The organism is Bradyrhizobium sp. CCBAU 65884 (genome assembly GCF_028128835.1).
Lineage (GTDB): Bacteria > Pseudomonadota > Alphaproteobacteria > Rhizobiales > Xanthobacteraceae > Bradyrhizobium > Bradyrhizobium ottawaense.
In genome coordinates this window covers 1-55962 of record NZ_LBJU01000128.1, presented here as the reverse complement: position 1 = coordinate 55962, position 55962 = coordinate 1, and the positions used below count along the sequence as shown (strand labels likewise).

Here is a 55962-nt window from a genome sequence, read left to right as displayed (position 1 = left end):
TGGTCTTGACCCTGCTGGTCGTCCGCCGCATCACCCGGCCGCTCACCTCGGTCACGCGCTCGCTCACAGCGCTTGCCAACGGCCAGAGCGACGTCGCGATCGAATGCGAGGATCGCGCCGACGAGATCGGCGAGATCGCCCGCACGGTCGCGGTGTTCAAGAGCAATTCGCTGGAACGGGCGCGCATGCGCAGCGAGCAGGCGGCAGCCACGGCCGCGGCGGCCGAGCAGCGCAAATCCGACCTGCGCAGCTTCGTCGAGGAGTTCCGCGGCAGCGTCGGCGGCATCCTCGACAAGGTGCTGGCCTCGTCAGGCGAGTTCGAGCGCGCCGCGCGGCAGCTGACCGACGTCGCGCGCTCCACCGCAGATCTGTCGGCGCAGTCGGCGGGCGCGTCCGAAAACGCCTCCGAGCACGTGCGTTCGGCGGCGTCGGCCTCGGACGAGCTGTCTCAATCGATCTCCGAGATCGCCCGGCGCGTGCAGGAATCCAACCAGATTTCAGCCGATGCGGTGCAGCAGGCCGAGGCGACCGATCAGCGCATCGCGCAGCTCTCCGAAGCGGGCGCGCGCATCGGCGACGTCGTCAAGCTGATCACCTCGATCGCCGAGCAGACCAACCTGTTGGCGCTGAACGCCACCATCGAGGCCGCGCGTGCGGGCGATGCCGGTCGCGGCTTCGCGGTGGTGGCCCAGGAGGTCAAGACGCTGGCCGGCCAGACCGCCAAGGCGACCGACGAAATCTCGAACCAGATCGCCAGCATGCAGCTTGCGACCGAGGAATCGGTCGTCGCCATCAAGGCGATCGGCCAGACCATCGAGCGCATCAGCGGCATCGCCGGCTCGATCTCGGCTGCGGTCGAGCAGCAGAAAAGCGCGACCCACAACATCGTCGCAAGCGTTCGCGCGGCGGTCTCGGGCACGGCCGACGTCGCCGTCAATGTCCGCCACGCCGCCAAGGGCGCCAGCGAGACCGGCGAGACCTCGAGCCGGATGTTTGCCTCAGCCCAGGCGCTGTCGGGCGAGAGCCTGCATCTAAAGGCCGAGGTCGACGGTTTTCTGGATCGCGTGCGGGCGGCGTAAAGCAGGGCTCGAAATTCACAGCGTCATTCCGGGGCGGCTCGCAGAGCCGAACCCGGAATCTCGAGATTCTCAGGTGCGCAAGTGCGCACCATAGTTCGGTGCTTCGCACCGCCCCGGAATGACAGTTCGTTGTTATTTGGGCTGCGGCACGATGCGGATGTAGGGCTTCGGCTCTTTCCAGCCCTGCGGGTAGATCGTCTTGGCCTCGTCGTTGGAGACCGAGCCTGCGATGATCACGTCCTCGCCCTGGTTCCAGTCGGCCGGCGTCGCGACGCGATGCTTGGCGGTGAGCTGCAGCGAGTCGATCACGCGCAGGATCTCCTGGAAGTTCCGACCCGTCGTCATCGGATAGACCAGCACCAGCTTGATCTTCTTGTCCGGCCCGATGATGAAGACGTTGCGGACCGTCTGGTTGTCGGCGGCGGTGCGGGTGAGGGGATCGCCCGAGATCGCGGCCGGCAACATGCCGTACAGCTTCGAGACGTTGTAATCGGTGTCGCCGATCATCGGATAGTTCGGGGCCGCGCCTTGCGTCTCCTTGATGTCTTCCGACCATTTGGCATGGCGGTCGACCGGATCGACCGAGAGGCCCATCAGCTTGACGCCGCGCTTGTCGAATTCCGGCTTCAGCTTGGCGAGCGCGCCGAGCTCGGTCGTGCAAACCGGCGTGAAGTCCTTGGGGTGCGAGAACAACAGCGCCCAGCTGTTGCCGATCCAGTCGTGGAACTTGATCTTCCCTTCGGTGGTCTCGGCTTCGAAGTCGGGTGCGGTGGTGCCGATCGGAAGTGTCATGGTTCTACCTCATCACATTGAATATACTGGAGAATTTGTCTCTGGCCGTCCCCCTCATTATAGGGGTCTTACAACGCCAAGTGAACGCCAACTGAACCGGTTAAAGTAAAATGTGAATTCCTTCCTTGAAGGGCCGATTTTCTAGCAACTTATTGTTACACCGACACCTGCGGCGAAACAGCTCCACCCGGGGTCACACGGTCTCGCTCGCCCCGATAATGCCTTTTATGACTTCCATCACGCTCGCCCGTCGCGTCCTAGAACCAAAATGGTCCTGACAGCGACCAATTGGCAACCATCTAGAAAAGTCGCGATCCCCGTATCGAATCGTTAACCACCCCTTTACGCCGGCATGAAAATGCTGGCCGATCAGAAGAAATCTGGAAGTGAACTATGTCTGCCGCTGCGCCTAAATCTGCTGACTCGTCGTCCCTTGAACCGTCCTGCCGCGATACCGCGGCCCATGCACTCTCCATCGTGCGCGACGGCGTGATCACGGGCGAAGGCCCGACCACCAAGGGCCGGGTCCATTTCTCCCGCTCGCTCGATGCCGACGACACCGCCTGGTGCACGCGCATCCTCACCGCCACTGCCGTCAACGACCAGCCGGTCAGCCGCGCTGAGGCCGAGATCCTGTTCGAGATCAACGAGGCCGCGACCGAACGCACCGATGGCGGCCGCTTCGATGATTTGCTCGCCAAGGCGGTTGCCCACTATGCCGCAAGCGCCTCGGGCCTGAAAGTGCCGCCGCGCAGCGTCGCGCTGTCGGCCGACACCGAGATCGAGAGCTGGGCGCCGTCCTATGCCTCCAAGGTCAACAGCGAGATGCTGGAGTGGATCGCCGGCCAGATGCGCGGCAAGCGCCACAACAACCGCCGCCTGATGGCGATGGTGGCGACCTTCCTCGGCGCCACCGCGCTGCCCCTGGCTGGCCAATTGCCGAACGTGTTCGACATCGGCATGTAAAGACCCGGGCATGTAAAAGATCTGGGCATGTAACAACCGAGATGTTCTCGCGCCCACGTGCGGGGCGCGAGCGAAAGCGGCGGGGTTATTTCCCCGCCGTTTTTTGTTTGCCGCCGTCCGGCTCGAGGCCGAGCGTGCGGCCCGGGAAGCCGGCGGCGTCGAAATAGCGCTGGCTGCCGACGCGCTGGAAGTTCAGCACGGTGGTCAGGCCGCCCTCCGCGGGCTTGGACTTCATCGTGCCGGCAAGAGCCTTCGGCACGGTGCCGTTGGGCATGGCTTCCGACATCACGCGGCCGGCCAGGTCTCCTTTCTGTGTCGCGCTTAGGCCCATCAGCCGGGCGGCCGTCATGCCGACGTCGGCATTGCTGACCGGCAGCTCGTCGACGAAGCCGGCTTTGAAGTCCGGGCCGATCGCCGCCATGAAGTTCATGGTGTCGCCGCGGCTGAAGCTGCCATGCATGCCCTGGCCCTGGCGCAGCACGGTGTCGGCCACCTGCACCGAGCAGTTGGTCGGCGCCTCGCCGCAATCGCTGGCGTAGGAGCGAAAGTTGACGACGATCGACGGCGTCGGCGTCGCTGCCCTGCCGCGCAGATTGATGCTCGACAGCGGCAGGGTGCCGGGGAAGCGGCCGAGCGAGTCCTCGACGAACAGGCCGGAGACGTAGTCCTGCGCCAGCAGCGCCTTGATGGTCTTGGCCGCCAGCTTCTTGTCCTTGTTCGGGAGATAGACGAGGTCCGAGCCGCCATTGGTGGCGACGACGAGGTCGGGCTTTTCCGGATCCTTGCCGAGCACGCCGTTGCCGGCCTTGGGATGCTTGTTGCCCTCGATCTTCGCGTTCTTGTCGTTGGGGTCGAACAGCGGCAGGTCGAGCGCCTTGGCGAGGTCGAGCGCCAGGAAGCCCATCGGCAGGAAGTCTTTCGGCGTGTCGTCATAGCTGACCTTGGCCGAGGGGCTGGTCTTGCTTTCCTTGGAGATGGTCGAGAAGCCGTGGTCAGCCGAGACGATGATGTTGGTCGAGGCCGCAAGCCCGAGCTCGTCCAGCGCCTTGCGGAGCTGGGCGAGGTTGGTGTCGGCGTTCTTGATGCCGGCCATCGAGGTCGGACCGTTGATGCCGGGCAGGATCTGGTTGAGGCTGTCGCCGGTGTTGTGCTGGCTGCCATCGGGGTCGCGCGACCAGAACACCAGCACGAACGGCTTGTTGCGCGCCTTGAACATCGGCAGCACCACCTTGGCGGCGACGTCGGCGAAATAGGCCTGCTGCGCCACGTTGGCGGCGGTCGTGCCCGGCGTCTTGGCATCGCCCGCCTTGGAATTGTCGCCGCGCGGCGGTGTGGTGGTGGGCAGGCCGGCCTTGGTCAGGGCGTCCTTTACCTCGTCCGACAGCGCCACGCCGTTCTTGCCGCCGGTGGCGTCGTCGAACACGATCGAATGCAGGCCGGCTTTTTCAGGCTTGTCGGTGTGATCGAACTGATAGGTCGGACCGTGCTTGCCTAGCGCTGCGGTGCTGTACCCCTTGTCGCGGGCCAGCTTCAGGATGGTGTCCTCGTTGAGGTAGTTGCCCCTAAAATGCTCGTCGATGTCGCCGAGCACGGCGTCGTTCTCGATGAAGGGGACCACGGTGTCGCCGGCGGGGACGGAGGTGTAGTTGGTCCAGATCGTGTTGGAGAACACGCCGGTATCGCCGAGATAATGGCCGGTCGACATCGCCGAGCCATTGGCCATGGTGAAGGTCGGGAACAGCGAGTGCGAATTCTTGAAATTGACGCCCTTGTCGCGGATTTCTGCCATGGCAGGTGCCGTGTCGGGGTTGACCTTCAGCGCGCGCAGACCGTCCGGAATGAACAGGATCAGATTGCGGGGCGTGTTGTTCTGGGCGGACGCAAATCCGGTGGATAGCACTGTCAGTCCGGCGGACAGCAACACCAGTGAACGGCGCATCAAATCTCTCCCTGCGGTGAGGCGGCATGGCCGCAATCCGCGGCCCCCCAGCTTCGTTTAGTTTCGCTGCATGACGGCCTTGTTACAAGGCCCGTCGCCGATGCAGGAGGGTTGGGGAGGGGAGCGGCCCCCACGCGAGTGTGAAGTACAGCATCCGCCAAGCTCGTGTCCCGGACGCGCTGCAGCGTTCCTACGCTGCCGCGCAGAGCCGGGACCCAGGAAGCCACAGCACGTGCTGCTACATGGGCCCCGGCTCTGCAGCGCACCGCTGAACCGGACGATGCTTCGCATCGCCGGGAGAGCGCTGCGCTGCGTCCGGGGCACGAGACCGTTGTTGAATGACTGACATGGGATCGCATCCTCGCAGCGCATTTCGCCCGAGCTTTGCTTCATCGCTTCACCCTCAATTGAAAGAGGGCGCAGGGAAGGCCGGGAGCCGGTTGGCTCCCATGGCCGCCTGTGCGCAAGATCTGCGTGTGCAGAAAAGCACAGGCGGAAAGACCACAGGGCAACCGGAGCATCCCGGCCTTCCCTGCGCAGTGGCTTTACGGCTTATGTCGTGCTCTCCCCGGGGAGCGTTGCACTATTGCCCCCGTCGCCTTGCGGATGGCTGGCGGATGCGTCCGGTTGGACGACATCCATCACCACAAGACTTGGCGCACAGACCCCGGGCGCCAGGACCACACGATTTTGCCGTACGCCGATCACACCGGTCGTGTGCGCGATACTTTCGCTCACGGCTCTCCGCCCTGCGAAAGCACTTCGCGCCGATGTCACCTGCGTCCACCGCCGCCCGGCCCGCGTTCGTGACGATCGCGATACGCCCCTCTTCCTTGGGCCGGGTTGAGCGATGCATACGCCGTTTCCGAAATTCGGTAAAGTGGAATATTTTCGCCGCCGCGGGTTGACCGATACCTTGGGTGTTTTGCCCGTCGGGCAACGCAAGGGATTGTGGCCGGGACATTCAATCCGTCGCGGTCTGCACCCGTGGTGCAGGGGCTTGCGCGGGCTTCGTCGCCGTCGGAGGATGGCCGACCCTGGCGAGATCGCGGCGTAGCGAGGATGGCGCTGCGTGCAGGGTGAACACGATCGCGATCTGCGTTCGGTTCGAAAGCCGGTATTTGCGCATGATGTTGCCGATATGCGCCCGCACCGTATTCTCCGAGATCTTGAGCTCGTAGGCGATATTCTTGTTCTGCATTCCCCGTGCGATCAACATCATCAGCTCGCGCTCGCGCGGCGTCGGTGTAATCGAGTCCTGCGGATCTCGGCTCATGGCTGGTTGCTCCCTGGACTGCGGGTTGATGTGGCCACTCCCAGCATGCTGTCACTCCGTCTTGAGCGCCTCGATCGGGCTGAGCTTGGATGCCTTGTGCGCGGGATAGAAACCGAAGATGAGGCCGGTCGCGATCGAGAAGGCGAGGGCAAGGCCGATCGCCTGCCCGTCGATCGAGGTGACCCATCCTGCCATGCGGGCGACCGTCATCGAGAGCGTGACGCCGCCGGCGACGCCGATGGCTCCGCCGAGCAGGCAGAGCACGAGCGCCTCGCAGAGGAACTGCAGACGGATGTCCCGCATCCGCCCGCCCAGCGCGCGGCGGATGCCGATCTCCCGCGTGCGCTCGGTGACCGACACGATCATGACATTCATGATGCTGATGCCGCCCACGAGCAGCGAGACCGAGGCGATGGCGACGAGCAGGAGCGCGACGGTGCGGATCGCTCCCTGCTGCGCTTCCATGGCGGCGGCCGGATCCTGGACCTTGAAATCGTCCTCCTGGCCGGCGGGGACGCGGTGGCGCTGCCGCAGCAGGTTCTCGATCTCCGATCGCGCCCCCGCCATCTGCCCGTCCCCGGCGACCTTGGCGATGATGTAGGCAACCGAATCCCGGTTGATGTTGCTGGCGCTGCCGAGGAAGCGTAGCTTGGCGGTGGCGAGCGGCACGAAGGCGACGTCGTCCTGTGCGGGTCCCTTGCGATCGAGAACGCCGACCACCTCGAGCGGGACCTTCATGATCCGGATCTGCGCACCGATGGGATCGTCGCCCGGCGCGAACAGCTCGCGTGCAACGGTGCTGCCGAGGATCACGACCTTGCCGGCTCCGGCCTCCTCGGTGCCGGAAAAATAGCGGCCGGTCGCGAGCTGCCAGTCGCGTACCATGAAGTGCCCCGTCGTCGTGCCGTTGATCGTCGTATTCCAGTTCTTGCCCTCGTGGATGACCTGCGCCGTTCCGGCGATCGAGCCGGCCGCGGCCTGGACTTCCGGAATCTGCTCGAGGATGGCCTGCACGTCACTCTCCGTCATCGTCAGCTTGCTGCCGTCCTTGAGACGCACGCCGCCCTGGTAGACCGCGCCGGGGGTGATCATCAGCACGTTGGCGCCGATCGAGCGGATCTGTTCCTGCAGGCGCAGCTGCGCGCCGGAACCGATCGCAAACACCGTCACGATGGAGGCGACCCCGATCACGATGCCGAGCATGGTGAGGAAGCTGCGCAGCGGATTGAGCCTGAGGGCGTGCAGGGCGATCTGGAATCCCTGGAGCATCGTCATGGCGCCGCGCTCCGTTTCGGCAGGGCCGGAGCCGGCGTCTCGTCAGCGACGAGTTCGCCGTCATGCAGGTGGATCGTGCGGCGGCACTGCGCCGCGATGCCGGGATCGTGCGTGATCATCACGATGGTCTGGCCGGTCCGGTTGAGCGCGGCGAACAGCGCCAGTATCTCGGCGCCGGTACGGCTGTCGAGCGCGCCGGTCGGCTCGTCGGCGAGCACGATCAGCGGGGAGGCGATCAGGGCGCGCGCGATCGCGACGCGCTGCTGCTCGCCGCCGGAGAGCTGCCGCGGAAAATGATGGGCCCGGTGCAGCATGCCGACGGCCTGAAGGCTCGCTTCCGCGCGCGCCAAACGTTCCCTGCGGCCGACACCGCAATAGACCAGCGGCAGCGCGACGTTCTCGATCGCGTCGTGGCGCGCGAGCAGATTGTAGGACTGGAACACGAAGCCGATGCTACGGGCGCGCAAGGACGACCGGCGATCTTCCGAGAGATCGGCGACATCGGCCCCTTCGAGATAGACCGCGCCCTCGCTCGGCAGGTCGAGCAGCCCGATCATGTTCATCAGCGTCGACTTGCCGGAGCCGGACGGACCCATCACGGCGACGATCTCGCCTTGCGCGATGTCGAAGCTGACATTGCGGACCGCGGTGACCGCGACTCCGTCGGTGCGATAGGTCCTGCCGACCGACTGGAGGCTGATGAGCGGCGGGGAGGCGGTCATGATCCGAACCTGATTCCGAGAAATTCCATGCCCGCCGGACGGATGGCCTGGCCGACGGCAACCTGGCTGCCCTCGTCGAGATCTCCGCTCTTGAGGGCGACCTGTTCGGTGCCGGCAGCGCCCACTGTTACGGCGATGCGCTGGAGCGAGCCGCTTGCGGTGCGCACCCACACCCCGCTGCGGGCGGCAGGATCCTGCCGCGTGCCGGAGGGCTGGAAGCGCAACGCGGCGAGCGGCACCTTCAGAACGTCGTCCTGCCGCTCGATCACGATCTTCACCAGAGCGGTCATGCCCGGGAGCAGCGCGCCGTCGAGATTGGAGGTCGCAAGGACCACGGTGTAGGTGACGACGTGCTGCTGGGTCTGCGGCGCCTTGCGCACCTGCCGCACCACCGCCTCGAAGCGGCGGTCGGGGTAGGCGTCCACCGTGAAATGGGCGCGCTGGCCGGGGGCGATGCGGCCGATATCGGCTTCGTCGACCTGCGCGTGAATCTCCATGTCCTCCAGGCGGTGGGCCACCACGAAGGTGGTGCGCGATTCCAGTCCGACCGCGAGCGTCTGGCCCTCGTTGACGAACCTGCCGACGACGACGCCGTTGATCGGCGAGCGGATCACGGTGCGGTCGAGATCGGCCTGAGCTGCGGCGAGAACGGCTGCCTTCTCCGGCACGGCCATGCGTGCCTGTTGCAGCTCCGCCTCGATGCGGCGGACGTCGGCCTGTGCCCCCTCCACCGAATAGGAGTTGAGGGACATCAGGATCTCGGCCTCGCGCTCCTGGGCGAGGCGTGCGGTGAACTCGGTCTGTGCGTCGTCGACTGTCGTCGTCGCCACCACGTTCTGCGATTGCAGCGCCAGCTTCCGTTGCAAGGTCTTCTGCGCCGAGGTCTTGACCGCCTGAGCGCTTTCGAGCTTGGCGGCGAGCACGTCGCGGCTGCCTCTGGCGTTTTGCAGGTCGATCCGGGCGCGATCCAGCTTGGCCCTGGCGATGTCGACGAGCGAATTGGAGACGGCAAGCGCAGCTTTGGCTTCGTCGACCTTGGCCGCGAAGCTGCGCGGATCGATCAAGGCGAGCGGTTGATCCTTGGTGACGGTGTCGTTGAAATCGACATAGACCCGGGCGAGCTGCCCGGACAGCTGGGAACCGACCTCGATCGTCTTGACCGGCTGCAGGGCACCGGTGACCGTGACGGTCTGCTCGATGCTGCCGCGCTGGATCGAGGCGTAGCGGAACACGGGCGAATCGGACCCGAATGTCGGAGCTTCGCGTCCGACGGGGACGAGCAGGCGCCTGGTCGATTCCAAGGCGTGCGCCGCCTTGTCCGTAGCCCTCCCGGCCGCGCCGGTGATGACGGCCGGCCCCACGGTGGTGACCGCGGCGAGGCTGCATGCAGTTCCAAGCAAGGCAATAACTGGCACAAATCGCATATCAAAACCCGCCTGGTTGAAATGGCTTCGTTGCGGCAGGAAAAAATGGCAAGCTCGCTATGGTTGTAAATCATCTAAGGTAGTATCGATCGTCAGTATGTCGTTCTCGTCGGGGCGACGGTCGGGTGCGCCAGATGATCCAGTAGTAAAGGCGCGGGGTGCGACTTTTCGTGATTTGCTGGAGATGCATACGAAGCGTATCGATATGACGCGCGCGGTATCGAACTCGATTAGCTGACTGAACGTCCCGTCTGCTCCGGCCGAAAGCGGCCGGCGCCCGGCGTTCGACTCGGCACATGAGTGGCGATGCCATGATGCAGTTGGCAATACCGCGATCACGCGACCGGACTCCACGCTACCGGACTCCACGGCACCGGCTTGCCGCATTCTCGATATCGCACTCCGCCGCGATGCCGACGGAGCCGCGCTCAATTCCCTCCGATCACGAAGCCCGATATGTGAACGCCTTCACTCGCCACGAGCGGGTGTTGGCTCTAAGACGTCGAACCGGTGGACCGATGCGCTTCGCCCGGACCCCGCGAATTCACCCAAGCACCTTGTCTGCGCTTGCAAGAAGAATGGATGGCTCGATGCCTGCTCATCGAGCCCCAAGCCGGGGAGTCCGTTGCAATGGTTTCAGGTCAAGCCATAGTTTATGTCGTTGACGACGAGATTCAGATTCGAACTGCGATCGGAAATCTCTGCGAGGAGACCGGACACCGGGTGAAGTTGTTCGCCTCGACGGAAGAGTTCCTCACCGAGAATCTTTCCAGCAGTCCGTCGTGCCTCGTGCTCGACGTCCGCTTTCCCGGGACGTCGCCGACCGGCCTCGAGCTTCAGCGCCGGCTCGCCGAGACGGGCGTGCCGATCCCGATCGTCTTCATCAGCGGCCATTCCGACGTCCGCGTCTCGGTCGAGGCCCTGAAGCGCGGCGCGGTCGAGTTTCTGCCAAAACCGTTTCGCGAGCAGGAGATCCTCGATGCGATCAGGCACGGCATCGAGCGCGACCGCAGGCGGCTGGAACGCGAGGATATCGTGCGTGAAGCCCGTCAGCGCGTCGAGACGCTGACGGCGAGAGAGCGCGAGATCATGCTGCTGATGGCCGAAGGGCTGGTGGCCAAGCAGATCGCGGCCAGGCTCGGCGTGAGCGAAGTGACGGCGAAGGTCCATCGCGCCAGGATGATGCGAAAGCTGGAGCTGCGCACGCCGATCGAAGTGGTGCGGCTGATCGACAGCATGGGGCGCGAAGCCGAGACGATTCGCGCCGGCGCGGGATAGCAGCTGTTTCTGCGCTTCGATGTGCCGACATCTCGCGCAACGTCTAGTCCGTACCGATTAGCATGAACTGCAGTCTGTCGCGCAGGCCACGATCGGTTCACAGTATCCCTACGATGTCGGCCTCTTCCAAGACGGCATCCATACTCAGTCAGACAACTTGGTCAGAAAGGGATACTCCATGCGTAAATTGTTTTTTGCTTCCGTTGCATTGTTCGCCCTGTCCTCCGCGGCGCAGGCCGCCAACACCTCGACCACGGTGCAAGTCGGCGTCGTGAACGGCTCGTCCGTCACGCAGAACGGCCTCACCAATGACAGCTCGTCGACCAGCCAGCTCGGCATCGTGAACACTGCGTCCACGATGCAGGGGACCGGCGCTGCCTCGCTCAACAACGGCAGCACGGTGAACCAGGTCGGCGTGCAGAACTCGGCGACCACCGGCCAGGTGGCGTTCGGCAACAACACCAGCGCGATCACCCAGAACTCGTTCGGTCCCCCCGCGCTGCAGAACAACGCCGCCGCCGTCGGCCAGCTCAGCGTGTTCGGCGTCAACGGCAGCACCGTCTCGCAGACGGCGCACTGACACACAGCCCCGTTTGGCCGGACGCATCCAGTTGCGGTTGCGTCCGCGCCATTCTCGAATGCACCGCAATCCGGCCGGCCGATCAATTGCGATGGCCCGCCCATTGTCGCGGAGGAAATGACATGCGGATCACCTATTTCATTGCAACTTTCGTGGCGCTCGGTGCGCTGACGGCCGCCGATGCAAACGCCGGCAACACCGCCAGCGTGCTGCAATTCGGCACGACCAACACTTCGTTCATTTCGCAGAGCGGCGGCACCAGCAACAACGCGACCACGATGCAGTTCGGCGCCACCAATACGGCGACCACCTTGCAGATGGGCTCGCTCCTGACCGTCAACAATTCGGTGATCGGGCAGGGCGGCACGACCGCGACGGCGTCGAACACCGCGCTGGCCGGCCAGGTCGGCGGCTCCAATTCGAGCCTGATCGGCCAGATCGGAGCGAACAATGCCGCCGGAGTTGGTCAGCTCGGAATCCTGAACGGCTCGACGATCATCCAGCAGGCTCCGTGAGCCGACCCGAACTGACGAGGCATGTCATGAAACATCATTTGGGACGCGCGGGCGCCGTCTTGCTCGCTCTGTGCTCGGCGGGCACCGGATCAGCCGGTGCCCAGACCGCCGACATCAAGACCATTGTCTCTGTCGGCGGGCCGCCCGTGGTGCTGAACCAGAACAGTCAGCTCAACATGGCGGGCGTGTTCATGATCGGCGGCAGCACCAGCGCGACAGTGACGCAGAACGGCACCAACAACGCCACGGGCGTCCTGCAATTCGGCGGAACGAATTCCGCATCGATCGGGCAGGCCGGAACGAACAATCTCGCCTTCGTCGGTCAGACCGGCCAGTCGGCGACGAGCCTGATATCGCAGCTCGGCACGATGAATGCGGGCACGGTGGCGCAATTCGGCACGATCAACGCCTCGACGATCGTGCAGACCGGCCCGTAAGGCGCGAGCCAACGCGCCGGTGCCAGGAACGAACGGGGAAGCGCGATGCGATGCGGACAGATCTTGAGGCACGTGTTGGCCGTGGCGGCGATGCTCGCCGCCATCGGCACGGCAACCCAGGCGAGCGCCGGGTCGATCCAGCGCAGCGTGACCAACCGGAACGTGAGCATCGAAACGGTCGTGCAGTTCGGCGACAACGTTCAGCCCGTGACGATCGAAGAGAACAGCCGCATCAATATCGCGCGGGTGATCCAGATCGGCGGCACCGGGACGGCGGACGCGACCATCATCCAGAACGGCACGCGCAACTATGCCAATGTGATCCAGGTGGGCGGCACCACCAATGCGATCATCGGTCAATCCGGTGCGAGCAACACCGCCGAGATCACCCAGATCGGCAATTCCACCAACGCGCTCCTGCTCCAGATCGGAGACATGAACACGGGAGCGGTGAGGCAGTTCGGGCGTTTCAACTGGCTGGCGATCTTTCAGTTCAGCCGATGATGGAGGTGTGACATGAGATTGCTCCTGCTCGCATCCGGAATAGGACTCATGAGCGTGGTCGCGACGGCGCCGGCCGGCGCCGCCGACGGTCACACCACTGTGGTCCAGGACGAGAACGGCACGTCTGTCATCACGCAGAGCGGCGATTCCGCGCAGGCCGAGGTCAAAATCGAGAAGGAGCCCGGGCGCACGACGGTCTACCGGCGCAGCGGCGGCAACACCGCGATCGTGACGCAGGGCACCGGCAACGCGCAGGAAAACATACAGGATATGCTCGATTGGCTGCGCAAGCAGCAGGGCCGTTGACGCAAGAAGGCCCACCGTCCGCGAAGGACGGTGGGCCTCGCCGCGAGCGGGCCTTACCAGCGATATCCGCCGGTCAGCGTGCCGTTGTTGTTGCCGTCAGGGCCGACGTCACCCTGTGTCGAACTCGGGGTCGGATGGTTGGTGCCGTTGAGCGCGCCATAGGGCCCCCCGACATCAGGATAATACGCGCGCGGCTGAACCGGCTCGTAGGCGGGCGCGGTGCGGTCCCAGCCCACGCGCGGTCCGTTCCAATCATAGCCCTGCGCCGAGGCAGCCGCAGTGCCGGCGACGAGTGATGCCGTGATCAGGCACAGCAGTTTTGACTTGTTCTGCATTGGAGATGCTCCTTGCTGGTGTCGGGGGCCAACGGTTGCACTGCGGGAGCGTTCCGGGATGCGTCCGGCGGGAGCGATCAACTCCGATCAACTGGTTATGAAGCGCGGGCCGCGGAACGAAGTGCTTGAAATGAGCCGGGAAATCCCGGGCGTCTTGCCGCACCTGTTCCCAGGTTACGCCGGTGTCTTAACCAATAATTAATTATACGTTTGCGGGTGGGCGACGGCCGGGCCTAGCGTAGCGGCGGGGAGCCGCTTAAGCCAAACGAGTTGGTGCGTATCATGATGTCCAGATCCCATGCGGCGCTATTCGCCTCGCTCAGCGCAGCCGCGCTGCTCCTTAGCCCCATTGACAGTTTTGCCAGACCCGGCGGCGCCGCGCCGCATGGGGTGACCGCGGCGCCTTCCGGCGCGATGGCGCGTGCGCCGATGGGGCCGGGAGCCCGGTTCCACCGGCGGAATAACCCCTTCGTGTACTGGCCGGGCGGCGGCGGGTTCTTCTACGACGGCGCCGGCTACAGCCAGCCCTTCGTCGATGCCGGGCAGCCGGTCTCCACCGACGTGCGCTACACCTACACCTATGATGTTCCGTGGGACTGGTCGCATCGCTTCCCGCCGAACGTGGTGCCGTCCGACCGGCCTTATGTGCCGAGCTGCCCGACGGAGCAGGTGACGGTGCCCGGCCGCGGCGGCAGCGAGCATACCGTCAACATCACGCGCTGCTACTGAGTTCTAGCCTAGCTCGAAGCTGGTCACGCCGAAGACGCGGTCGACGCGCAGCGGCGGGATCGCTCCCGTGTACATCCGCGCCGTCTCGAACACCGGCTCGAGGCCAAGCGCTTCCGCGAGCGCGATCGCCTCGCGATTGACGGCGGGGACGTCGAGGAAGATCTCGCCGACATCGACGCTCGCAAGCAAAGCCTGCACGATCGCTTCCGCCGCCGCGCGGTCGTCGGCGACGAGCGGGCCGATCTTGCAGCCGGTCCGGCAGGGACGGATCACGCCCCATGCTTTGAGCTTGCCGTCGCGCACGAGGGCGCGGCCGACATGGCCTGATGTATCGATCCAGGTGCGCAGGAAGGCGCTGCGCCGGGCGGGGAAGACGGTGGCGTCGTCGGCTTCCACGAGCGCAAACGGAATCGTGTCGAGCGCCACGACGTCAGTGGGCGGCCTCGAGCACGCGGCGACGCCGCCGCCAAAGCGGATGTTGGCATAGGCCAGCTGGAAGCCGGATTTCCTGTAATTGTCCTGTTGCGCCACGACGCCGTCGAGCCCGATGACGCGTGCGCCCGCATGCGCGATCGCCGCGTTCCAGATGCGCAGGCCATGGCCCGCGCCGCGAAAACTATCGCGCACGATGTAGAAGCCGAGGAAGGCGAAGCGATCATCGTAATTGACGCAGGAGACGGTCGCGACCGGCTCGCCGTCGATCTCGCCGACGAAGAAACCTTGCGCGTCGGGAACCGCGAAGCAGGCGGCATCGCTGTGGCCCGGATTCCAGCCCTCGGCCGCGGCCCAGTCGATGGCGAGGGAGATCTCCTCGGGGCGCAGATTGCGGATCAGTAAATCACTCATCTCGGGTTGCTCATGACGGATGCCTTCGACCATGGACCTGCCGACAGGTCTGGCTGTAGAAGGCCTCATGATAGGCCGAGCCTGCGGCTCGCCTCAACTGAAGGGATGATCGGTCATGGCAGCAGAGAAGGTTGCGCTCGTTACCGCGGGCGGCAGCGGCATGGGGGCAGGGGCTGCGCGGCGGCTGGCGGCCGACGGGTTCCGCGTCGCAATCCTGTCGTCCTCCGGCAAGGGCGAGGCGCTGGCGGCCGAGCTCGGCGGGCTCGGCGTCACCGGCTCCAACAAGGAGAACGACGATTTGAAGCGCCTCGTCGACGGCGCCATGGCGAAGTGGGGACGCATCGACGTGCTCGTCAACAGCGCCGGCCACGGGCCGCGTGCGCCGATCACCGAGATTACCGACGAGCAGTGGCACACCGGCCTCGACACCTATCTGCTCAACGTGATCCGTCCGACCCGGCTGGTGACGCCGATCATGCAGGCGCAAAAGGGTGGCGCCATCATCAACATCTCGACCGCCTGGGCGTTCGAGCCCAGTGCGATGTTCCCGACCTCGGCGGTGTTCCGCGCCGGCCTTGCCGCCTTCACCAAGATCTTCACCGACACCCATGCCGCCGACAACATCCGCATGAACAACGTCCTGCCCGGCTGGATCGACAGCCTGCCGCAGCTGGACGCGCGCCGCGACAGCGTGCCGATGAAGCGCTACGGCAAGGTCGAGGAGATCGCCGCGACGGTCTCGTTCCTGGCCTCGGACGGCGCTGCCTACATCACCGGCCAGAACATCCGCGTCGACGGCGGGCTGACGCGCTCGGTCTGAAGCGCGCGGTCTCGAATCGCGGTCTGGCGAGCTTGTCGTGGTGCGACACGGGCGTGTGCTGCGCGCCGCCGGTCGTGGTTGATGCGTGGCTCCTCGGCCACACCCGTCATCCGTTCGCACGATCCGAGGCGCACACTACGTCACAGTCCTTGCGAACTTCGCCGCAGCCCAAGACGAGCAGTGGCGCACGCCCTATGCCCTAACTGCGCCGGTTGCCTCTTACCCGCGCGCATTCGAAGCGCGAGGTCAATCGCGTGGGGCAAGGAGACTGGAATGAACAAGTTTTTGCTGGCGATCGCTTCTGTTGTCCTGGGTACCGCATCCGTTCAGGCAGCCGACCTCGCGGCGCATTACACCAAGGCGCCGGTGATGGCGCCAGTCTATAACTGGACCGGCTTCTACGTCGGCGGCAATGTTGGCGGGCAGTGGGGCAGCGCGAACCCCGCCACCACCACGCTGTTTCCGGTGGCCGCCTATTTCGCCGATTCGAGCGTGACCGCCATCGGGACGGTCGGCGCCCAACACATCAACAGCTCCGGTGTGACCGGCGGCTTCACCGCCGGCTACAACTGGCAGGTCAACAACGCCGTGCTCGGCCTCGAGGGTGACATCAACTATTTCGGCTTCAAGGGCAGCGCGAGCAGCACGGCCGTGTATCCCTGCTGCGCGCCGACCACCTTCACGGTCAATTCGTCGGTCTCGGCCGATTGGCTCGCCACCATTCGCGGCCGCATCGGCTTCCTCGCGACGCCGAGCTGGCTGATTTACGCCACCGGCGGCGCCGCCATCGCCGAGGTGAGGGGCAACTTCAGCTTCACCGACACCTTTGCTGGCGCGACCGAGTCCGGAGCGATCCGCGACACCCGCGTCGGCTGGACAGCAGGCGTCGGCGGTGAGTACGCCGTGGGCAACGGCTGGTCGCTGAAGGCCGAATATCTTTACATCGATCTTGGCCGCAGCAGCATGACCAGCAACAATTTCAACGTCGGTGTGGCGTTGCCGGCCCAGACCTTCACCCATTCGGTCGATCTCAAGTCCAACATCGTGCGCGTCGGCGTGAACTACAAGTTCGGCGGACCGGTCGTCGCCAGATACTGAGCATCCCGTTCCGATCCTCACGTGGAAAGCCCCGGCCTGGCCGGGGTTTTCTGTTGTGAAAAGGCTTTCTGTTGTGAAGCTCAGCCTGCGTGCGATGCCAGCAGATGCGCCAGCGCGGGCAGGATCTTGTAGCGCGCGATCTCGTGCGGGTACTCGCCGCGGTTGGCGAGCAGGACGATGGCGATCCGCCGCGCCGGCACGAGGCCGATATAGCCGGACGCATTGTTGAGGCCGCCGGGCTTGTCGATGACGGTGACGCCCGGCAGACGCACGGTCTCCCAGGCCATGCCCTGTCCGAACTTGTCGTCGACGCGGAAGACCTCACGCTGCGTCATCCGCAGCGCCTCGCGCAGATTCGGATCGATCGCCCGGCCGTCAACGCAGGCCGCCGCGAAGGTGGCAAGATCCCGGGCGGAGGAGAACATCTGGCCGGTGCCGGGAAAGTCAAAATAGCTCTGCTGGTCGCCGATTGGGCCGACCGCCGCGCCCTGGTCGGAATAGCCCTGGACCACGCGCCGCATCCAGGCCCCGTCCATGACGGCGCGATTGTCCGCGCCGCGCTCGGGGATGAAGCTGGCGTCCATGGCGAGGGGGCGCAGAATGCGGTGCTGGATCAACGCGCCGATCGGCATGCCGTAGCAGCGCTCGAGCACGAGCTGAAGCAGCACGTAGCCGGCATGGGTGTAGATGCGCTGCCGGCCGGGTGCGACGCCGGGCGCCGGCGCGAAGGCGTTCAGCATGGCGATGAACTGCTCGCGCGTGAACTGATCGTTCGGCCAGGGCGGATGGTCGGTCGGCAGCAACAGCCCCGAGGTGTGCGTGACCAGCTCGCCGACGCTGACGCGGCGGATGTAATCGCCGTCGAGCTCGGGAAGATATTTAGGGACGCGGTCATCGAGCCGCAGCTCGCCGCGCAGCGTGCCGAGTGCGACCAGCGTCGCTTCGAACGGTTTTCTTAGAGACGCGAGGTTGAACAGCGTGTCCAGCGTCACCTTCCGTTTGGCGGCGTCATCGGCAAGACCGTAGTTGAAGAATTCGGCATGGCGCCCGGCATAGAGGGCGGCGGCGAGGCCGCCCGCATGGCCCGGCGTCACGGTCGGCGCCAGCTCGCTCGCGACGATGTCGCGCATCTGCGCGATCATGTCGGAATCCGCGGAGGCGCGGCGTGGGCGAAACGCGATCGCGAGGGGAACAAGCGCGGCCCGGGCGAGCGCCCGCCGGGTGAACGATGATGATGTGACAACAGACGGCACGTGCCCTGACGAACGATGCAATGGTGCCCCCGGTCTCATTTAGCGGGAAGCGCCCGGCGGCCCAATTCACAATTGCGCGTTTCAGGTTCCGCTTCGCGGCCTGCGATCAAATTACTTAGCTTATGAGCTAACAATTATTGACATCCGACCCGGCGGCTCTATAGTTAGCTTCATGGCTAACCAATCGCCCCGCCTCGATCAGGTCTTCGCAGCGCTCGCCGATCCCACCAGACGGGCGATCGTGATGCGGCTGTGTGCCGGCGAGGCCTCCGTCGGCGAGCTCGCCGATCCCTTCGCCATGGCGCTGCCGAGCTTCATGAAACACATCCATGTGCTGGAGACGAGCGGGCTCGTGCTGTCGGAGAAATCCGGCCGCGTGCGCACCTGCCGCCTCAGCCCGGATGCGCTGCTCGGTGCGGAGGACTGGTTCCAGCAACAGCGCGCGATCTGGGAGGCGCGGCTCGACCGGTTCGAAGCCTACGTGATGAAGCTCAAGAAAGAGAAGGAGAGGGCGGCCGCCAGGCGGCCGTCCCGAACAACCAAACGGAAAGGTTCCGAGTGATGACGAATTCTGCCAATCCCGCTCTATCGCAATGGTCGCTCGACCGTGAGATCGTGATGTCGCGCGTGATCGACGCGCCGCGCGATCTGGTGTTCGAGGCGTGGTCCGACCCGAAGCATCTGCCGCAATGGTTCGGGCCGAAGGGATTCAAGATCGAGACCTTCGAGATCGACGTACGCGTCGGCGGCGTCTGGCGCTTCAACATGATCGGCCCCGACGGCACGGTCTATCCGAACCGCATGCGTTTCCGCCGCATCGAGCGGCCGCAGCTGATGGAGATGGATCACGGCGTCGACCAGGACGACGATCCCGGCATGTTCCGCTTCACAGTCACCTTTGCCGAGCAGAGCAATGGCAAGACCGTGCTGATGATGCGCCAGCTGGCCTCGAGCACCGCGCAGCGCGATGGCATGATCGGCTTCGGCGCCGTCGAATATGGCTATCAGACGCTGGACAAGCTCGCGGCCTATGTGGCGGGCATGAAGCGGTGAAGACAGAAGCGCTCCCGGCGAAGGATTCGCCGGGAGCGCTTTCGTACATCTCGAAGGATCGGTTTCCCAGGAGCGCGATCGACGAGGCAACTAAAGCGCGATGAGAGCAGGATGAATCCTCATCGCGTTTTGGTTTATCGTTTGAGCGTGATCTTTTCGGAAAACCGCCGCATACTTTTCCGGATCATGCTCTAGCGGCGCGGTGTGGTGCCGCTCGACGGCGGAGTGGTCTCGTTGCGCATGCCTGGAGCGCTGGAGGCGCCTTGCCCGCCGCGTTGCGTATGAGTGCTTCCGCCACTGCCGCCGCCGGAGCCGTCGCCAGCGCTTCCGCTTCCTCCGGCAGCGCCGCTGCCGCCAGCACCTGCTCCCGCTCCGGCACCCGCGCCACCGGCGCCTGCACCTCCCGCACCTCCCGCACCACCGGCACCACCTGCACCACCACCTGCACCACCGCCGGCACCTTGTGCGACCGCTGCGCCGACTGAAGCACCAGCCAGCACGGCTGCTGTGAAGATCGTCAGAATTGTCTTACGCATGTTGCTTCTCCCTGAGGTTACGGCGGACCAATCACGCGCGCGGCCAACCGTTCCTACGCGCGTCGATGTGGAGGAGCTGCGTCGGCGAAGGTGTTGGCGGTGCTATCGCAGGTCAACTTCGGTGCATGGCCGCCTGGATCGACTCCAATGTCGATAAGGTGACCATGGAGTTCCTGTCGCATCAGCGCCAGGCGGCGTAGCCCCACGCAATCCCTGCCGATATGGACCACCGGCACGCCAGAGCGGCCGGTGGTTTTTCTATGGCCTCAGCTCGGCAGTGCGCTCGCCACAGGAACGATCGCGCGCCTGCGGCTTTGCCGGTGATGGCGCACATTATCTTCAGCGACTACCGCAACCCCGCCGCCGAACAGGCCTATGAGATCGCCTGGAACTTTCTCACGCGGACGGGCGCCATCGGCGACGAGTTCGAGGCCTGCGTGTTTCTGGCACAGCGCATCACCATGATGGTCGAGGAGGGGCAGACGAACCGGATCCGGATGGCCAACCGCGCGATCTCCGAATATCAGCGCCATGTCGGCCAACGCGACGATGTCATCCGCAGCGGCAGCCGCCTCGCTGGAGGGCAATGAGCGCCGCAACGGAATTGCGCCTGTCGCCGCCTCACTCTTTCGCTTCGTCTGTCACGATGTCGCCGAGCTTCTGCCAGCGCTGGCCGTCGAACTGCACCATCTGGAACTGCTTGTTGATGCGATAGTCGGTCGGCGTGGTCGTGACCGAGATCCCCGGCAGCGTCAGGTCGAGCTCGACGTTCTTGAGACTGGCGGCCTGCCGCATCACGTTGTCGCGAGTGAGGTCGTCGCCGCATTGTTTCAGCACCTGAACCAGCAGCTGGGCGGTGATGTACCCATAGACGTTCAGGTTCGAATCCTTGTCGCCGTCGGGATAGTATTTCGCCATGAAGGCGAGGTAGCGCTTCATGCCGGGATCGTCCTTCCATTCGGGATCGGCGGCATCCTTGACGTAACCGACGCTGACGACACCCTTGGAATTGTCCAGACCTGCCGGCTTCAGCACGGCGCTGAGCGAGGAGGCGTTGATGTCGATGATGTGTAGCGGCTTCCAGCCGATCTCCGCGACCTTCTTGATGGCCTGCGCCGCCTGCTTCGGCGTGGTGGCGCTGAACAGCACGTCGGCGCCGGCATCCTTCAGCCGCAGGATCTGCGAGTCGATCGTCGGCTCGGTGATCTCATAGGATGTCTCGGCCACGATCATCTTCGCCTTGTCACCGAGGCCGGCCTTGAGTCCGGCGAGATAATCCTTGCCGAGGTCGTCGTTCTGGTAGAGCACGCCGATCTTCGCGTTCGGATGGTTCTTCAGCAGATATTGCGCGTAGATGCGGCCTTCGACGAGGTAGGAGGGGTTGAATCCCATGGTCCAGGGAAAGTTCTTGGGATCGGTGAAGCGCGCCGCGCCAGTCGCGGCAAACAGCTGTGGGATCTTCTTGGCGTTGAGATATTTCTGCACGGCGACGTTCGGCGCCGTGCCGATGATCTGGAACGTCAGCAGCACCTCGTCGCTTTCGACCAGCCTGCGGGTCTGCTCCACGGTCTTCGGCGGCGAATAGGCATCGTCATACTGGATCAGCTCGACCTTGCGGCCGTTCACGCCGCCCTGGTCGTTGATCATCTTCATGTAGGCGGCCTGGGTCTTGCCGATCACGGCATAGGCCGAGGCCGGGCCGCTGAGCGGCACGGTCTGACCGACCTTGATCGCCGTGTCGGACGCGCCGGAATCGTATTTCTTCTGCGCCTGCGCTGCCGCGCTCGACAGCGCGAGAAGCAGTGCGGAGGCCGCGATGTGTTTGAGAAGAGTGCTCGTCATGTCCGGTCCTTCCCGATTGCTATTCGCCCTTGAGACCGGCGTCGCGGATCAGCTTGGTCCATTTCTGCGTCTCGGCGTCGATGAACTGCCCGAACTCGGCCGCGGTGCCGGCACGCACTTCGAGGCCCTGGGCGGTCAGCTTGTCCTTGATCGCGGGCTCGGCGAGCGCGCGCAGGACTTCGGCCTGAAACCTGTCGACGATCGCGCGCGGCGTCGTGGCAGGCGCCATGAAGCCGTACCAGCCGGCGGCAGCCACGTTGGGAAAACCCTGCTCGCGCAGTGTAGGCGCCTGCGGGTAGAGCGCGCTGCGCTCGGGCGAGGCGACGCCGAGCACGGTGAACTTGCCGCTCTGGATGTAGGGCAGGGCGGTCGGCAGCGCCGTCAGTGTGGCATCGACGCGGCCGGCAAGCAGCTCGGTGTAGGACGCGGCATCGCCCCGGAACGGAATGTTGAGACCCTTGACGCCGGCGTCGCGAAACAGGAGCTCTCCGGCAAGGTGCGGCTGCGAGCCGGCGCCCGGAGATGCGAAGGTCAGCCCGTCCGGTTTCGACTTGCCGTAGGCGATCAGTTCGGGGAGCGTCTTGAACGGCGCGTCGGCGCTGATGATGAGGAAGAGCGGCGCGACCACGACCATCGCCACCGGCTGCAGATCCCCGCGGTCATAAGTCAGCTTGCCGAACAGCGCCTCGGCGGTCGCATAGGGAGCCGCGACATAGAGAATGGTGTAGCCGTCGCCCGGGGCATGGGCGACCATGTCATTGGCGATGCGGGTGCCGGCACCGGGCTTGTTCTCGACGATGAACTGCTGACGGAGACTGCGGCCGAACTCTTCGGCGAGCAGTCGCAACGAGATGTCGTTGGAGCCACCGGGCCCGTAGGGCGAGATCAGCCGCACCATGCGCGAGGGCCAGGCATCCTCGGCCTGGGCCGTCAGGCACGAGCCGGCGGCGAGCCCGCCCGCGAGCGTGCCCAGCAGGGTTCGGCGTGTGACCTTGAATGATGTCACTGTTTTCTTCCTCCCTTTTTATTGTTGGTCTTGTTAGTTTCAGATCACCTTTCGCGCGGTGAGCCTTTCGATCTCCTGGTCCGAAAGGCCGAGCCAGTTTCGAAACACCTCGTCATTGTCCTCGCCGACGTCGCCGGCGGCGTGACGCAATCGCGCGGGATCGTTGGTGAAACGCGGAACGACATTGGTCATGGCGACGGTGCCGAAATGCTTGTCGGCAACGCGGGTGATCACCTCGCGCGCCTTCACTTGCGGGTCGTCGGCGATCTGGTCGATCGAATAGATCGGGGCGAGGGTGCCTTGCGCTGCATTGAATCGCGCGAGGACCTCCTCGAGGGGGTGGGCGGCGCACCAGCCGGCGAAGATATCGTTGAGCTCGGCGGCGTGCTTGACGCGCCGGTCGTTGCTGGCGAAGCGCGGATCAGTGATCAGGTCGGGGCGCTCGATTGCCCGGCAGTTCGCGGCGAACAGCGCGTTGGTCGAACCTGCCAGCGTCACCCAGTGATCGTCGCTGGTGCGAAACACGGCGGCCGGCGCCGAATAGCCGTTGGAATTGCCGATCCGGCTGCGAACAGTGCCGAGCTGGTCGTGCTCGATGGCGAGGACGTCGAGCAGGCGGAAGGTTGCCTCAGTCAGCGAAAGATCGATCTCCTCGCCGGGCGCATCGGGATCGCGCGCCCGTTTCCACAGCGCCGCGAGCACGCCGACGGCGCCGAACAGGCCGCCGATTGAATCCCCGATCGGGTATCCCGGATGGGTCGGTTCGCCGTCGCTCTCCCCCGTGATGTAGGTAAGCCCGCCCATGGCCTCGAAGATGCGGGCAAAGCCGGGCCGCTCACGATAGGGCCCATCCTGCCCGAAGGCGGTGGCGCGCAGGATCACGAGGCGCGGCTGGATCGCCCACAGCACCTCCTTAGGCAAGCCCCAGCGATCGAGCGTTCCGGGACGGAAATTCTCGATCAGCACGTCGAAGCGCGGAAGCAGCTGCTTGAACAGCGCAAGTCCTTCCCCAGTGCGCAGATCGAGCGTGGCAAACTTCTTGTTGCGATTGGCGGCCTTCCACCACAGCGGCTTGCCGTCCTTGAACGGCGGAAACGACCTTACGCCGTCGCCGTTTCCGGGCATCTCGATCTTGAGCACCTCGGCGCCGTAGTCGGCCAGCAGCGTTGCTGCGAACGGCGCTGCAATGATCGTCGCGATGTCGAGAACTTTCAGTCCCTCGAGCGGTCCAGCCATGTCATTTTCCGGCGCTTGTGATCTTCTTGGTCTTGCGCGGCGGCGCGGACTCTGCCTGCCCGACGATGGCGCGGATGCTGTCGGCAAGCGCCGCGATGCGCGGACCGATCTCGCCCTCCAGCTGGCCCGGCTGGAGCCGGAAGGCGGGGATCCCGCAATTGATCGAGAACGACTGCCTCGATTCGCTGGCGTGAAACAGCGGCGCGGCGACGGCATGGATGGAGGCCATGTACTCGCCCCAGCAGGTGCAGAAGCCGCGGCTTTTGCATTGCGCGATCCCGGCCCGGTATTTGTCGCGAAAGGCCGACCACAGCTCGGGGTCTTCAGCACCGATGTTCCGCTCGAGCCGGTCTGCATCGGCTGGCGGCAAGGTCGCCGCCGCGGCGCGTCCCATGGCGGTCATCACCACGGGAATCGGCATGCCGATGTCGGGCGCGTGCGGTCCGACATCGCCGGAGCGCGCGGTCTCGACATAGATCATCGAGGTGGCGTCGAGCAGGCCGATCGAGACCGTGCCGCGGACGCTGAGCGCCAGCTCCTGCATCATGGGCCGCGCCATCTGGCGGAATTGCATCCCGGCAAGCAGAGGATGCGCGATCCGCAGTGCCCGCGCAGCGACGCGGTACTTGGCGCGCTCGGCGTCGTAGCGGAGGTAGCCGAGCTCGGCCAGCGTGTGCGTCAGCCGCGCCACCGTCGGCCGCGGGATGCCCGTCAGCGCCGACAGCTCCATGTTACCCAGCAGCGTGCTCCCGGCCTTGAACGCCTCGAGCACGACGAGTCCCTTTGCCAGTGTCGTCGCGAAGGCGGCGTCATCGACACTCTCCGCCAGCACTGCGGCGGCGGAGGAGAGCGGATGTCGCGGTTTGGATGAATCTCTCGGGGCCATCCCCGAATATCAGACGGCGAAATTGCGTCTGTCCAATAGATTCAGCAAGAATGGTGAAATTGTCCGATATGTGGACACCGACATGGCGTCGACGTTTTCGTTGAAGGACGCGCCGGACCGGGCCGCACACACAGATTTTTGTCGTGATTGCATGTCGTGTTGTGACAGGATTATTACGACGACATGTCAGATCGATAATTTGCGGAGCGGTTCATGTTGCAGTGGCAGGCGCGGTCAAATCCCCTCGCGTGGTGGTGGGGATCCCTCACGCTCGTGAGCGGCGCCAATATCCTCGTCTGGTTCCTGCTGTACCGCGAATTCTACCCGACGCCTGCGGGCAGCCTCAGCGGCGGCTCTGACATTGGGCTGATGTTCCTGCTGTGCGCCGGCTACGTGTTCGGCTGCGCGTTCCGCTCGTTCCTGCCGCGCGCCGACGTGCAGCGCATCTGCCTGTTCGACACCTGGCTGTCGAGCGTCGTCGTCGGCCGCACGGTCGCGACCGTGGCCGAGCTCTGCTTCGTCGCCCAATGGGCCATCATCCTGCATCAGCTCGGCAAGTTGACGGGCGCCGAGACCGCGGTGAACATCGCGCTCGTCATCGTGCCGATCATCATCATCGCGGAGTGCTTCTCCTGGTACGCGGTGGTGACGACCAACTTCCTCTACAACGCGATCGAGAACTCGCTGTGGGCGGTGACCTTCTTCCTCGCCGGCATCGCGCTGTGCCGCCTGATGCCGGAATTCCAGGGCGTGGTGCGCTGGGCGCTGATGTCAGGCATCGTCGGCATCGCCTGCTTCCTCGCCTTCCTCGTCACCGTCGACGTGCCGATGTATCTCAGCCGCTGGCGCGCAGGGCACGCCGAGGGCAACACGTTCCTGGGCTTCCTCGAAGGCCTGCATGACGTCTCGACGCGCTGGGTGGTGACCCACGACATCGCGCATTGGAAGGGCGAGCTGACCTGGATGTTCCTGTATTTCAGCGCCGCGGTGTGGTCGAGCCTCGCGCTCTGCGCGCTGTATGCGATGGAAGGCTATCTGGCGCAGTATCTGGCGTGAACGGTTATTTACCCACCAGGCTGCACTTGCTGCGGTCGAGCGGACGGAAGGCCTGGTCGGGCGGGATCGTCGCGACGAGCTTGACGAAATCCCACGGGCCTTTGGACTCTGCGGGTGTCTTGACCTGCACCAGATAGAGATCATGCACCATGCGCTGGTCCTCGCGGATGCGGCCGTGGGGGGTGTAGGCATCCGACACCGGTGTCGCCTTCATCTTCGCCATCACGGCGGCGCTGTCGTCGGTGTCGGTGTCCTTGATCGCCTGCAGATAGTGACGCACGGCGGAATAGACGCCTGCCTGGATCTGCGAGGGCATGGCCTTGCGTCGCGCATAGAAGGCGTCGGAGAATTTTCGCGCGGCCGGCGAGACGTCCTCGAAGAACGAGGTGACGATGAGGTCGCCGCGGGTTGCCTTCAGCCCGACCGACTCGATGTCGACGTTCTGGAACGACATCGGCACGATCTTGATGCCCTGGTCGGCGAGGCCGAACTCCTCGGCCTGCTTGATGGCGGTGGCGTTGTCGCCGGCGACGTTGATGGCGAGGATCTTGGCGCCCGACGACTGTGCCTGCAGCAGGAATGAGCTGAAATCGGGCGTGCCGAGCTGCGCCTTGACGCTGCCGGCGACCTTGCCGCCGAGCTCCCCAATGCGGGCGCGCGCGGTCGCTTCGATCGAATGCCCGAAGGCATAGTCGCCGGTGATGAAGAACCATGGCTCCTTGCTGGTCTGCATGATGCCGGAGACCACGGCGGTCGCCGTGGAATAGGCGTCCTGGGTCCACTGCACGCTGGTCGGCGCGCAGGCCTCATCGGTGAGCTGGTTGGCACCGGCGCCGGAGACGAGGAAGATCTTGCCGTTGCCGCGCACCAGCTCCTGCACGGCGAGGGCCGCGCCGGAGCTGCCGCCGTCGGCGACCGCCTGGACGCCTTCGCTGAACCATTTGCGGGCGAGCGATGCCGCCAGATCCGGCTTGTTCTGGTGATCGGCCTGCAGGATTTCGATCGGCTTGCCGTTGATCTTGCCGGCGAACTCCTCCGCGGCCATCCGTGCCGCCTCGACCGAGCCCGGGCCCATCGCGGTCGCGAACACCCCGTTCATGTCGGTGAGCACGCCGATGCGGATGGCATCGGCCTTGATCTCGGCGCGCGCAGGCGGGCCTGCGAGCGCCAGCGTGATGAGCAAGGTGGAGGCGGACGTCGTACGGAGGTTGGCCATGGCGTTTCCTGACTTGTCGTTCTTGATTGCTCGAAGGCGTGGTCAGACCGGTTCGGCGACGACCGTGTTGCGCAAGGTTCCGATGCCCGAGATCTCGACCTCGACGGTATCGCCGGGACGCATCCACAGCGGCGGCGTGCGCTTGGCGCCGACGCCGCCGGGCGTGCCGGTGACGATGACGTCGCCGGGAACGAGCGGGCAGATCGTGGAGATGTAGGCGATCAGCTCGGGAATGCCCGTGATCAGGAGGTCGGTGGCAGTGTCCTGCACGACGGCGCCGTTCAGGCGCGTCCGCAAGGTGAGCTTCGACGGATCTGGAATCTCGTCCGTCGTCACCAGCCACGGACCGAAGCTGCCGCTCTCCGCAAAGGTCTTGCCGGAAAGGAACTGGCTGGTGTGGCGCTGCCAGTCGCGGATGCTGCCTTCATTGTAGCAGGAGTAACCGGCGATGTGATCGAGCGCGTGGCCAGCCGGGATGTGCCGGCCTTGCTTGCCGATCACCAGCGCGAGCTCGCCTTCATAATCGAAATCGTCGCTCACCCTGGGCTTCACGATCGGCTGGAGATGGCCGACCTGGCTGCAGGGAAAGCGCACGAACAGCGCCGGCTTCTCGGTGACGGTGCGCCCGGTCTCGGCGACGTGGTCGCGGTAGTTCAGGCCGACGCAGATGATCTTGCCGGGATCGGGGATCACCGGTGCGAAGGTGACTTTGTCGAGCGGATGATCGGGCGCAGCGGACGCGACGATCTTTGCCGCCTCGCCAAGGCGACCGGCTTCGAGCAACTGCCGCAGCGTGGCGCAGGGCGCCATGCGCGCGCCGAGATCGACGACGCCGTTGTCCTTGACGGCGCCGAAAGAGGCGCGTCCGCCGGCGACGAATGAGAGCAGCTTCATGAGATGTCCTTGAAAATGGGTTCGATCAGGCCGCGGACGGCGCTTGGGTTAAGGGAATCTGGGTTGCAGGAATGGCGGCGGCGACGAGTCGCTCGAACTCGGGCTTGTCGCGGGCGGTGCCGCGGATGTAACGGTCGGGACGAACCAGTGCGGCGATGATGCCGTGCTTGCGCAGCCAGTCTCGGACGCCTTCGGCGTCGTCGCCGGCGAGGATCTCGATCCCGGCCTGCGCCAGCGCCAGGCGCGACGGCAGTACGGCCGCGGCCTCGACGAGCAGCACATGATGATAGCCGGTCCGGTCGTCGCTGCGGCCTCCGTCGCGCAGCATGAATTGCGGTGCGAGATGGCCGGCGAGCGGCAGGTCGCTGAACGTGAGCCCGGGGCCGAGCAGGGGCTTCTTCACGTCCAGCTTGACCGGCGCGTTCTCGCGCGCTTCGCCGGCAGCAAGGCCGGCCTCGATCGCCTTGGTGTTGATCACGCCGCCGAGACGGATGGCGAGCTCGATGAACTCGCGCACATGCGGCTGGCGCTCGCTCTGGTAGGTGTCGAGCAGATCGGGTGCGGCGCCGCCCTGGATGATTGCGGCGAGCTTCCAGGCGAGGTTGGCGGCATCGCGGATGCCGGCGCACATGCCCTGGCCGAGGAAGGGCGGGGTCTGGTGCGCGGAATCGCCCGCAAGAAACAATCGGCCGCTCCGCCATTGCCGTGCGATGACCGAATGAAACGTGTAGACCGCGGCGCGTTCGAGCTCGGCATCATCGGGCGTGATCCAGCGCGACAGCAGGTCCCAGACCTTTGCCGGTTGCGCGATCTCCTGAGAATCCTCGTCCGGGAGGATCGTGATCTCCCAGCGGCGCCGCGTGCCGGTGCCGCGCACATAGGTCGCCGGCCGCCTTGGATCGCAATGCTGGAGACTGTAGTCGCCGAGATCGTCGCGCGCGCGCTTGAGCAGCACGTCGATCACCAACCAGCGCTCGTGGAAGCCGAGATCGTCCATGCTGGAGCCGATGAAGCGGCGGACCAGCGAGCGGGCGCCGTCGCAGCCGATCACATAGCCGGCGCGGACCTCGCTGAGCTTCCCGTTCGAGAGGTCCTCGTAGCGGACGCGCACGCCGTCTTCGTCCTGGTCCAGCGCGAACACGTCGCAGCGGCTGCGCAAGGTGACGTGCGGCCAGCGGGCGAGGCCGCTGATCAGTACGTCCTCAAGATCAGGTTGGTGAAAGCGGTAGCTGAGATGCCAGCCCATCGGCGTCAGCGTCTGCGGGCGCGACCAATCCAGCAACATCTTGCCGTTGGCGTCGAGGAAGAGCATGCCGGGGCTCAGGATGACATGCGGCAGGATCGCGTCGGCAAGGCCGACGGTCTGGAAGACGCGCATGCATTCGTCGTCGAAATGCACCGCGCGCGGCAGATGATAGGTCTGCGCCTCGCGCTCCAGCACCAGTGTCCGCACGCCGCGGAGGCCGAGCAGATTGGCAAGCGTCGCGCCAACCGGCCCGCGGCCGACGATCACGACATCAAATTCTTCGGGGGCGGATTTATCTTGCATGGGGCTATCTCTTCCCCAAGCCGCGCCGCAGCATCAACGCCGCCGCGCCAAGTGTCCGCCCAGCGGACGGACGGAGCCTAGGCCTCGACCGGGATGGCCGCGGCCGTCTCCTGAAGCTGCGCTGCAAATTGCGCAATTGCCTCCTCGATCCCCAGTGCCGAGCGAATCCAGATGATGGAGATGCAACCGAACACGACGCCGCCTCGGACGATGGGTACGGCGATCGAAGCCGTCTTGGGATTATACTCGCCCTCGCTGCGGATCGCGTAACCGCGCCCGGCAGTCTCGGCAATCATGCGGTCGAGGCGGGCTTCGTCGAGAAAGGGGCGGTCGTCGGCCTCGTCGATCCGGCGCAGATGATTGACGATGAGGTCGCGCTCGCGCGCCGGGCAGGCGGCGAGATACGCGCGCCCGGCAGAGGTTCGCAGCATCGGCAGGCGCTTGCCGATCATGCCGCGGTCGATAGAGAGCGGGCTGCGCGAATGCGTGGTTTCCTGCACCACCATCGCGGCGTTCTCATAAGTCGAGAGATCGACGGGCCAGACCAGGGTCTTGCTGAGTTCGGCAAGATAAGGCGCTGCCGCCTGGCAGATCACCACGCCGGGGTCGTAGCCATCGCCGAGACTCAGCGCGCGCCGGGTGACGCGAAAACGGTCGTCGCTGGCGCTGCGGGCGATATAGCCAAGTTCCTCCAGGGTTTCGAGCAGGCGATAGACGGTCGGGCGGGGCAGGTCGAGCGCGCGAGCAACGTCGCCGGCACGGATGCCGCCCGAGCGATTGACCTCTCGCAGCACGTCAAGTCCGCGCTTGAAGGCGCGGACGCCTTCCGACTGCCGTGGTGCGCCCGTCCCCGTCCGCTCCTTGGACACTTCGCATTTCCTCCCTTGTGGCGCACGGTCCCGCGATTATCGTTGCGAACGCGAAGCGATTGCGGAACGCCACCGTAGAATCGTGCGCAGCCGGTATCAAGTTCGCCGCATTGCGGCACACGCGATGCCTTCGGGAGGAATTCGATGGAAATCACCGCGCTCGGTTATATCGGGATCAACTCATCGCAGCTCGATCAGTGGGGCCGGATGGCGACCGGGCTGCTCGGCATGCAGCAGGTCGATCGCGGCGGCAAGATGCGCGCGTTCCGCATGGACGATCGCAAGCAGCGGCTGATCGTCGACGGCAGTAGCGACGCCGGCCTTGCAGTGATGGGCTGGGAAGTTCCATCCATGGCAGAGCTGGATCAATTGGCGGGACGGCTCGAAACCCACGGCGTCAAGGTGACGCGCGGCTCGCGCGCGCTCGCCGACGAGCGGCATGTCGCCGAACTGATCGTGTTCGTCGATCCCGCCGGCAACCGGCTCGAGGCCTTCTGCAAGCCGGAGCTTGCGAGCGAGCCGTTCAAGCCGGGCCGGCCGATCTCGGGCTTCCGTACCGGCGCGCTCGGCATGGGGCACGTCGTGCTCAACGTGGAGGATGTCGAGCCGCTTTTGCCGTTCTACCGCGACCTGCTCGGCTTCCACGTCTCGGATTTCGGGCTGAAGCCCTATGGGCTGTATTTCTTCCACGTCAACGGCCGCCACCACAGCTTTGCGATGGTCGGCTCGGGGCGCAAGGCGATGCATCATTTTATGGTCGAGCTCGGCAGCCTCGACGATGTCGGTCAGGGCTACGACCTCGCGCAGCTGGACGAGGGCCGTATCGCCTATACGCTGGGCCGGCACACCAACGACCACATGACCTCGTTCTACGTGAATACGCCGTCCGGGTTCTTCATCGAATATGGCTGGGGTGCGCGCGTCATCGATCCCGAGACCTGGCAACCGCACGAGACCTTCGACGGCCCGTCGCTGTGGGGCCACGAGCGGCTGCATATGCCGGAGGAGCAGCGCAAGCGCCTGCGCGACATGCGGCTCGATGCGGCAGCGCGCGGCGTTCGCGTCGCTGATCCCCGCGTGCCGCCGCTCAACTGTGCGTGGCTGGACCAGGTGGTCGCGCGCGAATAATCGACCGCTTCTCGGGGTCCATCACGCTTCGCCGAGATCGGGCTCGGTCAACAGTCCCTGGCGCAAGGCGAGGCGGACCAGCTCGATGTCGGAGCCGACGCCGAGCTTGTCCTTGATCAGGGAATGCAGGTTCGCCACCGTCTTCGGGCTGACATGCAGCGTTTCGGCGATCTCCTCCGTCGTCCGCTCCGCGAGCAGCAGCCGCATCACCTCGAACTCGCGCGCGGTGAGGACGTCGGCGGCCGAGCTTTCGCCGCCGAGCCGGCTCAGCGCCAGCTCGTGGTCGATGTCGGGGCTGATGGCGATCTTGCCGGCGAGCACGTCCATCACGGCCCGTACCAGCGTTTCCGGCGGGCTGGTCTTGGTGACGTAACCCCTGGCGCCGGCGCGGATCGCCTGCACGGCGAAGCCCGCATTCTGGTGCATGGTGAAGATGAGGATCCTTGCGCCCTTGTCCCACTGCCTGATCCGCCTGACGGCCTCGATGCCGCCGATGCCGGGCATGCTCAGATCCATGATGACGAGGTCGGGCGCCTCGGATTTGTACAGCCGGTAGGCCTCCGCGCCGTCAGCGGCTTCGGCGATGACGCGCAGGCCCGGCTGCTTCTGGAGCACGGAGCGATAGCCCTCGCGGACCACGGAATGGTCGTCGACCAGCAGGATGGAGGCATCGGCCGCGCTCATGCCGCATGCTCCAGCGCCTGCCGCTCGGCGGCGGTGAGCGGAATGACGACGCGCAGCGCCGAGCCGCCGTTGGCGCCGACTTCGAAGCTCATCCGGCCGCGCAAGGCCGCAACGCGCTCGCGCATGCCGAGCAGGCCCATGCCGGATTTGCCGGAGGCATCGTTCGGCCGGCCATCGTCGTCGATGGCAAGCGCGATCTCGTCTGCCGCCATCGTCAGATGCAGGTCCACCCTGGTGGCGCCGGCGTGCTTGGCGGCGTTGGTCAGCGCCTCCTGCACGATGCGGTAGAGGTTGGCGCTGATCGCGGCGGGCAGGGTCTCGACCGCGCCGTCGAAATGGATCGAAAAGCGCGTCTCGCCGCGGCTGCGTCCGTTCCAGCCCGCGACGAGGCCTTCCAGGCTCGCCACCAGCCCGAGCTCCTCGACGTCGGGCGGGCGCAGCCGGAACAGCGCGCCGCGCAGCGTCTCCATCATGCTGGTCGCGGTCCGCGCGATACCGTCGCATTCGCCGAGCAAAGCGGGGCAGTCCTGCGCGGCGGTCTGGCGGGCGGAGGAGGCGAGCGCGCGGATGGCGGCCAGCGACTGGCCGAACTCGTCGTGCAGCTCGCGCGCCAGATGGCGGCGCTCGTCGTCCTGGAGCGCGATCAGCTTGCGCGTCAGCTCGCTGCGCTCGGCGAGCGCATTGTCGAGGCTTTCGGCGAGATGGTTGAAGCCGTCGCGGATCGCGGAGAGTTCGGCCAGATCGAACGGCGGCAGCCGCGCCGAGAGGTCGTTGGCGGCGATCCGCTCGAGGCCGGTGCGGATCAGGCGGGTCGGGCGCAGTGCGCGCGCCAGCGCGGCGTAGACCAGCAAGCACAGCAGCGGCAGCGCGATCGCAAGCGCAATCATCAGGCGGCCGGCCTCGTGCCAGGCCTCCGCCGTCTGCACGGCCGGATCGACCGAGACCACGGTCTCGCCGAGCTTGGCGCCGCGCACGATCACGGGCCGTGCCGCTTCGCGGCCGGGGTCGAACAGGCTGCGGTAGAAGGCCGCGAAGACCTGCGGCGACGGGCTCTCCGGGGCAGGCGCACCGCTGCAGAACCGCTGCAGCATCTCGCCGCTCGGTCCACGGAATGCCAGACACAGGCCGGGCGTCATCACATAGGCGGCGACGGGATCGAGGTTCGGAAAGTCGCGCGGGCCGGCCACCCACTGGATCTTGCCCTGCTGCAGCTCCAGCGACTTCGCCACGATCGCGGCGATGCCGTCGATGCGCGTGTGCACCGCGCGGTCGGCCGCGATCAGGAAATAGGCGGAGATTGCGGCGAAGCAGGCGGCCGTTATGGCGGCCACGCGCAACGTCAGACGGACCTTGAGATCGAATCTCGGGCGGTTCCACATCGGGCAGCACCTAGCGCGAACAGGTTTGTCGCCGCCGCATTAAACGGCAGAACGCCAGCCGCGCAAAGCGCTACGCGTTACCGCAGTGCAACGACGTGAAATTTTCCCGGCGCTCGCCGGGACGGGCCCCGTTGCAGGGTGTAGGGCTGCTGCCGAGATTTGCCGATCGCTCCATCTGCGAGGCTCCGCTCATGTACCTCTCCCGGTTGATCCTCCCTGCTTTTCTCCTTGCTGTCCTCGTGGGTGTCCGGCCTGCCGGCGCGGGCACCGAGGCGGCCGCCGCGGCACCGGCCGGCGTGTCGATCGAGGATTTCCAGTATCTGGATACGTCCGGCGAGCCGGTCGACCAGACCGCCGTCCACGAGAAGCGGCTGGGCGCGTTCATGGTCGCGCTGCGACGGGATGTCGGGGCGGACAAGCGCTATCAGCTCACGCCCGCCGGGCAAGCCGATGCAAAATTCAAGGTCGTCGGCGGCGTCCAGAAGACGAGCACGCTGGTGCAATGGGCGCGGGTCGCCGTGATCGATACCGCGGCCAAGAAGGTCCTGTTCGAGAAGCTCTACACGTTCCGCGGCGACAACGACGAAGCCTGGGACCGTGCCGAGGCGTTCCTCGCCCGCGAGGTCATCGCGGCGCTCGGCACGCCCGCGCCGGTCGCGCTCGCCGTGTTCGATTTCGAGCTCGAGGACATGACGGCCGCATCTGGGAGCACCTTGGCCGGTTCAGACGCGTCGTACCTCGCCGAGACCACCGGCGGCGTGCGTGACGTGCTCGGCCAGTCCGGCCGCTACCGCATCGTCGAAATCGGCAGCGCGAGCGGCGAGGCGGCGAAGGCGCGCGCTTTACGCGACTGCGGCGGCTGCGAGGCCGCGATCGCGAAGGAGCTCGGCGCGGATCAATCGCTGATCGGCGTGGTGCGGCGGGTCAGCCGTACCGAATACACGCTCGGATTCCAGCTGCGCGACGCCCGCACCGGCGCGGTGCTGGCGCGCGGCGACAGCGGCCTGCGCCTCGGCGCCGATTATTCGTGGAAACGGGGCGCCGTGCGGCTGGTCAGCGATCGGCTGATCGAGAGCCAGCAGGCCGCCGACGCAATTAGAAAGTAAGCTGCACCTTCATCGACTGTGAGCGGTCGCTGGCAAGCTCGAAGGCGGCGACCGCGTTCTCGAACGGCATGGTGGCCGTGATCAGCGGCTTCACGTCGATCAGGCCTTCGCCCATCAGCCGCACCGCCAGCTCGAACTCGGGATCGAAGCGGAAGGTGCCGCGGAGCTGCAATTCCTTGGCGACGATCGAGTTGATCGGCAGCGTCATCTCGCCGCCGAGGCCGAGCTGCACCAGCGTCGCACCTGGGCGGAGCATGTCGAGCGCGGTGCGCAGCGCCGCCTGATTGCCGGAGGCTTCGAACAGCGTGTCGAACACGCCCTTGCCGGCGCGCCAGGGATCGAGCGCCGTGGCATTCGCCGCAACGTTGATGGCGTGCGTGGCGCCGAGTTTTCTCGCGACCGCGAGCGGCGCCTCGGCCACGTCGGTCACCACGATCTCGGACGCGCCGCCGAAGCGCGAGACCAAAATCATCAGCGCGCCGATCGGGCCGCAGCCCGTGATCAGCACGCGCTTGCCGAGCAGGGGGCCGGCCTGCTTGCCGGCATGCAGGCACACCGCGAGCGGTTCGGCGACCGCAGCTTCCGCCAGCGAGAGCTTGTCGGCGATCGGCACCGCTTGCGTGGCATCGACCGTGATGAACTCGCGAAAGCCGCCTTGCACGTGAGGAAAGCGCATCGCGCTGCCGAGGAAGCGCATGTCGAGGCATTGGTTGCGCATGCCTTCCTGGCAATGCAGGCACTGGCCGCACGGTCTGCTCGGATTGACCGCAACGCGCGTGCCTGTTTTCACGCTGGTGACGCCGTCACCGACGGCCGCGACCACGCCGGCGATCTCGTGCCCTAGCGCCATCGGTTGCTGGATGCGGACGACGCCGAAGCCGCCGTGATGGTAATAGTGCAGGTCGGAGCCGCAGATGCCGCCATTGGCGATCTTGACGCGGACTTCGCCCGGGCCGGGCGCCGGATCGGGATAGTTGTCGATCCGCAGATCTTTCGGGGCGTGGATGACGACGGCGCGCATGGCTTGCTCCTGGTTCGCGGATCACATCGCGGCGATCATGCCGCCATCGACATAGATGATCTGGCCGTTGACGTAGGTCGAGGCGTCCGACGCCAGGAAGATCGCGGCACCGACCAGCTCGTCCGGCTTGCCCCAGCGCTTGGAGGGGATGCGGCCCATCAGCCAGTTGTTGAAATCGGTGTTGTTGACCAGCGCCTCGTTCATGTCGGTCAGCATGTAGCCGGGACCGATCGCATTGGCCGTGATGCCGTGCTGGGCCCATTCCACCGCCATCGAGCGGGTGAGATTCTTGATGCCGCCCTTGGCCGCGGTGTAGGGCGCGATGGTCGGGCGCGCGAGCTCGCTGCCGAGCGAGCCGATATTGATGATCTTGCCGTGCTTGCGCGGGATCATGCGCTTGGCCGCCTCGCGGCCGATCACGAAGGCGCTGGTCAGGTTGGTCTCGATCACCTTGCGCCATTCGTCGGTGGTGAACTCCACCAGCGGCTTGCGGTGCTGGATGCCGGCATTGTTGACGACGATGTCGACCGCGATGTTCTTCTTGTCGAAGTCGTTGAACGCCGCGACGATGGCGGGCTCGTCGGTGACGTTGAAGGCTGCGCCTTCGGCCTGATGCCCGGCGGCGCGAAACTCGGCGACGGCCTGCTCGACTCGCTTGGGATCGACGCCGTTGACGATGATCTTCGCGCCGGCCTTGGCCATGCCCTCGGCGATGGCGCGGCCGAGGCCGCGGGAGGAGCCGGTCACGAGCGCGGTGCGGCCGGAGAGATCGAAAAGAGAGGTGCTCATGTCAGAAAGTCCTTAGGCGTTGGAGCGACGCACGGTGAGATCGGAGCGGTCGAATACGGCGGGCAGGAGGTCGACGCCGAGACCGGGGCCTTCCATCGGATAGACAAAACCGTCCTTGATCACGGGCATCGTGGTGACGAGCTCATTGTACCAGCCTTTGTAGAAGGCGCGCACCGATTCCTGGATCAGCGTGTTGGGCTGGCTGAACGACATGTGGATGGCGGCGATGAAGCCGATCGGGCCGATGCAATCGTGCGGCGCGAAGGGCCGATGATAGGTCTCGGCCATCGCCGCGATCTTGCGGCCCTCGGTGAGACCGCCGGTCCAGCACAGATCCGCCATGACCACATGCATGGCGTCGCGGTCGAGCATGTCCTTGTAGGGAAAGCGCGAGCCCAGCGTCTCGCTGGCGCAGACCCAGACGTCGGTCGAGCGGGCGTATTCGGCCAGCGCCTGCGGCGAGTTCATGCGGATCGGGTCTTCGTACCAGGTCGGCTTGTACGGCTCGAGCGCGCGCGCGATCTGCTTGGCGGTCGGCAGGTTCCACAGCGAGTGGAGCTCGACCATGATCTCCATCTTGTCGCCGACCGCTTTGCGGATCTTCTCGAACGGCTCGATCGCCTGCTTCATCTGGGCTGCCGTGATGTAGAGACCCTTATTCTCCTGCGCCGCCGGATCGAACGGCCAGATCTTCATCGCGGAGATGCCGCTCTCCAAAAGGTTTTCGGCCAGCGCATCGGCGCGGTGCATGAAGCCGTCGAGATCTTCGTAGGGGCCCTTGGCGGCGCCGAGATTCCAGTTCGAGACCGGGCTGATGTTGGTCGAGCGGACATATTGTGTGCCGGCGCAGGTGTTGTAGATGCGCTGCTTGTCGCGGCAGAGGCCGCCGAGCATCTGGTGCACCGGCTGATTGCAGACCTTGCCGAACAGGTCCCACAGCGCGATGTCGATCGCGGAGGCCGCGCGATACTCAACGCCGGTGGAGGACTGCGCCATCGGCAGGTTCAGCATGTCGCGGTGGATCGCTTCGATGTGCAGGGGATTGCGGCCGAGCAGGCGGCCCGCAAAGGTATCGTGAATCTGCGCCTCGACCGCGCCCGCGCCATAGAAGGTCTCGCCGAGCCCGATCACGCCGGTGTCGGTGTGGATTCGCACCCAGATGACGTTGGAGAATTCCTCGGTGCGCAGGGTCTCGATCGACGTGATCTTCACTGCAACAGTCCTCCCATGATAAGGCGCCTCGCGCCCGTCTTGTTGTTCGTATCTATACCGGTCAAAACCGGCGATCTCGGCGGGCAGTCATACGCCCGCTTGTAATATATCACAACATGTTTTAAGGATGTCACAAATATGCCGCCGCTCGATCGCGCGAGCAGGGTGGCAGGGAGGACAACATGGCACGGCGCAAGCGCGCGCTCGAAGTGGTGAGAAACGACGAGGACGGCGAGAGCAGGCCCTCCCGGCGCAACCGTCTCAACTTCTTCGAGCTGGCCTATCAAAGGATCGAGGAGCTGCTCGTTCATTGCGAGCTCAAGCCCGGTCAGTTCATGACCATGCTGGAATTGCAGCAGATCACCGGCTTCGGACGCACGCCGGTGCACCACGCCGTCAATCGTCTCTCCGCCGATACGCTCATCATCATCCGTCCGCGCCACGGACTGCACATTGCGCCGATCGATCTTGCGCGCGAACGCATGCTGCTGGCCTTGCGCCGCGACATGGAGCGTTTCGTGATCCGCCTTGCGGCCGATCGCGCCAGCCTCTCGCATCGCAATCAGGCGCTGCACATCGAACGTCTCCTGCGCGAGCGCCGCGCCAGCCTCACCCTCGACGAATTCAACCACATCGACCGCCGCATCGACGCGCTGGTGCTGGAAGCCGCCGACGAGCCGTTCCTGGTGCACACGCTGCGGCCGCTGCACACGCTGTACCGGCGCATCGGCTACATCCACCACCGCTTCATGCCGGGGCAGGCCGATCTGTCGGGCACGATCGATCGTCATCTCGCCATTCTCGCCGCGGTGGCCAGCCGCCGCGTCGACGACGCTGTGAAGGCGAGCGATGGGCTGATCGACTACATGGGCGAGATATTCACGGGCATGGAAGCGGGGATCGACCCGCGCCTGCTCGATTGCAGCATCGAGCCGCTGCTCGGCACGTAGCGAGTTTTGAAAAGAGGACCAAGCATGACAACGATGGTGATGCCACAACCGACCGCGAACGAAGCCGCGGTCCGCTACCTCATCACGAACTACAGTCCCAAGGGCAACAAGGTTGGCTGGCTGATGATGGCCTCGATCCTGGTCGAAGCCTGGGACCTCTATTCGATCGCCTTCGTGCTGATCTTCATCAAGGAGCAGTACAATCCCACGGCGCTGATGCTGGGCCTTGCCGCGGCGGGCACGCAGGGCGGGGCCCTGATCGGCGCGCTGCTGGGTGGCTGGCTGTCCGACAAGATCGGCCGCCGCGTCATGTTCCTGGTGACGATGGTGATGTTCATCGTGCTGGCGCTGGCGCAGGCCTTCGTGCCTGACGTCACCTGGCTCATCGTGATCCGTTTCCTGCTCGGCATCCCGCTCGGCTCGGACATCTCCACCGGCTACACCTACATCATGGAATCCATGGCCAAGGGCGAGCGCGAGGTCATGGGCAACCGCTGGCAGTTCATGTTCGCGGTCGGCGAGGTGCTGACGATCGGCGTCATCGTGATCTTCCTCTTGATCGACATGCAGCACGAGATGCTGTGGCGCGTGACGCTCGGCCTCGGCGCGGTGCCGGCGCTGATCATCCTTCTGATGCGCCACGACGTGCCGGAGACGGCGGTGTGGCTGGTGCAGAAGGGGCGCTATCGCGAGGCCAAGCGGGTCGCGCGCGAGATGTTCAACGACAATCTCGACATGCTGCCGGATCAGGATGTGGTTGTTCCGAAGACCAGCACGCGTGCGTTCCTCGCCGACCTCAAGAAGGATCCGATCCGCTGGCGCGCCACGGTCTACGGCTGGATCGCCTGTTTCACCCAGGCGAGCGAGTTCTCGACCTTCGCGTTCTATTTGCCGGTGCTGTTCGTGATGGTCGGCGTGTCGAGCGTGCTCGGCATCAACCTGGTGACGATGGCGCTGTTTTCCTTCGCCGCTCTGTCCGGCTGGGTCGGGCCGCTGCTGACGCCGAAGATCGGACACCGCGGCATCGCGATCGCCGGCTTCTCGATCGTGTTCGCCTCGCTATTGGTCGCGGCCTTCGCGCTCTACACCGACAACAAGATCCTGCTGCCGTTCGCAGCCGCCGCGATGCTGTGGGGCCATTATTGGGACGCGTCGAACTGCATGACGATCCCGACCATGGTCGCCAAGCCGAAATATCGCGGCACCGCCAGCGGCTTCGCCTACATGTTCGTGAAGCTGCCGTCGTTCCTGGCGATTTTCCTGTTCCCGACGGTGTTCGCCGCGATCGGGCAGGCGAATGCCACGCTGATGGTCGCGATCTTCCCGCTGATCGGATTGCTCGCCGCGATCTTCATCCTGCCGGAAGTCTACGGCTACGAGAACGACTGACGAGGCGCCACCCGGTCGCGGCGTCGCCGCCGCGATCGGGACTGATTTCGGATCGCTTCGGCCGGCAACTACGGGCTCAGGAAGACCGGATCGATTCCCATCCCGTGGCCGAGCAGGCCGAGCGCCTGAAGCTGGGCGGAGTGGAGGTCGACCTCCACGATGATGAAGATGGTGAACAACGCCACTGTGGAGACGACCAGCAGCGGATGGGCCGTCTCCGCGCTGCTCTCGCCCGCTGCAGTGAGGCTCCGAATCGCACGACGCAGAAAGGAGCTCTGCGGCAATGCCTTCGATTGGATCTGCATGATGAACCTTCCTTGCCGCGTCATATTCGTCTGATTGGCGCGACAATGGAATTCTAGCCGCAGCGTCGCCGCCGGCATTGACGCACCGCAAATAGCTTCCACTGAATTTCGAGGGCCGAGGCCTGCGTTACCTGATCGCCGCTGCCAGCGCCGCGATCAAGGCGGGCGGCGTCACCAGCAGGCCAAGCTTGAGGAACGGCCAGGCGCCGACCTCGATCTTCTCCCGCCTGAGCGCGACCAGCCAGAGGATGGTGGCGAGCGACCCCGTCACCGACAGATTGGGGCCGAGGTCGACGCCGATCAGGATGGCGCTGACGACTGGGGCGGGCAGATGGTCGCTGGCGGCAACCGAGCCGGCGACGAGGCCGACCGGAAGGTTGTTGGCGATATTGTCGGCGAGCGCGGTGGCAATGCCGACGCTCCAGGCCGCCTTAGGGACCGATTGCGCCACCGCCTGGTGCAGCAGAGCGCTGAGCTGCGCGATCACGCCGGTCTTGATCAGCGCCTCCACCATGACGAAGAGCCCGCCCACGAGCGGCAGCACGCTCCAGGACACGCCGCGCAGCACGGGCAATGGCGATTGCCGGCTGAGCAGCAGCACGATCGCGGCCGTCACGCCGCCGCAGATGAAGGTCGGCAGGCCCAGTTGCTTGTCCAGTGCAGACGCCGTGATCAGCACGGCGCCGATCGCGACGATGCCGATCGCCGTCAGCTTGCCGCCGCGGCCGAGTTTTGGATGCGGCACGCGGCGCGCAATCGTCTCCTCCTTCAGGCCCCGGTGCTGGGTCAGGCGCAGCACGATGTAGGTCAGCAGGATCGACGCCACTGATGGCAGGGCGAACATACGCAGCCATTCCGTCAGGTGCGGCATGCGCGCGCCGAAGACGACGAGATTGGCGGGATTGGAGATCGGCAGCACGAAGCTCGCGGCATTGGCGATGAAGGCACAGACGAAGAGATAGGGCAGTGGCTTGGCGCCGGCCGCGCGCGTCGCGGCATAGACGGCGGGCGTCAGCACGATCGCGGTGGCATCGTTGGAGAGCAGCACCGTGACGAGCGTGCCGACGAGATAGATCAGCAGGAACAGCCGCTGCGGCGAGCCGGCCGCGTATTCGACCGCGAGCGCGGCGAGGTAGTCGAACAGGCCCTCGAGGCGCGCGAGCTCGGCGATCAGCATCATGCCGATCAGGAAGAGATAGACGTCGAGGCCTTTTTCGATGCCGGCAAGCGCGTCCTGCCACGGCAGCAGGCCTGATAGCACCAGGGCGCTCGCGCCGATCACCGCCCAGACCGCCTCGGGCAGGCGAAAGGGGCGGATGATGACGCCTGCTGTCGCGACGACGATGATGCTCCAGGCCCAGATGGCGTCAGACGGCACGGTCAATCCTTGACGTGAAATGAGTTCATTCCGCAGCGATAGCGGATGCCGGCACCGCTGTCTCCCCCCGTGGGCGTGGGCCGCCATGTCGTGTCTCGGGCAGCGCGAGCATGCAGATGACGGCGCCGATCGCGGCGACGATGCCGAGGGTGATGAACGCTGCGCTGTAGCCCGCGCCGACCACGACGAAGCCGGCCAGCGTCGTCGACAGCGCAGCGCCGATGCTCTGGGCGGTGATGACGGCGCCCTGCGCGACGTTGAATCGGCCGGTGTTGCGCATGAGGTCGGCGACGATGACGGGAAAGATCGCGCCGAAGATGCCCGCGCCGACGCCGTCCAGCAACTGCACGGCGACCAGCCAGAACGGATTGTCGGAGAGCGTGTAGAGGGCGCCGCGGATCGGCAGGATAAGCAGCGCGGCGAGGAAGAAGCGCTTGTGGCCCCAGCGATCGGCCCGGGCGCCGACCAGCATTGCAAACGCCACCATCACCATTTGCGCCGCGACGATGCAGGCCGACATCAGGCTGGTGCCCATGTTCTTGTCCTGCAGCGCGAGTTTTTGTCCGACCAGCGGCAGCATGGCCGCATTGGACAGGTGAAACAGCACCACGCAGATCGCGAAGACGAGCAGGGGACGACAGGTCAGCAGCACGGAAAGGCCCGAAGGCCGCTCGGCTGCGCCGTTGGTATCAGCGTCGTGCAGACCGCGCGCGAGATCGTGATCGATGGCCCGTTCGGGGATCGCCAGGATGCTGACGAGACTCGCGATTGCCATCGCGCCGAGCAGGTAGAACACGACGGTCGGTCCGAACCAATAGGCGGACAGACCGGCCAGCCCCGCCGCCACGGCGTTGCCGGCGTGATTGAAGGTCTCGTTACGGCCGATCCGCCGGGTGAAGGCGGCATGGCCGAAGATGCCGAGCGAGATGGCGGCGATCGCCGGCGGGAAGATCACCGCGGCGGCCTGGGCGGCCCCTTGCGAGATCGCGACAGGGAGAAAGCCCGGAAACAGCGGCAGCGAGAGCGAGGCCAGGGTCACCAGAATGGCGGCGATCATCATCGCGAGCCGTTTTGCCCGCGTGGCGTCCACCAGCGCACCGGCCGGTGTCTGCGCCACGATTCCGGCGATGGTCGCAATCGACATCACGAGGCCGATGCGCGCCTCATTCCAGTGTTGCTCGGTGAGCAGATAGACGGCGAGATAGGGCCCGAGCCCGTCGCGAACATCGGCGAGGAAGAAATTGGCCGCGTCCAGTGCGCGGCCGGCGCGCCTGTCCTGATCGGGATTTTCGCTGGGCATCGGCCACTCGATCGAGGCTGGGAATCGCTTCGGCAAAAACCGATCTCACGATAGCTTTGTTCCCGCCTCAAGACCTCACAACCGCGAGTTGGAACGGCGCAAGAGCTCCGTCATTGCGAGGAGCGGAGCGACGAAGCAATCCCGAGTCTCCCCGCGAAGGCAGTCTGGATTGCTGCGCTACACTCGCAATGACGGAGCTTGCGACAGCGTCCCGCGCAATTCACTTTTACCTTGCCACCGACAGCTTCTCCGTGATCGCCTTGCGCAGAATGCGCGACAGCGATTCCACCGAATACGGCTTCTGGATCAATTCGAAACCGCGATGGGCGTTTTCTGCGAGCACGTTGCTGTAGCCGGAGGTGAGCACCACGGGCAGGCCCGGATAGCGCTCGCGGATGATGCCGGCGAGCTCGACGCCGTTCATGCCGGGCATGATGACGTCGGAGAACACGAGGTCGACGGCAAATTCGTTCTCGCCGAGGATCGCCAGCGCGGCGTTGGCGTTGGCGACGCGGCGAACGACGTAGCCGAGATCTTCCAGAAGCTCGGTGGAGAAGCGGCCGACTTCGTCGTCGTCCTCGACCACGAGCACGCGATAGCCGCGCCCGGTGGTCGCGGCCTCATGGGTCAGTGCCGCGGCTTCCTTGTCGGTCGCGGGGCTTTGTGCCTGCGGCAGATAGATGGTGAAGGTCGCGCCTTTGCCCTGGGTGCTCGTCACCGCGACGTCGCCCTCGGACTGCTTGGCGAAACCAAAAGCCTGGCTGAGGCCGAGGCCGGTGCCCTTGCCGACCTCCTTGGTGGTGAAGAACGGCTCGAAGATCGAGTCGAGATGTTCCGGCGCGATGCCGCTGCCGGTGTCGCTGACGGAGATGGCGACGTAGTCGCCGCCGCGCGCCGATTGCGCGCGCAGGCTGGGAATCCCGGAGACCTTGCGCACGGCGATGATCAGGCGACCTTCGCCGTTCATGGCATCTCGGGCGTTGATGGCGAGGTTGATCAGAGCGGCCTCGAACTGGGCGATGTCGGCGACGGTAAAGCAGTCGGCATCGTGAATCTCCACCGCGATGTCGATACGGCCGCCGACCAGCGGTCGGACCAGCTGCGCGACGCCCTCGACCTGGCTGCCGACGTTGAAGATCTGCGGCTTCAGCGGCTGCCGGCGCGCGAACGCCAGAAGCTGGGCGGTCAATTTGGAGGCGCGCTCGACGGTCTCGGAGATGGCATCGACATAGCGGCGGCGGCGCTCTTCCGGCAGCTCGCGGCGGCGCAGGAAGTCGGTGGCCGAGCGGATGATGGTGAGGAGATTGTTGAAGTCGTGGGCGACGCCGCCGGTGAGCTGGCCGATCGCCTCCATCTTCTGCGATTGCCGCAGGGCTTCCTCGCCGCGCCGGCGTTCGGTGATGTCGACGGCTTCAGGGACGGCGCCGGTGATGTCGCCGTGGCGGTCGAGCACGGGGCGCATGCCGAAGTCGAAATCGCGCTCGCCGATGGGAAGGCGCAGCCGCATCTCCAGCCGCACGGCTTCGCCCTTGAGCACGGTGTGGAAGGCCTCGCGCACCTGCGCGCTCATGCCCTCCGTCGCGCTGAACCAGGGCGTCTCCCACAACGGCTTTCCGATCACATCCGACGAGCTCGCCCCGATGCCATCGAGTGCGGTGTTGTTGGCGTAAAGCAGCTCGCCCCTGAGATTGACCAGGCCTTGATACTGGTTGCTGGTCTCCAGGATCGCGCGCAGCCGCGCCTCGTTGGATTCGAGCTGGGCCGTGCGCTCGGCGATGCGCTCTTCCAGCGTCTCGTTGAGCTGCCGCAGCTCGATCTCGGCCTGCTTGGCGACGGTGATGTCGTGGGCGACGCCGATGAAGCCGATGTGCTTGCCGGTCGGGTCCCAGCGCGGCTGCGATTCCGAGCGCAGCCAGCGCCATTCGCCGCTGGCGTTCTTGTAACGCGCTTCCAGCACGAAGGGCTTGAGCGACGCTTCACCCTGGACCGATTGCTGCAGCACGTGCGGCAGGTCGTCGGGGTGCAGCACCTTGCGCCAGTCGAAGTCGATGGCCTCATCGTAGGGCAGGCCGACGAAATCGACATAGGCCTGGTTGGCGAAGGAGCGCTTGCGATCGAGCTTGGTCACCCAGATCGGCACCGGCGCGCTGTCGGCGATCAGCCGGAAGCGCTCCTCGCTCTCCCGCAGGGTCTCGCGCGCGAGCATCTGGTCGGTGATGTCGATATGGGCGCCGACGAGCCGGATGGCGCGGCCGTCCTTGTCGCGCTCGATCTTGGCGACGACCCGGATCCAGCGGGTCTCACCGTCATTGGGACGGACGATGCGGTATTCGGCGGTGTAGTCTTCGCTCGTACCGGCGAGTGCATCGACGAAGTGCTTGACGGTGGCGTCGCGGTCCTCGGGATGGATGCGATTGACCCAGTCCTCGTGCGACTCCTCCGCCGCCTCCGGCGGCAGGCCGTGGATCATGAGGTATTCGGGCGAGCGCCGGTTCTTGAAGCCTTCGCGAAAATCGACCTCGACGCCGCCGACCTTGCCGATGCGCTGGATGCGCGCCAGTTCGGCCTCGCGCTCCTGGAGCGCGCGATAGGCGTTGTCGCGCTCGCGCGCGACGTCTTCGAGGTGTTGGCGCAGCCTTTCGGCGGCGATGGTCTCGGGCAAGGGATCGTTCAAGGCATCGGCCGTTGTCATGCGGGAGCGCACGTGCCGGACCGATATTCACACAGACGGAGCGTGATGGCCATTGTTTAGAGGAATAAGGCTGGGAAAGGCGCCATTAAACGGATGGCGGTGCGCATGAACGAACGCCGGGTCTGGCAATTTGTTCCGGAGACTGGAACGATCGGCCGGCGGACGCGTCTTCGCGAGGCGTCGCGAATGTCTTTGATAAGGCTCCCTTTCCGAAGAGGATAAATCTTGAAGCTCTTTGTCTGCCAGGCCTGCGGCAACGTTCTCTATTTCGAGAACCGTGCCTGCGAACGCTGCGGCCATCGGGTCGCCTTCCTGCCGGAGGAGGAGACGATGTCGGCGATCGAGCCCGACGGAGAGGCCTGGCGGATCCTGGCCGACAAGGGCGAAAGCCGGATGCTGTGCCGGAATGCCGAGTACGATGCCTGCAACTGGCTGACGGATCCAGGCGAGGGCAACGGCTATTGCCGCGCATGCCGCCACAACGGCATCGTGCCGGATTTGTCCGACCCCCGCCAGCTTGCCGGCTGGCGCGAGCTGGAGGTGGCGAAACACCGCCTGTTCTATTCCCTGATCCGCTGGAAGCTGCCGCTCCAGGCCCGGCAAGACGATCCCGAGCATGGCCTGATCTTCAATTTCCTCGCCGACGATCCGAACAGCGCAGAGAGGGTCATGACCGGCCACGACAACGGCCTGATCACGATCGCGCTCACCGAGACCGACGACATCGAGCGCGAGCGCCGCAGGCTCGAGATGGGAGAACCCTATCGTACGCTGCTCGGGCATTTCCGGCACGAAGTCGGGCACTATTTCTGGGACGTGCTGGTGCAGGGCGGCGGCAAGCTCGAGGAATGCCGCGCGGTATTCGGTGACGATTCCACCGATTACGGCCAGGCCCTGCAGCGTCACTATGCCGAAGGCGCGCCGCCGGACTGGCAGCAGAACTATGTCTCGGCCTATGCCACGATGCACCCCTGGGAAGATTTCGCCGAGACCTGGGCGCATTATCTTCACATCGTCGACACCCTGGAGATGGCCGCCGAGTTCGGCATGGAGGTGCGTCCCAAGGTCGACCGCGACGGGGAGTTGACGGCGCGTATCCGCTTCAACCCCTATGAGGCGAGGGACGTCGAGGCGCTGGTCAACGCATGGCTGCCCTTCACCTTCGCCATGAACAGCGTCAACCGCGCCATGGGCCTGCGCGACCTCTATCCCTTCATTCTGTCGCCCGCCGTGGTCGGCAAGCTGGGCTTTGTTCATGGCCTGCTCCGGGACGTCGCCAGGTCCGCGTCGAGGCCCGGCAAGCCGTAGGTCGTCCGACGGCTTGTCAGCCCGGTTTCGGTCTTGCGCTGGTACGCCAGATGGCCCGGATTTAGACCGTTGCCTCCGGCCGATTTTGATGTACCACGGGAGCCACACGGCCCGTCCCATAGGCCCCAACGGCCAGGGAAGGGTCCCGCCCAAGGTCGAGACTCAAGAAAAGCATGTTCAAACGCATTCTGATCGCCAATCGCGGCGAAATCGCCTGCCGGGTCATCAAGACTGCCCGCAAGATGGGAATCGAGACGGTTGCCGTCTATTCCGAGGCCGACCGCGACGCCCTCCATGTCGAGATGGCCGACGAGGCCGTGCTGATCGGCCCGCCGGCGGCAGCCGAGAGCTATCTGGTGATCGAGAAGATCGTCGAGGCCTGCCGCAAGACGGGCGCCGAGGCCGTGCATCCCGGTTACGGCTTCCTGTCCGAGCGCGAGGCGTTTCCGCGCGCGCTGGAGGCCGCAGGCATCGTCTTCATCGGCCCGAACCCGGGCGCGATCGCGGCGATGGGCGACAAGATCGAGTCGAAGAAGGCGGCCGCCAAGGCCAAGGTCTCGACCGTGCCCGGCTATCTCGGCGTCATCGAGGACGACAAGCACGCGGTCAGGATCGCCGACGAGATCGGCTATCCCGTGATGATCAAGGCGTCCGCCGGCGGCGGCGGCAAGGGCATGCGCATCGCGCATTCGACCTCCGAGGTTGCGGAAGGTTTCAACCTCGCCAAGGCCGAGGCCAAGGCCTCGTTCGGCGATGACCGCGTCTTCGTCGAAAAGTTCATCGTCGATCCCCGCCACATCGAGATCCAGGTGCTGGGCGACAAGCACGGCAATGTCGTCTATCTCGGCGAGCGCGAGTGCTCGATCCAGCGCCGCAACCAGAAGGTCATCGAGGAGGCGCCGTCGCCGCTGCTCGACGAGGCCACGCGCCGCAAGATGGGCGAGCAGGCCGTCGCGCTGGCCAAGGCCGTGAATTACGACTCCGCCGGCACCGTCGAGTTCGTCGCGGGGCAGGACAAGAGCTTCTACTTCCTGGAGATGAACACGCGCCTCCAGGTCGAGCATCCCGTCACCGAGCTCGTCACCGGCATCGACCTCGTCGAGCAGATGATCCGCGTTGCCGCCGGCGAGAAGCTCGCCATCGCGCAGAAGGACGTCACGCTGACGGGCTGGGCGGTGGAATCGCGCCTCTACGCCGAAGACCCGTTCCGCAACTTCCTGCCCTCGATCGGGCGGCTCGTGAAGTATCGTCCGCCGGCGGAAGCCAGCAAGGACGGCATCACCATCCGCAACGATACCGGCGTCCAGGAGGGCGGCGAGATCTCGATCCATTACGATCCGATGATCGCCAAGCTCGTCACCCATGCGCCCTCGCGCGCGGCCGCGATCGAGGCGCAGGCGACCGCGCTCGACTCGTTCTATGTCGACGGCATCAGGCACAACATCCCGTTCCTGTCCGCGCTGATGCATCATCCGCGCTGGCGCGAGGGGCGGCTCTCGACCGGCTTCATCGCCGAGGAATTCCCCAAGGGCTTTGCGGTGCGCGTGCCCGATGGCGAGGTTGCCCGGCGGATCGCCGCGGTCGGCGCCGCCATCGATCACGTGTTAGGGGAGCGCAAGCGCCAGATCTCGGGGCAGATGGGCGGCCGCGTCGTGCAGCGCGAGCGGCGCCGCGCGGTCTGGCTCGACCGCCAGGAGATCCAGCTCGAGGTCGGACGCGAAGGCGAGGCGATCGCGGTGCGCTTCATCGACGCCGAGGGCAAGGCCGGCAATTCGCATCTGCTGGCCTCGCCGTGGAAGCCGGGCGATCCGGTCTGGCAGGGCAGCATCGACGGCCACTTCGTCGCGGTGCAGGCGCGGCCGATCCCGAACGGCATCCGCCTCGCGCATCAGGGCGTCGAGGTCCCCGTCTATGTCTGGACCGAGACGGAAGCGACCTCGGCGCGGCTGATGCCGGTGACGACGGCCTCCGACACCGGCAAGAAGCTGCTGTGCCCGATGCCCGGGCTCATCGTCTCGATCGCGGTGACCGAGGGGCAGGAGGTCAAGGCCGGCGAGACGCTCGCGGTGGTCGAAGCCATGAAGATGCAGAACGTGCTGCGCGCCGAGCAGGACGGCACCGTGAAGAAGGTTCACGCCAGCGCCGGTGCGACGCTGGCGGTGGACGCGCTGATCCTGGAGTTTGCGTAAGGCGCTCCGGAGTACGACAGTCGACCCTCACCCTGAGGAGCCGCGCTTGCGCGGCGTCTCGAAGGGCGAGGCCACAGCCGGGCCTGCATCCTTCGAGATGCGCGCAAGAGCGCGCTCCTCAGGATGAGGAATTGAGAGTGAGGCACCCATGGCCTTTCGTTCCCGCCGCGAGAAACTGCGCCTCATCCTGTCGGGCTCGGCCTGCATCCATCCCGGCTCGGTCTATGACGCGATCTCGATCCGCATCGCCGAGGACCTCGGCTTTCCGCTCGGCATGTTCGGCGGTTCGGTCGCCTCGCTCGCGGTGCTCGGCGATCCTGACGTCACGCTGATCACCCTCACCGAGCTTGCCGAGCAGATGCGGCGGATGTCGCGCGCAGCTAGCCTGCCGGTGCTGGTCGATGCCGATCACGGCTATGGCAATGCGCTCAATGTTCGCCGCACGGTGCAGGAGCTGGAGACCGCTGGCGCCGCCGGCCTCACCATCGAGGACACGCTGCTGCCGGCCGCCTTCGGCGAGGCGAAGACGCAGCTGATCTCGCTCGAGGAAGGCGTCGGCAAGATGAAGGCGGCGCTCGATGGCCGCAGCGATCCTTCGCTGGTCATCATGGGCCGCACGGGAGCAGCCTCGATCACCTCGATCGAGGACGCGATCCGCCGTGCGCAGGCCTATGAGGCGACCGGGGTCGATGCGCTGTTCTTCACCGGCATCAAGTCGCGCGCGGAGCTCGAGGCCGTCGCAGCCGCCACGCGCCTGCCGATCGTGCTTGGCGGTGCGCCGGAGGAACTGAGCGCGCTCGACTATCTCGCCAGTCAGCGCGTGCGTATCGCGCTTCAGGGCCACGCGCCGATCGCGGCTGCGACGCAAGCCGTGTATGAAACGCAGAAGGCGCTGCGCGAGGGCGCGGCGCCGAAGGCGCTGAGAGGTCTGGCATCATCCGACCTGACCAACCGCGTCATGCGCGAGGCCGACGTCAAGGCGCGCAGCGCCGACTTTCTCGGGCTGAAAAAATGAGCCGGGCGATCCTCCAGGTGACGATCCGCGGCCGCGTCCAGGGCGTCGGCTACCGGGCCTGGGTCGAGTACCAGGCAACTGCGAGCGGCCTCGAAGGCTGGGTCCGCAACCGCCGCGACGGCTACGTCGAAGCGCTGTTCGCGGGAGCGCCAAAGCACGTCGCCGACATGGTCGCGCTGTGCCGCCACGGCCCGCCATCCTCGCGCGTGGACAGCGTGACGAGCGAGACCGCGAGCGCGGATGAGCTGAACCTGCGCAGGGCAGGGGAAGCGTTCTCGGTGTTGCCGACGGTGTAGGTGCTGTCTGTGCGCCGGCCGCATGGAAAGGTAAATGCCGAGCGGCTAAGTTGGTCTCGTAGGGTGGGCAGAGGCGCTCTTGCGCCGTGCCCACCACGACTTTCGCGATCGTCGTGAGATGGTGGGCACGCTTCGCTTTGCCCACCCTACGAAGTGTTCACCTCTCGAGAACCTCACCGCGGCAGCTTGGCGATCGCTTCGCTCAGCTCGTGGATTTCGTACGGCTTGCGCAGGATCGGGAAATCGCCGCGCACGCCGGCGGCGACGTCACTGTAGCCGGTGGCGAGCAGGATCGGCAGGCCAGGACGGATCTGACGCAGGCGATGGGCGAGGCTGAGCCCGTCCATCTTGCCGGGCATGACGATGTCCGAGAACACGAAGTCGACGCCGCTATTCTCGATCTCGCGCAAGGCGGCTTCTGCATCGGCGACCCGGCGGACGTGGTAGCCCAGCTGCTCCAGAAGACCGATGCTGACGAGCGCAACGTCGGGATTGTCCTCGACCAGCAGCACCGTGCCGCTGCCTTGGAAGGATGGTCCTTCAGCCGCTTCTCGCGACGGCGTGTCTTCTCCGCGCGGCAGCAGGATGGTGAACGTCGTGCCCTTGCCGAGCTCGCTTGCGACCTTCACGGTGCCGCCGGCCTGATGGGCGAAGCCGTGCACCTGGGAAAGGCCGAGGCCGGTGCCCTTTCCGATCGGCTTGGTGGTGAAGAACGGCTCGAAGATCTTGTCGAGAACGTCGGAGGGAATGCCGAGCCCGGTATCGGTGACGTCGATTGCTACGAAGTCGCCGGCAAGCGGCACCTCGTCCAGCACGACATTGTGCGCGCCGATCGTCACCGTGCCGCCGTCGGGCATCGCGTCGCGGGCATTGATGACGAGGTTGAGCAGCGCGGTCTCGAGCTCGGAGGCGTCGGTCTTGACCGGCCAGACGTCGGGGCCGATGTCGAAGGCCAGGCGTACGGAACTGCCGACGCCGGCATCGAGCACCTCGCGGATCGCCGCGATGCGTTCGGCGAAATCGATCGCCTGCGGATTGACGCTCTGCCGCCGCGCGAAGGTGAGGAGCTGGTTGGTCAGCGCCGCGCCGCGCTTGGTGGCGGTCTCGATCGCCGAGATCGCGCGCTGAACCTTGGCCGCGTCGTCGGGGCCCCGCTTCAGCATGTGCAGGCTGCCGCTGATGATCATCAGGAGATTGTTGAAGTCGTGCGCGACCCCGCCGGTGAGCTGCCCCAGCGCATCGAACTTCTGGGACTCGGCGAGCTGCTTCTGCATCGCCTCGAGCTTGAGCTGCGTATTGCGGCGTTCTGTGATGTCGCGCGTGATCTTGGCGAAACCGACCAGCTCGCCGTCCTCGTAGATCGGGTCGATCACGACGCTTGCCCAGAAGAAGGTGCCGTCCTTGCGGACGCGCCAGCCTTCCTCCTCATAGCGGCCCTTTTCCCGCGCGATGCCGAGCGCGCGGGCCGGCTTGCCGTTGGCACGGTCAGTCTCGGTGTAGAAGCGGGAGAAATGCTGGCCGAGGATCTCCCCGGGCGAATAGCCTTTGATGCGCTCGCCGCCGATATTCCAGCTGGTGATGATCCCTCTGGGATCGAGCATGTAGAGGGCGTAGTCCGCAACTCCCTCAACCAACAGCCGGAAACTGCGCTCGCTCTCGAACAAGTCTCGCTGTTGACTGAACTTTCCGATCATTCCGGGACCCTGCCTCGACGGGAGCAAACGCCACAGGAGGCGGATGGTTCCCTGAAGTTGGGACATTTTTAGGCAGATATCCCGCACCCGTATACGGGATGAAACTCGCTTGACAAGGGGACATGATCGTCAGATATTTCTGTCATGACAGAAATGACCGGAAAGAAGAAACTTCCCACCGCCGTTGAGCGCTTCATCCTGCATTGGGGCGACATGGGGGACGAGTGGGGCGTCAATCGCTCGGTCAGCCAGATTCACGGGCTGCTCTATCTTGCCGAGGCGCCGATGACCGCCGAGGACATCGCCGGCACGCTCGGCATGGCGCGCTCGAACGTCTCCAACTCGCTCAAGGAGCTGCTCGCCTGGAACCTGATCCGGCGCGTGCCGATCCTCGGTGACCGCCGCGACCATTACGAGGCCGAGACCGACATCTGGGAGGTCGCCGCCAGAATAGCGGCGCGGCGCAAGGAGCGGGAGCTCGATCCGGCGATCGCGGCGCTCAGGGCGTGCGTGTCCGATGCCGCCGGCGATCCGACCATCAATCCGGTCGCGAGCAAGCGGCTGAAGGAGATGCTCGCCTTCACTGAGCTCGCCGATCACTGGTTCATGCAGATGCTGAAGGTGCCGCGGCCCCGGCTGGTCGCCTTGATGCGGCTTGGCGAGAAGATCGTCAGCCTGCTGCCGCTGGGCAAGGCCAAATAGCGCTGAGGAGGGTGCGATGACGTCGGCTCGATTATCAGGCTCCAACGCATCGACCTCCGCTCACACCAAACTGCTAGACGACCGCCGCTTCCGCGCGCTGCTGTCGGACGAGGATTGGGGCCGGCTGCCGCTGGCGACGTGGCGGCGTTTCTCCAAACGCGTCGCGGACGGCGAGAGCGTCGTCTATGTCGGCGTGGTCGACGAGGTCTGCTTCAGCGACATCGGCTGGTGGCTCGCCCAGGCTGCGCGCCTGATCGGCGGGCCGCTGCCGACCGGCCGCGACACCGGTGTTCCCATGATCGTCACCGTGACCGAGGACGGCACGACCGGCGGTCAGACCTGGACCCGCATCTGCGCGCGCAAGCGCGGCTTTCCGCACGTGATCCATTCCGCCAAGCGTTTTGCCGGTCCGACGGGGCTCGAGGAATATGTCGGCTTCGGCGTCTCGATGGCGCTCCGCACCGCGGTCGAGGACCAGACGCTGACCTTCCGCAGTGCCGGTTATGGGCTCCAGCTCGGACGCCTGTGGATCCCGTTGCCGCGCTGGCTTACCCCGGGCGATCTCACGGTGACGCACCGCGACCTCGGCAACGGCGCATTCCGCTTCACCCTCGATGTCATTCATCCTCGTTACGGCGCGCTGATCCACCAGTCCGCCACCTTCAGGGAGGCCGTATCATGACGCCGCTATTGTGGACGCTCATCGCCATCCAGATCGTGATGGGCGTGTTCGACACCTTCTATCACCACGAATTCACCGAGCGCCTGGCCTGGCGGGTGTCGCAGCGTTTCGAACTCAAGCTGCATGGCATCCGCAACATGCTCTATGCCTTGCTGTTCCTCGTGCTCGGCTGGCTCGAGGTTTATGGATTGCTGGCGCTGCTGATCGTCGCGGTGCTGGTCGCCGAGATCGTCATCACGCTGATGGATTTCGTCGAGGAGGATCTGAGCCGGAAACTGCCGCCGAGCGAGCGCATCAACCACACGCTGCTCGCGATCAATTACGGCGCCATTCTCGTGCTGCTGCTACCGGTGCTGACCGATTGGGCGATGCAGCCCTTTGGCGTGACCGTCATGAACCAGGGTCTGCTCAGCATCGCCGCGACCGCCTGCGCGGTTGGCGCCTCGCTCTGCGGCCTCAGGGATTTTGCCGCAATGCGCCGGCTCGGCCGGATGCGCAGCGTTCCCGCCGAGGGGCTTGTCGAAAAGCTCCCGGGCCGCAAGACCGTGCTGATAACGGGTGCCACCGGCTTCATCGGCAGTCGCCTCGCGGCGAGCCTCAGCGGCGCCGGGCATCAGGTCATCGCGCTGATCCGCAATCCCGCGAAGGCGGAGATGCTGCCGCCGCCGGTCACGCTGATCACCAGCCTCGATCAGCTCGCCGCGGACACGCCAATCGACGCCATCGTCAATCTCGCCGGCGAGCCGATCGGCAACGGCTTGTGGACCGAGGCGAAGCGCGCGAAGATTCTTGGCTCCCGTATCGGCATGACCGGCGAAATCGTCAAACTGATCGCGCGGCTCGATCGCAAGCCCGAGGTGCTGGTCAGCGGCTCCGCGATCGGCTGGTACGGATTGTGGGCCGACCAGGTGCTGACGGAGTCGGCCAAGTCGCACGCCTGTTTCAGCCACGAGCTCTGCGCGGCCTGGGAGAAGGCGGCGCGGCCGGCGGAGGAGCTTGGCGTGCGCGTCGTCTGTTTGCGCATCGGCCTCGTGCTCGGCACCGAAGGCGGCTTCGTCACGCGCATGCTGACGCCGTTCGAGTTCGGCCTCGGTGGTCCCATCGGCACCGGGCGGCAGTGGATGTCCTGGATCGAGCGCGATGATCTCATTCGCCTGATCGCCTATGTGATGGCGACGCCGGATCTGTCGGGCCCCGTCAATGCCACCGCGCCGATCCCGGTGACCAATGCAAAATTCACCGAGGAGCTTGGCCGCCGCCTGCATCGGCCGGCGATCTTCCGCATTCCCGGCGGCTTGTTGCGCCGGATCGGCGGCGGCTTCGCCGACGAGCTGCTGCTCGGCGGTCAGCGCGTGCTGCCCAACAAGGCGCTGAGCCGCGGCTTTGTATTCAGGCACGAGACGCTGCGCAGCGCGTTCGAGGCGATTTTGTGAGCCATCAGGTGGCCGCGACGCTCCGAAACGTCGCCGCCACCGCGCGTAGCGCCGCAAGCTTGGCGGGATCGCTGACCTTCGAATGTAGCATCACCTTCGAGCTGCCGAGTTTCGGCAGCCTGTGCGCGGGTCCAATATCGACCAGCCCGGGAGGCGCGATCCGCCGCGCCAGTGGCGCAATCGCAAGTCCCGCGAGCGCAGCTGCGACCACCGCCGTGACGCCGCCGCCGACAAAGCGCTCGCGCCAGGCGAGGCCGGCCTTGTCGAGCGCGCGCACGGCGATGGCGCGGACGCCGCAGGGCGGAGCGAGGGTTGCGAGCGGCAGCGCTTCGCCCTTCGGCAGGGTGAAGCGCCGTGACGCGAACCAGCCGAATTCGTCCTCGGTCAACCTCTCGCCGCCGCGGCGGCTGCCTTCCTGGCGGACGATCACAGCGTCCAACTCGCCGGCGTCATAGGCATCCTGCATCTCGCGCGAGAAGCCGATGGTGACGGCGAGGGTGAGATTTGACGACATCGCGTGCAGGCGTTCCAGCAGCGGCACCAGCTCGGGGCCGGCGGCGTGATCGGAGATGCCGAGCGAGAGCGATTGCGCGGCCGGGGCCTCGCCCGACAGCGCGCGGTCATGCGCCGCCATCAGCGCGCGGGCGCTATCGAGGAAGCTGGCGCCGTCGGCTGTGAGCCGGACCGCGCGTGGCGAGCGCTCGACGAGGCGTTTTGCCAGCAACGTCTCCAGCCGTTGCAGCTTGAGACTGACAGCGGCTTGCGTCGTGCCCAGCGCCTCGGCAGCACGCGTAAAACTCTGGAGGTCGGCGACCAGCAGGAAGGCTTTGATCGTGGCGATATCGAGGGTGGCTGTCATTATGGATCGTTATCACTGGTATCAACAGAGATAAGATATCAAAATGACGAGGGGAGGTCTAGTGTCTTGAACCAGAAGTTCGCAACATCGGGTCTTGTTTTTCCGGGGCACTGTAACGACAGAAGCGCTCGATG

Annotated in this window: 55 protein-coding genes (1 of these 55 only partly in view); 27 read left to right on the top strand and 28 right to left on the bottom strand. The window is 65.6% G+C overall.

From position 1 onward, the window contains the following. Positions 1-1079 carry the 3' portion of a methyl-accepting chemotaxis protein gene (locus XI03_RS29545; protein WP_271594106.1) on the top strand. It extends 652 nt beyond the left edge of the window, so the window shows 1079 of its 1731 coding nt (coding positions 653-1731); its start codon lies beyond the left edge, outside the window; it ends in the stop codon at positions 1077-1079. A gap of 132 nt (positions 1080-1211) precedes the next feature. Here the strand turns inward: XI03_RS29545 and XI03_RS29540 are convergent, their stop codons facing one another. Then, a complete protein-coding gene (locus tag XI03_RS29540; protein WP_028140953.1) occupies positions 1212-1871 on the bottom strand; it encodes a peroxiredoxin in 660 nt (219 codons plus the stop codon). A 393-nt stretch (positions 1872-2264) separates the two neighbouring features. On the opposite strand from XI03_RS29540, the gene XI03_RS29535 reads away from it, so the two are divergent. Next, positions 2265-2837: a hypothetical protein gene (locus tag XI03_RS29535; protein WP_028140952.1), complete on the top strand. Its 573-nt coding sequence runs from the start codon at positions 2265-2267 to the stop codon at positions 2835-2837. An 85-nt stretch (positions 2838-2922) separates the two neighbouring features. Here the strand turns inward: XI03_RS29535 and XI03_RS29530 are convergent, their stop codons facing one another. From XI03_RS29530 to XI03_RS29510, 5 genes are all read right to left on the bottom strand, one after another. Then, positions 2923-4776, bottom strand: a complete 1854-nt coding sequence (locus XI03_RS29530; protein WP_271594105.1) for an alkaline phosphatase family protein — start codon at positions 4774-4776, stop codon at positions 2923-2925. 964 nt (positions 4777-5740) lie between these two features. Continuing rightward, positions 5741-6052, bottom strand: coding sequence for a response regulator transcription factor (locus XI03_RS29525; protein WP_097668596.1), 312 nt, complete (start codon positions 6050-6052; stop codon positions 5741-5743). Positions 6053-6103: 51 nt separating this feature from the next. After that, complete coding sequence (locus XI03_RS29520; protein ID WP_018320679.1) at positions 6104-7327, bottom strand: ABC transporter permease; 1224 nt, start codon at positions 7325-7327, stop codon at positions 6104-6106. Next, positions 7324-8049 carry an ABC transporter ATP-binding protein gene (locus tag XI03_RS29515; RefSeq protein ID WP_028140949.1) on the bottom strand — a complete coding sequence of 242 codons (726 nt, stop codon included), beginning with the start codon at positions 8047-8049 and terminating at the stop codon, positions 7324-7326. Before XI03_RS29515 ends, XI03_RS29520 begins: the two co-directional genes overlap by 4 nt. Then, on the bottom strand, positions 8046-9473 hold the full coding sequence (locus tag XI03_RS29510) for an efflux RND transporter periplasmic adaptor subunit (RefSeq protein WP_095426253.1): 1428 nt from the start codon (positions 9471-9473) through the stop codon (positions 8046-8048). Before XI03_RS29510 ends, XI03_RS29515 begins: the two co-directional genes overlap by 4 nt. 630 nt (positions 9474-10103) lie before the next feature. On the opposite strand from XI03_RS29510, the gene XI03_RS29505 reads away from it, so the two are divergent. The 6 genes from XI03_RS29505 (at position 10104) to XI03_RS29480 (ending at position 13093) form a co-directional block, all read left to right on the top strand. Continuing rightward, a complete protein-coding gene (locus XI03_RS29505; protein ID WP_271594104.1) occupies positions 10104-10751 on the top strand; it encodes a response regulator transcription factor in 648 nt (215 codons plus the stop codon). A 178-nt stretch (positions 10752-10929) separates the two neighbouring features. Then, the gene (locus XI03_RS29500; protein ID WP_028140946.1) at positions 10930-11331 is read left to right on the top strand and encodes a hypothetical protein; all 402 of its coding nucleotides are present in this window, start codon (positions 10930-10932) and stop codon (positions 11329-11331) included. Between the two features lie 122 nt (positions 11332-11453). Further along, the gene (locus XI03_RS29495; protein WP_028140945.1) at positions 11454-11846 is read left to right on the top strand and encodes a curlin; all 393 of its coding nucleotides are present in this window, start codon (positions 11454-11456) and stop codon (positions 11844-11846) included. Positions 11847-11872: 26 nt separating this feature from the next. Further along, positions 11873-12283: a curlin gene (locus XI03_RS29490; protein WP_049801994.1), complete on the top strand. Its 411-nt coding sequence runs from the start codon at positions 11873-11875 to the stop codon at positions 12281-12283. Positions 12284-12355: 72 nt separating this feature from the next. Beyond that, positions 12356-12787, top strand: coding sequence for a curlin (locus tag XI03_RS29485; protein ID WP_271594194.1), 432 nt, complete (start codon positions 12356-12358; stop codon positions 12785-12787). A 12-nt stretch (positions 12788-12799) separates the two neighbouring features. Then, on the top strand, positions 12800-13093 hold the full coding sequence (locus XI03_RS29480) for a hypothetical protein (protein WP_271594103.1): 294 nt from the start codon (positions 12800-12802) through the stop codon (positions 13091-13093). A 53-nt stretch (positions 13094-13146) separates the two neighbouring features. On the opposite strand, the gene XI03_RS29475 is transcribed toward XI03_RS29480, so the two are convergent. Continuing rightward, entirely contained in the window at positions 13147-13428 is a 282-nt protein-coding gene (locus tag XI03_RS29475) for a hypothetical protein (RefSeq protein ID WP_038950014.1), read from the bottom strand. Between the two features lie 282 nt (positions 13429-13710). Between XI03_RS29475 and XI03_RS29470 the strand changes: the two genes are divergently transcribed. Beyond that, positions 13711-14157, top strand: a complete 447-nt coding sequence (locus XI03_RS29470) for a hypothetical protein (protein ID WP_028140940.1) — start codon at positions 13711-13713, stop codon at positions 14155-14157. 3 nt (positions 14158-14160) lie between these two features. Here the strand turns inward: XI03_RS29470 and XI03_RS29465 are convergent, their stop codons facing one another. After that, entirely contained in the window at positions 14161-15003 is an 843-nt protein-coding gene (locus XI03_RS29465) for a GNAT family N-acetyltransferase (protein WP_271594102.1), read from the bottom strand. A gap of 115 nt (positions 15004-15118) precedes the next feature. Between XI03_RS29465 and XI03_RS29460 the strand changes: the two genes are divergently transcribed. Then, complete coding sequence (locus tag XI03_RS29460) at positions 15119-15823, top strand: SDR family oxidoreductase (protein ID WP_018320668.1); 705 nt, start codon at positions 15119-15121, stop codon at positions 15821-15823. A 273-nt stretch (positions 15824-16096) separates the two neighbouring features. Continuing rightward, positions 16097-16921 carry an outer membrane protein gene (locus XI03_RS29455; RefSeq protein WP_271594101.1) on the top strand — a complete coding sequence of 275 codons (825 nt, stop codon included), beginning with the start codon at positions 16097-16099 and terminating at the stop codon, positions 16919-16921. An 80-nt stretch (positions 16922-17001) separates the two neighbouring features. Here XI03_RS29455 and XI03_RS29450 read toward each other — a convergent pair whose 3' ends face one another. Beyond that, on the bottom strand, positions 17002-18063 hold the full coding sequence (locus XI03_RS29450; protein ID WP_271594100.1) for a serine hydrolase: 1062 nt from the start codon (positions 18061-18063) through the stop codon (positions 17002-17004). 283 nt (positions 18064-18346) lie between these two features. Between XI03_RS29450 and XI03_RS29445 the strand changes: the two genes are divergently transcribed. From XI03_RS29445 to XI03_RS29430, 4 genes are all read left to right on the top strand, one after another. Further along, complete coding sequence (locus XI03_RS29445) at positions 18347-18736, top strand: ArsR/SmtB family transcription factor (protein WP_028140935.1); 390 nt, start codon at positions 18347-18349, stop codon at positions 18734-18736. Then, positions 18736-19227, top strand: a complete 492-nt coding sequence (locus XI03_RS29440) for an SRPBCC family protein (RefSeq protein ID WP_271594193.1) — start codon at positions 18736-18738, stop codon at positions 19225-19227. The genes XI03_RS29445 and XI03_RS29440 overlap by 1 nt, the downstream gene beginning before the upstream one ends. 281 nt (positions 19228-19508) lie before the next feature. Beyond that, positions 19509-19712 (top strand): hypothetical protein, encoded by a 204-nt coding sequence (locus XI03_RS29435; RefSeq protein WP_271594099.1) that lies wholly within the window; start codon positions 19509-19511, stop codon positions 19710-19712. A gap of 374 nt (positions 19713-20086) precedes the next feature. Continuing rightward, positions 20087-20353, top strand: a complete 267-nt coding sequence (locus XI03_RS29430) for a hypothetical protein (protein ID WP_038950006.1) — start codon at positions 20087-20089, stop codon at positions 20351-20353. Between the two features lie 31 nt (positions 20354-20384). Here XI03_RS29430 and XI03_RS29425 read toward each other — a convergent pair whose 3' ends face one another. From XI03_RS29425 to XI03_RS29410, 4 genes are read right to left on the bottom strand one after another with little or no spacing between them, the layout of a single operon-like run. Then, positions 20385-21605, bottom strand: coding sequence for an ABC transporter substrate-binding protein (locus XI03_RS29425; RefSeq protein ID WP_271594098.1), 1221 nt, complete (start codon positions 21603-21605; stop codon positions 20385-20387). A 19-nt stretch (positions 21606-21624) separates the two neighbouring features. Continuing rightward, positions 21625-22611, bottom strand: a complete 987-nt coding sequence (locus tag XI03_RS29420) for a Bug family tripartite tricarboxylate transporter substrate binding protein (protein WP_271594097.1) — start codon at positions 22609-22611, stop codon at positions 21625-21627. Positions 22612-22650: 39 nt separating this feature from the next. Further along, positions 22651-23847, bottom strand: a complete 1197-nt coding sequence (locus XI03_RS29415; RefSeq protein ID WP_028140929.1) for a CaiB/BaiF CoA transferase family protein — start codon at positions 23845-23847, stop codon at positions 22651-22653. A 1-nt stretch (position 23848) separates the two neighbouring features. Further along, positions 23849-24733, bottom strand: a complete 885-nt coding sequence (locus XI03_RS29410; RefSeq protein WP_271594096.1) for an IclR family transcriptional regulator — start codon at positions 24731-24733, stop codon at positions 23849-23851. A 213-nt stretch (positions 24734-24946) separates the two neighbouring features. Between XI03_RS29410 and XI03_RS29405 the strand changes: the two genes are divergently transcribed. Then, positions 24947-25789 (top strand): hypothetical protein, encoded by an 843-nt coding sequence (locus XI03_RS29405; RefSeq protein ID WP_271594095.1) that lies wholly within the window; start codon positions 24947-24949, stop codon positions 25787-25789. A gap of 4 nt (positions 25790-25793) precedes the next feature. On the opposite strand, the gene XI03_RS29400 is transcribed toward XI03_RS29405, so the two are convergent. The 4 genes from XI03_RS29400 to XI03_RS29385 all read right to left on the bottom strand — a co-directional run bounded on the left by XI03_RS29400 (position 25794) and on the right by XI03_RS29385 (position 30317). Continuing rightward, positions 25794-27005, bottom strand: a complete 1212-nt coding sequence (locus tag XI03_RS29400) for an ABC transporter substrate-binding protein (protein WP_271594094.1) — start codon at positions 27003-27005, stop codon at positions 25794-25796. Positions 27006-27047: 42 nt separating this feature from the next. Continuing rightward, a complete protein-coding gene (locus XI03_RS29395) occupies positions 27048-27899 on the bottom strand; it encodes a fumarylacetoacetate hydrolase family protein (RefSeq protein ID WP_271594093.1) in 852 nt (283 codons plus the stop codon). 25 nt (positions 27900-27924) lie between these two features. Then, positions 27925-29448 (bottom strand): bifunctional 3-(3-hydroxy-phenyl)propionate/3-hydroxycinnamic acid hydroxylase MhpA, encoded by a 1524-nt coding sequence (gene mhpA, locus XI03_RS29390; RefSeq protein WP_271594092.1) that lies wholly within the window; start codon positions 29446-29448, stop codon positions 27925-27927. A gap of 77 nt (positions 29449-29525) precedes the next feature. Continuing rightward, positions 29526-30317: a DNA-binding transcriptional regulator gene (locus tag XI03_RS29385; protein WP_271594091.1), complete on the bottom strand. Its 792-nt coding sequence runs from the start codon at positions 30315-30317 to the stop codon at positions 29526-29528. 144 nt (positions 30318-30461) lie between these two features. On the opposite strand from XI03_RS29385, the gene XI03_RS29380 reads away from it, so the two are divergent. Then, the gene (locus XI03_RS29380; protein WP_038949997.1) at positions 30462-31445 is read left to right on the top strand and encodes a VOC family protein; all 984 of its coding nucleotides are present in this window, start codon (positions 30462-30464) and stop codon (positions 31443-31445) included. A 21-nt stretch (positions 31446-31466) separates the two neighbouring features. On the opposite strand, the gene XI03_RS29375 is transcribed toward XI03_RS29380, so the two are convergent. Both XI03_RS29375 and XI03_RS29370 read right to left on the bottom strand, forming a co-directional pair. Continuing rightward, positions 31467-32129 carry a response regulator gene (locus XI03_RS29375; protein ID WP_028140919.1) on the bottom strand — a complete coding sequence of 221 codons (663 nt, stop codon included), beginning with the start codon at positions 32127-32129 and terminating at the stop codon, positions 31467-31469. Further along, positions 32126-33508 carry a sensor histidine kinase gene (locus XI03_RS29370; RefSeq protein ID WP_271594090.1) on the bottom strand — a complete coding sequence of 461 codons (1383 nt, stop codon included), beginning with the start codon at positions 33506-33508 and terminating at the stop codon, positions 32126-32128. The genes XI03_RS29375 and XI03_RS29370 overlap by 4 nt, the downstream gene beginning before the upstream one ends. Positions 33509-33699: 191 nt before the next feature. Between XI03_RS29370 and XI03_RS29365 the strand changes: the two genes are divergently transcribed. Continuing rightward, positions 33700-34614, top strand: a complete 915-nt coding sequence (locus XI03_RS29365) for a DUF3280 domain-containing protein (RefSeq protein WP_271594089.1) — start codon at positions 33700-33702, stop codon at positions 34612-34614. Here XI03_RS29365 and XI03_RS29360 read toward each other — a convergent pair. Genes XI03_RS29360 through XI03_RS29350 form a run of 3 tightly spaced genes read right to left on the bottom strand, consistent with a single transcriptional unit; the run spans position 34604 to position 37636 of the window. After that, complete coding sequence (locus XI03_RS29360; protein WP_271594088.1) at positions 34604-35635, bottom strand: L-idonate 5-dehydrogenase; 1032 nt, start codon at positions 35633-35635, stop codon at positions 34604-34606. The genes XI03_RS29365 and XI03_RS29360 overlap by 11 nt on opposite strands. Before the next feature lie 21 nt (positions 35636-35656). Beyond that, complete coding sequence (locus XI03_RS29355) at positions 35657-36424, bottom strand: glucose 1-dehydrogenase (protein WP_028140915.1); 768 nt, start codon at positions 36422-36424, stop codon at positions 35657-35659. 12 nt (positions 36425-36436) lie between these two features. Beyond that, positions 36437-37636, bottom strand: coding sequence for a mandelate racemase/muconate lactonizing enzyme family protein (locus XI03_RS29350; protein WP_271594087.1), 1200 nt, complete (start codon positions 37634-37636; stop codon positions 36437-36439). A gap of 182 nt (positions 37637-37818) precedes the next feature. On the opposite strand from XI03_RS29350, the gene XI03_RS29345 reads away from it, so the two are divergent. Further along, positions 37819-38586 carry a GntR family transcriptional regulator gene (locus XI03_RS29345; RefSeq protein WP_271594086.1) on the top strand — a complete coding sequence of 256 codons (768 nt, stop codon included), beginning with the start codon at positions 37819-37821 and terminating at the stop codon, positions 38584-38586. Positions 38587-38610: 24 nt separating this feature from the next. Then, positions 38611-39975, top strand: a complete 1365-nt coding sequence (locus tag XI03_RS29340) for an MFS transporter (protein WP_271594085.1) — start codon at positions 38611-38613, stop codon at positions 39973-39975. 68 nt (positions 39976-40043) lie between these two features. Here XI03_RS29340 and XI03_RS29335 read toward each other — a convergent pair whose 3' ends face one another. The 4 genes from XI03_RS29335 to XI03_RS29320 form a co-directional block, all read right to left on the bottom strand. Continuing rightward, on the bottom strand, positions 40044-40280 hold the full coding sequence (locus tag XI03_RS29335) for a hypothetical protein (RefSeq protein ID WP_271594084.1): 237 nt from the start codon (positions 40278-40280) through the stop codon (positions 40044-40046). 127 nt (positions 40281-40407) lie between these two features. Then, on the bottom strand, positions 40408-41658 hold the full coding sequence (locus XI03_RS29330) for an arsenic transporter (protein ID WP_271594083.1): 1251 nt from the start codon (positions 41656-41658) through the stop codon (positions 40408-40410). Positions 41659-41683: 25 nt separating this feature from the next. Beyond that, complete coding sequence (locus XI03_RS29325) at positions 41684-42958, bottom strand: MFS transporter (RefSeq protein ID WP_271594082.1); 1275 nt, start codon at positions 42956-42958, stop codon at positions 41684-41686. A gap of 226 nt (positions 42959-43184) precedes the next feature. Continuing rightward, positions 43185-45662, bottom strand: a complete 2478-nt coding sequence (locus XI03_RS29320; protein WP_271594081.1) for a hybrid sensor histidine kinase/response regulator — start codon at positions 45660-45662, stop codon at positions 43185-43187. A 213-nt stretch (positions 45663-45875) separates the two neighbouring features. Between XI03_RS29320 and XI03_RS29315 the strand changes: the two genes are divergently transcribed. From XI03_RS29315 to XI03_RS29300, 4 genes are all read left to right on the top strand, one after another. Then, the gene (locus XI03_RS29315; RefSeq protein ID WP_271594080.1) at positions 45876-46958 is read left to right on the top strand and encodes a zinc-binding metallopeptidase family protein; all 1083 of its coding nucleotides are present in this window, start codon (positions 45876-45878) and stop codon (positions 46956-46958) included. Positions 46959-47131: 173 nt separating this feature from the next. Next, a complete protein-coding gene (locus XI03_RS29310) occupies positions 47132-49147 on the top strand; it encodes an acetyl-CoA carboxylase biotin carboxylase subunit (protein WP_271594079.1) in 2016 nt (671 codons plus the stop codon). 148 nt (positions 49148-49295) lie between these two features. After that, the gene (locus XI03_RS29305; RefSeq protein WP_271594078.1) at positions 49296-50162 is read left to right on the top strand and encodes an isocitrate lyase/PEP mutase family protein; all 867 of its coding nucleotides are present in this window, start codon (positions 49296-49298) and stop codon (positions 50160-50162) included. Beyond that, the gene (locus XI03_RS29300) at positions 50159-50458 is read left to right on the top strand and encodes an acylphosphatase (RefSeq protein ID WP_271594077.1); all 300 of its coding nucleotides are present in this window, start codon (positions 50159-50161) and stop codon (positions 50456-50458) included. Before XI03_RS29305 ends, XI03_RS29300 begins: the two co-directional genes overlap by 4 nt. A gap of 173 nt (positions 50459-50631) precedes the next feature. On the opposite strand, the gene XI03_RS29295 is transcribed toward XI03_RS29300, so the two are convergent. Continuing rightward, positions 50632-52152, bottom strand: a complete 1521-nt coding sequence (locus tag XI03_RS29295; protein ID WP_271594076.1) for a PAS domain-containing sensor histidine kinase — start codon at positions 52150-52152, stop codon at positions 50632-50634. A gap of 144 nt (positions 52153-52296) precedes the next feature. Here XI03_RS29295 and XI03_RS29290 point away from each other — a divergent pair, with 144 nt between their 5' ends. The 3 genes from XI03_RS29290 to XI03_RS29280 are packed head-to-tail and all read left to right on the top strand — an operon-like array spanning position 52297 to position 54969. Continuing rightward, positions 52297-52854, top strand: coding sequence for a GbsR/MarR family transcriptional regulator (locus XI03_RS29290; protein ID WP_271594075.1), 558 nt, complete (start codon positions 52297-52299; stop codon positions 52852-52854). 16 nt (positions 52855-52870) lie between these two features. Then, complete coding sequence (locus tag XI03_RS29285) at positions 52871-53536, top strand: DUF4166 domain-containing protein (protein ID WP_271594074.1); 666 nt, start codon at positions 52871-52873, stop codon at positions 53534-53536. Continuing rightward, entirely contained in the window at positions 53533-54969 is a 1437-nt protein-coding gene (locus XI03_RS29280) for a TIGR01777 family oxidoreductase (RefSeq protein ID WP_271594073.1), read from the top strand. Before XI03_RS29285 ends, XI03_RS29280 begins: the two co-directional genes overlap by 4 nt. Positions 54970-54973: 4 nt before the next feature. Here the strand turns inward: XI03_RS29280 and XI03_RS29275 are convergent, their stop codons facing one another. Continuing rightward, complete coding sequence (locus XI03_RS29275) at positions 54974-55828, bottom strand: LysR family transcriptional regulator (protein ID WP_271594072.1); 855 nt, start codon at positions 55826-55828, stop codon at positions 54974-54976. Between the last annotated feature and the right edge of the window lie 134 nt (positions 55829-55962).

Coding starts and splice junctions, on each gene's coding strand:
- XI03_RS29495 (WP_028140945.1), top strand. CDS start 11,454: ATGCGGATCACCTATTTCATTGCAACTTTCGTGGCGCTCGGTGCGCTG.
- XI03_RS29490 (WP_049801994.1), top strand. CDS start 11,873: ATGAAACATCATTTGGGACGCGCGGGCGCCGTCTTGCTCGCTCTGTGC.
- XI03_RS29305 (WP_271594078.1), top strand. CDS start 49,296: ATGGCCTTTCGTTCCCGCCGCGAGAAACTGCGCCTCATCCTGTCGGGC.
- XI03_RS29525 (WP_097668596.1), bottom strand. CDS start 6,052: ATGAGCCGAGATCCGCAGGACTCGATTACACCGACGCCGCGCGAGCGC.
- XI03_RS29540 (WP_028140953.1), bottom strand. CDS start 1,871: ATGACACTTCCGATCGGCACCACCGCACCCGACTTCGAAGCCGAGACC.
- XI03_RS29345 (WP_271594086.1), top strand. CDS start 37,819: ATGGCACGGCGCAAGCGCGCGCTCGAAGTGGTGAGAAACGACGAGGAC.
- XI03_RS29430 (WP_038950006.1), top strand. CDS start 20,087: ATGGCGCACATTATCTTCAGCGACTACCGCAACCCCGCCGCCGAACAG.
- XI03_RS29470 (WP_028140940.1), top strand. CDS start 13,711: ATGATGTCCAGATCCCATGCGGCGCTATTCGCCTCGCTCAGCGCAGCC.
- XI03_RS29435 (WP_271594099.1), top strand. CDS start 19,509: ATGAGTGCTTCCGCCACTGCCGCCGCCGGAGCCGTCGCCAGCGCTTCC.
- XI03_RS29285 (WP_271594074.1), top strand. CDS start 52,871: ATGACGTCGGCTCGATTATCAGGCTCCAACGCATCGACCTCCGCTCAC.
- XI03_RS29295 (WP_271594076.1), bottom strand. CDS start 52,152: ATGATCGGAAAGTTCAGTCAACAGCGAGACTTGTTCGAGAGCGAGCGC.
- XI03_RS29280 (WP_271594073.1), top strand. CDS start 53,533: ATGACGCCGCTATTGTGGACGCTCATCGCCATCCAGATCGTGATGGGC.
- XI03_RS29405 (WP_271594095.1), top strand. CDS start 24,947: ATGTTGCAGTGGCAGGCGCGGTCAAATCCCCTCGCGTGGTGGTGGGGA.
- XI03_RS29395 (WP_271594093.1), bottom strand. CDS start 27,899: ATGAAGCTGCTCTCATTCGTCGCCGGCGGACGCGCCTCTTTCGGCGCC.
- XI03_RS29370 (WP_271594090.1), bottom strand. CDS start 33,508: ATGTGGAACCGCCCGAGATTCGATCTCAAGGTCCGTCTGACGTTGCGC.
- XI03_RS29410 (WP_271594096.1), bottom strand. CDS start 24,733: ATGGCCCCGAGAGATTCATCCAAACCGCGACATCCGCTCTCCTCCGCC.
- XI03_RS29400 (WP_271594094.1), bottom strand. CDS start 27,005: ATGGCCAACCTCCGTACGACGTCCGCCTCCACCTTGCTCATCACGCTG.
- XI03_RS29365 (WP_271594089.1), top strand. CDS start 33,700: ATGTACCTCTCCCGGTTGATCCTCCCTGCTTTTCTCCTTGCTGTCCTC.
- XI03_RS29380 (WP_038949997.1), top strand. CDS start 30,462: ATGGAAATCACCGCGCTCGGTTATATCGGGATCAACTCATCGCAGCTC.
- XI03_RS29290 (WP_271594075.1), top strand. CDS start 52,297: ATGACAGAAATGACCGGAAAGAAGAAACTTCCCACCGCCGTTGAGCGC.
- XI03_RS29340 (WP_271594085.1), top strand. CDS start 38,611: ATGACAACGATGGTGATGCCACAACCGACCGCGAACGAAGCCGCGGTC.
- XI03_RS29480 (WP_271594103.1), top strand. CDS start 12,800: ATGAGATTGCTCCTGCTCGCATCCGGAATAGGACTCATGAGCGTGGTC.
- XI03_RS29450 (WP_271594100.1), bottom strand. CDS start 18,063: ATGATCGCGCAGATGCGCGACATCGTCGCGAGCGAGCTGGCGCCGACC.
- XI03_RS29310 (WP_271594079.1), top strand. CDS start 47,132: ATGTTCAAACGCATTCTGATCGCCAATCGCGGCGAAATCGCCTGCCGG.
- XI03_RS29510 (WP_095426253.1), bottom strand. CDS start 9,473: ATGCGATTTGTGCCAGTTATTGCCTTGCTTGGAACTGCATGCAGCCTC.
- XI03_RS29425 (WP_271594098.1), bottom strand. CDS start 21,605: ATGACGAGCACTCTTCTCAAACACATCGCGGCCTCCGCACTGCTTCTC.
- XI03_RS29360 (WP_271594088.1), bottom strand. CDS start 35,635: ATGCGCGCCGTCGTCATCCACGCCCCGAAAGATCTGCGGATCGACAAC.
- XI03_RS29415 (WP_028140929.1), bottom strand. CDS start 23,847: ATGGCTGGACCGCTCGAGGGACTGAAAGTTCTCGACATCGCGACGATC.
- XI03_RS29515 (WP_028140949.1), bottom strand. CDS start 8,049: ATGACCGCCTCCCCGCCGCTCATCAGCCTCCAGTCGGTCGGCAGGACC.
- XI03_RS29475 (WP_038950014.1), bottom strand. CDS start 13,428: ATGCAGAACAAGTCAAAACTGCTGTGCCTGATCACGGCATCACTCGTC.
- XI03_RS29455 (WP_271594101.1), top strand. CDS start 16,097: ATGAACAAGTTTTTGCTGGCGATCGCTTCTGTTGTCCTGGGTACCGCA.
- XI03_RS29530 (WP_271594105.1), bottom strand. CDS start 4,776: ATGCGCCGTTCACTGGTGTTGCTGTCCGCCGGACTGACAGTGCTATCC.
- XI03_RS29440 (WP_271594193.1), top strand. CDS start 18,736: ATGACGAATTCTGCCAATCCCGCTCTATCGCAATGGTCGCTCGACCGT.
- XI03_RS29460 (WP_018320668.1), top strand. CDS start 15,119: ATGGCAGCAGAGAAGGTTGCGCTCGTTACCGCGGGCGGCAGCGGCATG.
- XI03_RS29505 (WP_271594104.1), top strand. CDS start 10,104: ATGGTTTCAGGTCAAGCCATAGTTTATGTCGTTGACGACGAGATTCAG.
- XI03_RS29465 (WP_271594102.1), bottom strand. CDS start 15,003: ATGAGTGATTTACTGATCCGCAATCTGCGCCCCGAGGAGATCTCCCTC.
- XI03_RS29300 (WP_271594077.1), top strand. CDS start 50,159: ATGAGCCGGGCGATCCTCCAGGTGACGATCCGCGGCCGCGTCCAGGGC.
- XI03_RS29375 (WP_028140919.1), bottom strand. CDS start 32,129: ATGAGCGCGGCCGATGCCTCCATCCTGCTGGTCGACGACCATTCCGTG.
- XI03_RS29500 (WP_028140946.1), top strand. CDS start 10,930: ATGCGTAAATTGTTTTTTGCTTCCGTTGCATTGTTCGCCCTGTCCTCC.
- XI03_RS29520 (WP_018320679.1), bottom strand. CDS start 7,327: ATGACGATGCTCCAGGGATTCCAGATCGCCCTGCACGCCCTCAGGCTC.
- XI03_RS29335 (WP_271594084.1), bottom strand. CDS start 40,280: ATGCAGATCCAATCGAAGGCATTGCCGCAGAGCTCCTTTCTGCGTCGT.
- XI03_RS29355 (WP_028140915.1), bottom strand. CDS start 36,424: ATGAGCACCTCTCTTTTCGATCTCTCCGGCCGCACCGCGCTCGTGACC.
- XI03_RS29325 (WP_271594082.1), bottom strand. CDS start 42,958: ATGCCCAGCGAAAATCCCGATCAGGACAGGCGCGCCGGCCGCGCACTG.
- XI03_RS29275 (WP_271594072.1), bottom strand. CDS start 55,828: ATGACAGCCACCCTCGATATCGCCACGATCAAAGCCTTCCTGCTGGTC.
- mhpA (WP_271594092.1), bottom strand. CDS start 29,448: ATGCAAGATAAATCCGCCCCCGAAGAATTTGATGTCGTGATCGTCGGC.
- XI03_RS29535 (WP_028140952.1), top strand. CDS start 2,265: ATGTCTGCCGCTGCGCCTAAATCTGCTGACTCGTCGTCCCTTGAACCG.
- XI03_RS29445 (WP_028140935.1), top strand. CDS start 18,347: ATGGCTAACCAATCGCCCCGCCTCGATCAGGTCTTCGCAGCGCTCGCC.